The organism is Flavobacterium sp. AC105 (assembly GCF_979258495.1).
Map to the genome: position 1 here is coordinate 1268774 of NZ_OZ409860.1, position 57671 is coordinate 1326444.

Sequence of the window (57671 nt, forward strand, 5' to 3'; positions counted from 1 at the left end):
AAAAACTGGCGAACTGCTTTTGTTTTGAAAGTAAGTCCGTGTCTGGCAAAAATAGTATTTCTAAGAATTTCCAAATCAAGTCTCTTTAGATTTTTAACATCAGATTCTTTTAACTTTTGGGTTGATGAATTTATTTTAAAAATACTTTCAGATGCCTCTCTGTATACAGTTGTCATATAAGTTACCTCTTCCTGACTATCTTCAGGATTATCACTTTCTGAATCTGTTACTTGTTCTTCTTTTGTATTGACATAATCAACATATAACCCTTCTTCCGGAAGCATTAAATTAGCATCATATTTAAAAGCTTTTTTGGTGAGTTCGAATTTTCTTTTACGAACTTCTTTTTTTGCATTATTGGCAGTCCAGGTTCCAACTAACAGCGTGTCGTTTTGAATTTCAAAATCAAAAACACCATCATTTTTATCATTTCCGGGTTCATTAAGTATAAAATGAACTGTATTTCCTTCTGTAGTTATTTTACCTTTAAGCGGTCTGCTATTTCCCGCAACAATACTTTGTCCTGTAACTTCAGATGCAGTTATCTTTTTAATTTCAATATTGATTTTGTTACTATACATCTCAGATTCTGACATGGTTGTATCACGTTCCAATACTTTAAAATCACCTACCCATGAACCATATAAATTGGTATGAATTTCTTCGGGTTGTATAGTATCAGCATTTTTGGTTATGTTTTTTTTCTCTTTAGAATTACAAGAAAAAAGCAATATGGATAACAATAAATAAAAAAGGTTTTTCATTTTTTTAATTGGTTATAAAGATAATATTCAGCGATTAATAAATTCGGAATCCAGCCTAGCCAGGCAATTATCTGATAGACATCCATAGGTGCAGGGTGAAACAAATATACAAGAATCACCTTCCAAAAGCGCAATGTTACAGCAGAAAAAGTCAGTGCAAAACTTCGCATCATAAATGCCTTATGTTTTGGGATATTTTTGCTTTTAATGGCCGTAAAACCTTTAAATGTAAAATAAAACCACAAAACAGATAAGCTGACAAAAGATATTTGGGAGTAAAGTCCGCCATTTGCAAAAAGACCAATAAAAAATCCCGAAGGCGCACTTAGAAAAAGAACTGTAACAACATAAAATTTACCAATGTTTCTATGTGCTTCGGGAAACCTTTTTAAAAAAGCAGCATTCAACTGAAAAAATCCGGCTAATAAAACAAAAATAGCAGAATATACATGTGTGTAAAAAAAGGGAATATAATATGGGATTTTTTCTACTTCGGTTTGTTTTATCTGAAGAAAAGCAATGTTCTCATGAAAAGGGATATATTGCCAGGTAATCTTAATCATTAAGACAAAAAAATAACTAAAACAGATTGTCCAGATTAAGGGAGATAAAAGACGAAGATTCTTTCTCAATTTTAGTTAGATGATTAAATGCAATCAAATATATGTAAAAAAAGTTTCTAAGGGACTAAGTTACTAAGCTGCTAAGAAAAAAAAACTTAGAAACTTGATATTACTTTGTCAGGTTGAGCGGAGTCGAAACCCTTATGAATTCAAAGAATCCCGACTCCGCTCGATTTGACAATATTATTACTTTTTCAGAAACAAAATAAAACCAAGAATACTAACAACCAGAATGGTCAAAGCAGCCAAAACCATAGTTAGATCACGGATGTTTTTTCCTGCCCAATCCATAAATAAGAATTTATGCAAAATAGCAAACGAATAACCTTCGACCATATCCGAATTTTTAACCACAGCTGCCAATCTTGAAGTAGCAGTTTCTATAAAATAGGTCGTTTTCTCCGGAGTGTCATATGTCAATTTTACTACTGGTAATCTTTTGTTGACGAAACCATATTCGCGGCTATTAAAATCTGTTAAAACTTTTGATTCTAATAATTTTACATTTTCTAATGATGTTTCCGGTTCGTCAGAACTTTCTACCATTTCGCAACAAGCTGCTTTTGGAGCTCCATCTGTAAAATAATACGCCAGAAATTCCGCATATTGAAGATCAATATTTGGTGTAATTTTATTAGTTGCTGCATTAATATAAATTACCTCAGATTTTGGATCATCTTTTTTGTTCCATTTTGAATTAGAATCTGTTTTCGAAGTTTTGAACTTTTCTTTTTGAAGCAATTGACAACGGAAATAAGTTGTGTCGTTTAAAGTGATAATGCCTGCATTTTGAAAACGGGTCCAGTCTAAATTCAAAGTATTATTCGCTATCGAAATTTCCTGAGTTTTAAAAGTAGGTTCGTAAACCATTTGCGATAATGTGTACGGCGTCCATTTTGTTGTAGCATGAAATGCACCGCTAAAAGCAAAAGTCAAAGTAAAAAGTGAAACCCAGATCCCAATTTGGCGATGGTATTTTCTAAGCCCTTTTTTAGGCGCTAAACTATCAGTTTTTTTGAATTGTTTCCACAATAAACCATAAATTAAGATTCCGCTCAAGGCAGAAAACCCAATAATCGATAACAAGAAAATCATAGTTATGATTCGGATACTATTGTTGGTAATAGCATCTATAAACGACCAATTATGAAAAGTATCAAAAAACCAAATAAATGCTTGTCTTGAAGTAGGATTATAAGTTGCCAGTTTGCTCGAAGAAGTTTCTACATAAACCTGCATCGCATCCGGACGATCAAAACTTATTTTGTAAACAGGCAAATAACGGTTTACATATTTGTATTGAGAGGTGAATTCAGTTACAACTTCACTCTTTTTCACAGCACTTTTCTGGTCATCTAGAAAATATCGTGACAGCCATTCAGCATACTTTTGATCTCCATCTTCCAATTTTTTTGCATTCGAAGTATCAAAATAGAGCAGCTGACCAAAAATCGTTTTTACCTGATAATAAATGGTGTTGTTAAAAGATACGATTCGGAAATTTTTGAATTGGCTGATTTCGTTTTTTTGTAAAACTTCCTGAATCGAAAAGTGCAATTGAGTTTTGTCAATAGTTTGAGATTCTAATTTTTCGTGTGCAATTTCAGGTTTAAAAAAATGTGCCATAAATGGATGCATCAATCCTGAAAGTGTCCAGAAAATTACAGGAATAATCGTGATCAAACCAATTGTACGATGCCATTTGTACATATGCTGTTTGATTTTCTTGACAAACTTAGAATCTTTTTTCTTAGATTTTTTTTCTCTATTTATTTCTTTGCTCATATCTGTATTCTTATGATTTGTCTAATGTTTTTTTAGCCACAGATTAAAGAATTAATTTGATTTTTTAATCTGTGCTAATCCTTTAATCTGTGGCTAAATATTATTTTTTTAATGAAAAATTGTACTGTATTCCAAATACAAAAGTTCTTGGCGCTGCCGCTGTATAGGTTGGTTGAGCGTTTGTGGTATTGGCTCTCGAAACATTATATGCGTATAATTTATCTGTTAAATTAAGTACGTTTCCGTAAATTTCAATTCTTTTCCATTGATAACCAACTCTTGCGTTGAATATATTGTACCCACCATATTTTACCGTATTAATCTGATCCTGATAATAACTTCCTACAAGCTGCCATTCTACAGAAGTCCTTAGGTTTGGAAGCCAATTTGGATAATAACTTACCTCAGAGTTTCCGGACCATTTTGGTGCTGAAGGCATTTCTTTTCCGTTTAAATCCTGAACGGGATCGCTTGGTTTGTCAGAAAGTTTAAAGTCGATATAAGTATGTTGCGCATAAGTTCCGCCAAGACGAAAGTTAAATTGTTTTGAAGGTTTGTATGAAGCTCCAAACTCAATTCCTTTATGACGCGTTTCACCAGCCGAACGATAATCTGTAGAATTATCAGGAAGTTTAATGTTTAATAACTCATTTTTTCCTTCCATATAATAAAAAGCATAATCAAAATTTAATTTGCTTTGAAGGAAAGAAAGCCATCCGCCAACTTCGTAATTGTTGAAAGTTGCCGGTTCAAGATTATAATAAAAATCAGCAGGAACGCCGGTTGTTCCGCCAGTTCCAGGTTTGGTCCTGAAAATTGAAGTGATTCCCGGAGGTGCAAAACCCTGAGAATAATTGCCATAAAAACCAGCAAACTCAAACGGATTGTAATTTGCACCGGCTTTAAAAGTCACTTTGTCATAAACTTTGCTTCCTGTAGAATTATCCAAAGCATTATCATAATTGACTTTCATATTATCATAACGACCTCCAACAGTGATAATTAATTTTTCTATCGGATTAAAACTTAATTGTGCATATCCGGCAGTATTGAAAATATCAGCAGTATAATCGGCTAATTTTGAATCCGGATGTTCTGCAATAATTTCATAAGAATCTACAGTTTGTTTTCCTGCTTCTCCCGGATTTAAATTGGCTTTTAAATCAATCACATACGCCCAATATGTAACCGGCGAATAATCGTATAATGCTCCGGCAACCAGTTTAGTATTCAAAAAATCGAATTTTTGAGTATGCTGGCCAATAGCGCCATAACTTTTAAAATTATTCGAATTTACTTCGCCTTTTGCAGTTGTAGGATTTACAGTCGGGCTCCATTTTATTCCGTATGATGGATTTTGTCCTAGTTTATTATCACGTAAATAAGCTGTAATATAACTGCTTGAATTGCTGTTCCAGTCGTGTTCTAATGTTAAGCGGGTTCTTAAAGCGTCAGATTTTCTATAAGTAAAATCGGTTGTACTTTTGTAGGTTCTGTTTTTAAAAGCTTGCTCGTCAACTGTTCCGCTCATATCCGAATAATATTTTCCGTACATCGTATTACTAATCAATCGGGTAGAAGGCGAAATATTATAATCGATTCTGGCATTTAGATTGTCTTTATTATAATCAGAATACGTCATCCAGCCGTTTTCCTGCAAACTTGAAATCCCGGCAATATGAAAACCAACTTTCCCAATTGTGGCGCCACCGGCAGCCTGAAATCTGTGATAGCCATAATTATCTGCCTGAATACCAAATTTAAATTCAGGGTCAACAGGTGGCTTTAGCGAAATTAAATTGATCGTTCCGCCAACAGCTTCTGGTCCGTAAAGAGAAGAAACAGGTCCTTTTACAACTTCAATACTTTGTAAATTATATTGATTAATTTCTAATAAAGCATTGTGATTAAAGATTCCCATTGGGCGAATTGGCAAACCATCTTCCAGGTACAAATAATAAGCATTCGTTGTCATAGGCTGACGAATCGACATCATATGCTGTTCGTTTCCTAAGTTGACCATTAAAACTCCGGGCGTTTTGTTTATGATTTCGTAAACGGCAGTTGCTTTGGTTTCATTAATAGTTTTAGCTGTTATTTTGCTAATAGCTACAGGAGTTTCTTTTCGTAAAGTTGCTGTACGATTGGCAGTTACAAAAACGTTTTCCAGTTCTTGAGATTTTGTAGTATCTTTTTCCACTTTGTTTTGTGCTAAGACACATTGCCCCATTATCAATAGGGTAAAGTATATTTTTTTCATTTTAAATTATATAAATTTTAAAAAGTAACCGATATTCTTTGGCTTAAGCCAAGAAAAAACATTTCAATTTTGAATTGAATTGTGACTAAAATTTATATAAAATAGGATGGAGGGTGAAAAGTAGAGTTTGAAACCGAGATTGGTTTCTCGTCGAAAGAGGCAAAAAGTTCTGCCGCAGATTCGATAGCGGTTACTAATTTGAAATTAGGTGTAAATGTATTTTGAATGTAAACAACTTCTGCTTTTTCTTTCAGATTGTTTTGCATTCTTTTTTCGTTGTCGGAATACTTTTTTAAACTTTTTTGAAGTTCGCATCGACCGTTACAACTATTAAAAACCATTTTTCGCTGAACACAAATAGTTTTCGAAATTTCTTCCTGATTTAATTTGAATGAGGTATAAACAAAGAAACTGCCAAATGATGGCACTAAAAGCATACAAGAAAGAAATATGATAAAAAATTGCTTCAAAGCTTTATTCGTTGTTTCGATTGCAAAAGTACAGTTTATTCGATTTAGAAAGAATAAATATTAGATTTTTTGCAAAAAGAAATGACATTTACTTTTTTAATTGCTTTTTGTCTTTGTTGGCTTTTGAGATTTTGGTTTAGGAGCATTAAATTTATCAAAAATTGCTTGTTCATAAATACCAGCAGTTAAAATTTCATCCTGTTTTATAATTACATCAGTATTTAGAGTAACTGATTCTTCATTGTCAAGCCCATTTAAAAAATCATCGATAACCGAAAAGTAGTCTGTCGTAATGTGAAGTTGTTTTTTATCATCTCTATAACCACTTAATATTGGTGTAAGAGTAAGATAATTTGTTTTTTGTGGAATTGGTATTATTTCTGAATAGCCAATATACACTTTGTCATTTTTTAATGTTATTTGAATAAACGAAGCTTCGTTTACAGATTTTTTAAAAAGTTTTTCCAATTCATCCCCATTTTTATCTACTGCCCAGCCGATAAGTTGAGATTTTTTAAATTTCCAAAGTAAATATGCATTAGTTATTAAAACCAGAATAATTGAGGTTAGACAAGAAAAAACTATTGTCCATAAATAATCAACCTTATTTATAGGGATAATTTTCAATTCTAAAATTAAATAACTTGTTAGTTTTGGAAAGAAATACTCAATTATCGTTCTAAGTAAAAATCCAAAGGTTAAGATAATTAAGGCTACTGAAACAGATTCAAAAATAATTCTGTTTTGAGTTAGTCTCTGGGTATTATACCTGAAGTAATGAGAGTATATTAAAATAAAATAGCCAACAATTACAGGAAGTAATAGTAGATTGTATGGCATCATATTTAAATTCTATTTGCTTCTATTTGTCCTTTTATAACGGTAGATTTTTTAAGATTTTTTATAGCTTCTCGTACTTCTGTACGATTATAAAATACTTTTTTATCAACATATAACCTACCTTCTGCGGTTCCCCTTAATCCAGTATCTTTTGATTCGGATTTTTTAAATAAATTTAAAATCGCTGTCATTTTAAGTAGTTTTAGCTTTACAAATATACAATATTTTTTATTTAAATGACTTTCTTGAATCATTATAAAAATTAACCCGACAGTTTTAAATCTATCGGGTTATTAAAAAAAATAATTTAACTTATTTAACAAGAACCCAAGCACCTGAAGCGATTAAAGTTTCTGCTTTTTTAAATTTCATTTCTTCAGTTCTGCCGGTTGCAACTTCCTGAACTGTTACAGTATCATTACGGTTGATTTTTGGCATATCTCTCACAATGGTTTCTGTAACCTGACGTTGTTGTGTTTCTCCAGCTTCACGATTAATATCTTCGCTGTTTACAATTTCGTCTTTGCTTAATTTGAAGTTTTCTTTTTGACGAACTTCTCTTGCTTCGTGAATTTCAGATGTTACGTTTTGAGCTGGTAAATCACCTTTAAACAAGAATGAAATAACTTCTTTGTTTACGTTGTCTAACATTCCTCTAAACAAATTAAAAGCTTCTAATTTGTAGATAAGCAATGGATCTTTTTGTTCATGAACGGCTAATTGAACTGATTGTTTCAATTCGTCCATTTTACGTAAATGTTTTTTCCAGGCTTCATCAACAATAGAAAGTGTGATGTTTTTCTCGAAATCAGCAATTAACTGAGCACCTTCGCTATCGTAAGCTTTTTTCAAATCTGTAACAACATTCAACGTTTTGATTCCGTCAGTAAACGGAACTACAATACGCTCAAAATGATTGTTTGGTTCTTCGTAAACTCCTCTAATGATTGGGAAAGCTTCTCTTGCGCTTCTTTCGGTTTTCTCTGTATAGAACGCTAAAGTTTCTTTGTATATTTTTCCTGTGATTTCAATATCAGATAATCTTCCAAAATCCGCTTCTGAAATTGGAGAAGTTATAGAGAAATAACGGATTAAATCAAATTCGAAAGTTTTGAAATCATTTGCTGCTTTGTTTTGGCTTACGATTAATTCGCAAGTATCATAAAGCATGTTCGCAATATCAAGTTTCAAACGCTCACCAAATAAAGCGTGACGACGGCGTTTGTAAACTACTTCACGTTGCGAGTTCATAACGTCATCATATTCTAATAAACGTTTACGAACACCAAAGTTGTTTTCTTCTACTTTTTTCTGAGCACGTTCGATAGATTTAGTCATCATAGAATGCTGAATCACTTCACCTTCCTGTAATCCCATTCTGTCCATAACTTTAGCAACTCTTTCAGAACCAAATAAACGCATTAGGTTATCTTCAAGAGAAACATAAAATTGAGAACTTCCAGGATCTCCCTGACGTCCTGCACGACCACGTAACTGTCTGTCTACACGACGAGAATCATGACGTTCTGTACCCACGATTGCTAAACCTCCGGCAGCTTTTACTTCTGGAGATAATTTAATATCGGTACCACGACCAGCCATGTTTGTTGCAATAGTTACAACTCCGGCTTTTCCTGCTTCTTCAACGATTTGTGCCTCTTGTTTGTGCATTTTAGCATTCAAAACGTTATGTGCAACGCCTCTCATTTTCAACATTCGGCTTAATAATTCTGAAATCTCTACAGAAGTTGTTCCAATCAATACTGGTCTTCCTGCGTTTGATAATTCAGTAACATCTTCAATTACAGCGTTGAATTTCTCACGTGTCGTTTTGTAGATATAATCTTCTTTGTCTTGTCTTGAAATCGGGCGATTGGTTGGAATTTCAACAACATCTAATTTATAAATCTGCCATAACTCTCCAGCTTCTGTAACCGCTGTACCTGTCATACCACCTAATTTACTGTACATTCTAAAGTAATTCTGTAATGTAACCGTTGCAAAAGTTTGTGTAGCAGCTTCGATTTTTACATTTTCTTTAGCTTCAATCGCCTGGTGTAATCCGTCAGAATAACGACGACCATCCATGATACGACCAGTTTGCTCATCGACAATCATAATTTTGTTATCCATGATCACATATTCTACATCTTTTTCGAATAAAGCGTATGCTTTTAAAAGTTGAGTCAAGGTGTGAATACGCTCGCTTTTTACGCCAAAATCCTGGAATAATCTTTCTCTTGCTTCCGCTTCAGCATCTTTATCTAATTTTTGTTTTTCGATAGCTGCAATTTCAGTTCCGATATCCGGAAGTACGAAAAAGTCAGGATCAGTGTCTCCAGAAAGGTATTGAATACCATTATCAGTCAATTCAACCTGATTGTTTTTTTCTTCAATTACAAAATACAAAGCTTCATCCACTTTATGCATTTCGCGATTGTTATCCTGCATGTATTGATTTTCGGTTTTTTGAAGCAATTGTTTAACTCCTTCTTCACTCAAAAATTTAATTAATGCTTTATTTCTAGGTAAACTTCTGTAAGCTCTTAACAATAAGAAGCCACCTTCTTTAGTGTTTCCTTCTTTGATTAATTTTTTAGCATCAGATAAAAATCCGTTTGCTAATTGACGTTGTTGAGATACTAGGTTTTCGATTTTTGGTTTCAACTCGTTAAATTCATGACGGTCACCCTGAGGAACTGGCCCTGAAATAATAAGTGGTGTTCTTGCATCATCAATTAATACAGAATCGACCTCATCGACAATGGCATAATTGTGTTTTCTCTGCACTAAATCGCCTGGCGAATGTGCCATGTTATCTCTTAAGTAGTCAAAACCAAATTCATTATTGGTTCCGTAAGTGATATCTGCGTCGTATGCTTTTTTTCTTTGTTCTGTACTTGGCTGGTGATTATCGATACAATCAACAGTTAAACCGTGAAATTCGAATAAAGGCGCTTTCCATGTACTATCACGTTTTGCCAAGTAGTCATTCACCGTTACTAAGTGAACACCGTTTCCGGTTAAAGCGTTTAAGTAAAGCGGAAGTGTAGCCACCAAAGTTTTACCTTCACCTGTTTGCATTTCGGCAACTTTACCTTCGTGCAAAACCATACCACCAATTAACTGAACATCATAATGAATCATGTCCCAGGTAATTTCTTTACCAGCGGCATTCCATTTATTAGCCCATGTTGCTTTGTCACCTTCTATAGTGATGTATGTTTTGGTAGCCGAAAGTTCGCGGTCTTTTGGAGTTGCAGTAACTTCAATAAAAGAATTGTCTTTAAAACGACGTGCTGTTTCTTTAACTACAGAAAATGCTTCAGGAAGAATTTCCATTAAAGTTTTTTCTGAAATTTCGTAAGCTTCTTTTTCAAGAGCATCAATAGCATCATAAAGATCTTCTCTTTTGTCGATGTCTTCGATGTTTTCTACTTCCGCTTTAAGCGAAGCAATTTTAGCATCTTTATCAGCTCTTGCGTCTTTTATTTTTTGTTTAAAATATGCGGTCCTAGCTCTTAGTTCGTCGTGTGACAAACTCATTAAGCTGGTTTCGAATGTTTTAATTTTGTTTAAATACGGTTGTAAAGCCTTGACATCTTTCTGTGATTTATCACCTACAAAGACTTTAATTATACTGTTTATGAAACTCATGATTTATTGTATTTCTTTTTTATATAAATGTGTATTTGAACCAAAAAAAAAGCCTCGGTGATGAGACTTTTTTCTTTGGTTTATTTTTTAATATTCATCCTCATTCCAAAGATAATCTTCGTCTGTTGGATAATCAGGCCAAATTTCTTCCATTGATTCATATATCTCCCCTTCATCTTCAATCGACTGAAGGTTTTCTACTACTTCTAATGGAGCACCAGCTCTAATAGCGTAGTCAATAAGTTCGTCTTTGTTAGCAGGCCATGGCGCATCACTTAAATAAGATGCTAATTCTAATGTCCAATACATCTGTTATCTGTTTAGTTTGTGCAAAAATAAATTTTTTACTGAAAAAGACAAGTAAATTTTGATTTATTTTAATAAAATTTAAGAACGTCTCTATTAGTATTCAGTTTTCGGTGCCAGTTTGCAGTATGAAAACTGAAAAATTGCGACTGTTTACTTCTTTTTGAATTATTCGTTTTCAATGCCAGTTTACAATTTAAAACTAAAAAACTGCGACTCTTTACTTTCTTTTCAAGAATTCGCTTTTCAGTGTAAAACTGTGACTGCGACTGTAAACTCTTTACTTCCTCGGAATCCATTTCACTTCATCCGCTTTTAAGTCAGACGACAACTTCCGTGCCAAGACAAAAAGGTAGTCAGAAAGTCGGTTTAAGTACTTGATTGCTATTTCAGGCACATGCTCATTATGGCTCAAATGAACTGCCAGACGCTCTGCACGTCGACAAATACAGCGCGCTATATGACAATGTGACACAGTTGGATGTCCTCCAGGTAAAACAAAATGAGTCATTTGCGGAAGACTTTCTTCCATTTTGTCAATTTCATTTTCTAATAATTCGATATCAGAATCAATAATTCCGAGATTTTTCAATCGGAGTTCACCATTTTTCAAAACTTCTTTTTCTGCCGGAGTTGCCAAAATAGCGCCTACAGTAAATAAGCGATCCTGAATTTCGATTAAAATAGTTTTATAATGTGCATCCATTTCCTGATCACGAATAAGACCTATATATGAGTTCAATTCATCAACGGTTCCGTAACTGTCAATTCGAATGTGATCTTTAGGAACGCGCGTGCCGCCAAAAAGAGCTGTGGTTCCTTTATCGCCGGTTTTTGTATATACTTTCATTTTTTTCTGAGTTGCTAAGGTTCTGAGATGCTGAGATTCTAAGTTTCCTTTGCGATTAAACGATTAACCAAATAAACATTTAAACTATTTCGTAGTGTCACTTTCAATCAAACCATCTCGCAAACGGATTACGCGATGAGCATAAGCAGCAATATCTTCTTCGTGCGTTACCAGAATTACAGTGTTTCCTAATGCGTGAATGTCTCCAAAGAGTTTCATAATTTCTACAGAAGTTTTACTGTCTAAGTTTCCCGTTGGTTCATCGGCCAATATAATCGAAGGTTTATTGACCAAAGCACGGGCAATTGCCACACGCTGACGTTGTCCTCCGGAAAGCTGGTTGGGCTGGTGATCCATTCTGTCGCCCAAATTTACCTGATTCAATACTTCGACAGCTCTTGCATTACGATCTGATTTTGAATATCCGGCATAAATCATTGGTAATGCTACATTGTCTAACGCGGTAGTTCTGGGTAAAAGATTAAAGGTTTGAAACACAAATCCGATTTCTTTATTTCTAATGCCTGCCAATTCATCATCTTTCATTTGGCTGACATCTTTGCCGTTTAAAACATAATGTCCGGAAGTTGGCGTATCCAGACAACCCAATAAATTCATTAAAGTTGATTTTCCGGATCCTGAAGGTCCCATTAAAGCAACATATTCGCCTTTGTTAATTTCTAAATCAATTCCTTTTAACACATAAACGATTTCGTTGCCTAGTACAAAATCTCGTTTAATGTTGGTTATTTTAATTAATGGATTTGCCATTTCGTTTTACAATTTTGGATTTAAAAGTACAAAACACTTTTCAATAAACGATAAGTAGCCGGAAATTGATTTTTGTTACAATAATAAGTCATTTGCGAATGTTGATTTTTATCCGAATTCAGTATCGTATAAGAGTATATTATATTGATTTAAAAAGTTGTTATATGATTTTAAATTGTTTTTATATAATTATCATATTTTTCGTTTTTTATTAAATTATTTTCAATATAAATATTAAATTTTTGCTAATAATATATGATTATTTAAATTTTTAACTATATTTGTTATGTAATATTAAATATCAGAATTATGAAGAACATACAATTATTATCGGGAATTGCATTAATTGCATTAAGCTTTACATCGTGTAAAGATGAGAAACAAGAGAAAGCTCAAAAAACAATCGACTCTTATGTAGCTTACGTAGATTCGGTTAAAAATGTCAAAGCTGACGATTTGAAAGCAGATTGGAAAGATGTTGACGCTGAGTATAACAGAAGAGCCGAAAATGCTCAACTTGCGCTTGCAGATCTTAAAGATAATACGGCAGCTACTGAGAAAATAAATACAAGCAAAACAAAATACGAAGCATTTAAAACTGAAATGAGCGCTGTTTTAGCCCCGCCGCCGCCGCCAGCTCCAAGCCCAAAACAACAATTAAGAAATGCGTTATTTGGTGAAGGAAAAATTGGTGAAGACATGAATTTTGACTGGGTGAATGCTAAAAACATCCATAGTGTTTATCAACAATTTGTTCATACTGTAGAAGATAACAAAGATAAATATACCAGAGAAGACTGGGATGAAGTAAAATTAATGTATGAAGCACTTGACAGCCGAAAAAATACGGTTGAAAAAGAAGGTCTTACAGCTGAAGATAACAGAAAAATTGCTGGTTTGAAATTGAAATTTGCTCCAATGTATACTTTAAACAGAATGGGTGCAAAATCTGAAGAAACTGCAGCAGCTAAAAAATAATTATTTAAAATTGAATTAGTATGAAAAAGGCGATCAGAAATGATCGCCTTTTTTTATGGTTTGAGCATCTTACTCAATTATTTGCTAATTAGTTTTTCAAGCTTTGTCATCATTTCATCTTTCTCTTTCAGCATACGCTCATATAATGCAATTTTTTCTTCATGCAATTGAATAATCTTTTCAATTGGATTATAGTTATTAATTATTAATGTACTATCACTAAAAGTATTAGCAATAATATTTAATGCCTGATCTTGATCAAAATTTTGAAAAGCTTCAAGAGGAATTTTCATAGAGTTAGAGATTTGTTTCAGTAGGCTTTCTTCAATTATATCTTTTTGTTCCAGTATAGAAATTTTCTTCTGGTTCCAGTCTTCTCCCAAATCATAAGCTAGTGCTTCTTGTTTGATGCCAAGCATTTCTCTGAAGCGTTTTACGTTTCTTCCCTGATGAATTTTCTGTTCCATAATGAGTTTCGTTTTTCTAAAGGTTCAAAGATAAAGCTATCTTTACTAAAAAAAATGAATTTCAAAGATAAAAAAACATCTGATAAAACATCTTTTTTTGTCAGATATTATGTCTGAATTTAGAATAGATTATCTACAATAATAGAATCCCGTTCGCTTCATTGTTCAAGTTAAATTTTGAAAATTTGGAAAGAAGTGAAGCCTATTAATGGGTTCAAAATCTAAAGAAAATAAGAAGTTAAAAAAATAGATTTCGAGATATCTTTAAATAAAAAAATGACAATCAGAAATGATTGTCATTTTTTTTATGCCCTAATTACAAAATGTTCTTTTTCCTGCTCGTATCTAAAAAAGACAAATCCCCATTGAAATGTATCAATTGTTACCGTAACTTTTGGATGGTTTTTAATGTTTTCCCAAGCTTCTTCCATTTCCGGAGACCAATGTATGTCATCAAAAATCCAGACAGCATTATTTGTAATTGTTGGTAATAAAAGATCAAAATAAACTAAAGTCGCTTTTTTAGAATGATTGCCGTCAAAATAAATCAAATCATAATCTATCGCTTGCAGATTTTCGGAAACTAAAAAGTTTTCAAATTCGGTTATAACCGAATCAACATTTTTGCAATCAAAATTATTCAGGTTATTTTGGGCCACATTTGCTGTTTCCGGACAGCCTTCTAACGTAATTACTTTTGCTTGGGGATTTCCTAAGGCAAGGGCAGAAGTCGCTAAACCAAGTGATGTTCCTATTTCCAGAATATTTTTTGGCTGAAAATAATTAGCAACCCTAAATAATAATTCGGCACGTTTTGGAGAAATTCCTGCCGTTTTTGCTATTTTGGAAATTTGCCTTCTGTTTGATTTAAAGACTTTTGAGCCAGCACCAAAATCAGTTACATTAATGAAATTCTTGTTTTGAAGTAATGATTTTCGATATTTTCTTAAAATCGAATATTCAGGTTTTGGTTTGTTATCGTAAAAACTTTTTGTCAATAAATTAAAAACAAATGGCGAATGCACGCCGTGTTCGTTTTTAGAATTCCAAAGGAATTTTAGATAAGATTTTATTTGAAATAACATAGAAATTGGTACAAGTAAGTGCGAAGATAATAAGATAATAGTCTAAGTCAAAGTTTAGAAATCAAAAGAGAAGGCTTTATGATTTTTGACTTTCGGATAGTAACACTTCAAAAGACTATATTTACTGATTTTTAAATTTAAAGTAATACGTTTTTTATAATGTTGAATGAAGAAATAGAAGCAAATAGGATCATAACTCCAGAAGAAATTAATCAATGTATTGCTATTTTGGCGCAATTAAATACAAATACAGATCAAATATTTGATATTCCGAAAGAGCAGCGAATTGCTCTGATAAAAGAAGCAGGAATGTTTTCGAGACCTGACCGAAATGAATTTTCAAGAAGGGTAAAAGACGGAATGCAAGCTACTAAACGTAAAAAGGAAAAGAAAGACAAAACCGCGCGCAAAGAAACCGGAATTAGGCACGCGCGTGAAGCGAGTATATTTGTGGCGCCTAAATTATTAGCTTTTAATGATCTTGCACACAAAGAACAATTAGAACTTGAAACACCAAGAAATTGCTACGTTTGTAAAACAGAGTTTACGAAAATGCATCACTTTTATGATACTATGTGTACGGATTGTGGCGATTTTAATTATGCCAAACGTTTTCAAACGGCAGATGTTAAAGGACAAATTGCTGTTATCACCGGTTCGCGATTAAAAATTGGATATCATATTACTTTGATGCTTTTGCGTGGCGGTGCAACTGTTATTGCTACAACCCGATTTCCGGTAGATTCTGCTTTGCGTTTTGCTAAGGAAGAAGATTTTATGGAATGGGGACATCGTTTGAAAATTCACGGATTAGATTTAAGACATATTCCGAGTGTGGAGATTTTTTGCAACTTTATTGAGCAAAAGTACGAACGATTGGATATTCTGATCAATAATGCTGCACAAACAGTGAGACGTCCGGCAGGATTTTATTCCCATTTAATGGAAAATGAAGAACTTCCAATTCATTTACTTCCAAAAAAAGCACAGGAATTATTATTGGATCATCTGAATTGCCTTGATGAATTAAAAGTTTTAACGTCTGGAGCTTCTTCAAATGAAAATATGCCCGTAACATGGCATGGACCAGAACCTGGAATTGGTTTGCGGGCTTCGGCACAATTATCTCAAATTCCGTATTCTTTTGATAATGCTTTGGTAGCAAATGAAGTTTTTCCGGAAGGTGAACTTGACGCCGATTTACAGCAAGTCGATTTACGAAAAACAAACAGTTGGCGTTTGCGTTTAGGACAAATAGAAACGACGGAAATGATCGAAGTACAATTGGTAAATTCTGTTGCGCCTTTTGTTTTATGCAACCGACTTTCAGAAGTGATGAAGAAAGACAATACAGGACAAAAGCACATTATTAATGTTTCTGCGATGGAAGGAAAATTTCACCGTTTTTTCAAGGAAGATCGTCATCCGCATACAAATATGGCAAAAGCAGCTCTAAATATGTTAACGCATACTTCGTCAGGAACTTTGGCAAAACACGGAATTTTTATGAATGCGGTTGATACAGGCTGGGTAACCGATGAAGATCCTGCTGAATTGGCAAAAAAGAAACAGGAATTAGAAGATTTTCAGCCGCCACTTGATATTGTTGATGGCGCAGCACGTGTTATGGATCCTTTGTTTGACGGAATAAATACTGGAAAACATTGGTGCGGAAAATTTCTTAAAGATTATAATCCGATTCCCTGGTAGAATTTAGTTTTCAGTCTCAGTTTTCAGTTTAAAATAAAAACCACAACAGAATTAATTTTGTTGTGGTTTTTTTGAAAAAGAAATAGATTAACGGTAAATATTCACACCATTATTTGCTTGCCATTGCTGTTCAAGATATTCAGCATCTTCGTTATTACGTGGGTGAACGCCTAGAACTACGTGACCATTTTTAATTCCGTCTTCATAAACTTTAGCTCTGTCTTCAGGAATTCCAGATCCTACTAAAGCACCAATTAAACCGCCTGTAATTCCTCCGGCACCAGCACCGGCTAATCCTGCTGCTAATGGACCAGCGATAATTAATCCTAATCCAGGAATAACAAGACTAGTTCCTAAAGCAGCAACAACACCTACAATTGCACCAATTGTTCCTCCAATTGCAGAACCAGTTCCAGCAGTTTCGGCTGCTTTTGTTCCTAATTCTGAATGATCATCTTTGTCAGAATAATATTTTTTTCGAGTATCATCTGACATTATAAGATTGATTTCATCTTTTGTATAACCTCTTTCATTTAGATTGCCATACGCTCTTTCTATACTATCGCGATCTGAAAACATTCCAGTTAATACTTCACGTTTTGTTCCGTCAGGATTATGTAAATTTTCCATTTTTTATATGTTTAATTGTGAATTTATTTTCACTTAAACAAAGCTCGGAAAACAGATAATTTATTGCTTATACAATTTTTTGAATTTATTACATAATGAAAATTAGGTTTTACCAAAATTGAAGATGTTTTTATACTATTAATTCAAAGACATAACTATTTTGAAAATCCATTTTACTCCAAAAAAAAGACCGCAGTAAGTTTACTACGGTCTTTTTATATAGTGTTTTTTTGCAGAAATTAATTTACTGAAAGTAACTTTACATCAAAAATTAATACAGAACCTCCGGGAATTCCTCTGTAATCAAAGCTTCCATAACCTAAATGTGAAGGAACTAAAAGAATGCCGCTTCCACCGGTTTTAAAATACGGAATACCTTCTGTCCATCCTTTGATTACACCATTTAAAGGAAATGAAATACCTACAGAAGGACTTTGGTCAAATATAGTTCCGTTAGAATAGTAACCTTTGTAAGCAACTGTTACATTAGATGTTGCTGTAGGTTGTGTTCCTGTTCCCGGATCATTTATAACATAATATAAACCGGTATCGCTTTTTATGGCTGTTAATTTGTTTTTTGCAATATAATCTGTGATTTCTTTATCGTTTTCAACAGTATAATCTGTTTTAATTGGTCCTGAGTTTTTGTCGTCGTTATTAACACAAGAAACAAAGAGTGTCAAAGCAAATAGTGCAGATAGTAGCTTTTTCATAGGAGTATTGTGATAGAAGTTATTAAAAGGGCTAATATAATAAAAAGAGTTTTAGTCTCAGTCTCAGTTTTCAGTTTCTATGATTGAGTATTACAGCCAAATTTATTTGGATTATTTATCATGTAGTTTATTAGTTTTCCTATTTCATTACTTTTCAAATTTAAAATATCAAATGTTGATTTATTGATATAATCACATTTAAGAGCGAATTCTAACCAAACGTTAGTTTCTGAATTTTCAGCATCACTGTCAGTTAATTTACTGATAAAGTAATTAACATATCTCCTTTTTCGATAAGATTCTGCAATATTTGCACAGACATTTCTTGAAGAACGCCTTATTTGATCAGTTAATGAATATCTTTCTTCTTTTGGAAATGACTTTGATAATTCAAATACTTCCATTACAAGTTCAAACGACTTTTTATAAGCTAATAATTCTTTAAAATCCATTATTCTTTTTTGCAAGGATAACAAAAAAAGAAAGAAAAGTATTGCTATTTATAGAAATTTCACAATCAAACTGAAAACTGAAACTGAAAACTAAATACTATCCCTCAATTTTAGCAGAAAGTTCAAACCAACGTTCTTCTTTCTGATCTATTTTATTGATGATATTTTGCAATTCATTTGCTTTTTTCTCGATGTCGGCATCGGCAACTTTTCCTTCAGAGAATAATTGTTCAATTTTAGTTTTATCAATTTCTAAATCTTTAATTTCTCTTTCCAGTTTTTGATATTCTTTTTGCTCGTTGAAAGTTAAATTTCCTGTTGGATTATTTTGTTTCCAATCTTTCTTTTCGGCTTTGTTTTCTTCTTTCTGGGCAACATCGGCACTATCTTCATAAGCTCTGAAATCAGAGTAGTTTCCCGGGAAGTTTTCGATTTCGCCATTTCCTCTGAAAACGAATAAATGATCGACAATTTTATCCATAAAATAACGGTCGTGCGATACAACAAGCAAACAGCCAGGATAATCTAAAAGAAAGCTTTCTAATACATTTAACGTTACAATATCTAAATCGTTTGTTGGCTCATCCAGAATTAAAAAGTTAGGATTTTGAATCAGAACTGTACATAAATAAAGACGTTTTAATTCTCCACCACTTAATTTTTCAACAAAATCGTATTGTTTTTTAGCATCAAAAAGAAAACGCTCCAGCAATTGTGAAGCCGAAATCATACGGCCTTTTGCAAGTGGAATAAATTCTCCGTATTCCTTAATAATATCAATGACACGCTGATTTGGTTTCGGGTTAATTCCGGTTTGCGTGTAATAACCAATTTTTATCGTTTCACCTTTTACAACACGTCCGCTGTCTAATGGAAGGGTTCCTGTTAAAAGATTTAAAAAAGTAGATTTTCCTGTTCCGTTTTTACCAATAATTCCAATACGTTCACCACGCTGAAAATCAAAACTAAAATTGTCAAGAATAACATGATCTTTAAATTTTTTCGAAATTTTGTGAAGCTCGATAATCTTGCTTCCCATACGTTCCATATTAATTTCAAGTTCAACTTTGTTTTCAAGGCGACGACTTTGGGCTTTTTCTTTAATTAAATAAAAATCATCCTGACGGGATTTAGATTTTGTCGTTCTCGCTTTTGGCTGGCGGCGCATCCATTCTAATTCTTTTACAAATAAGTTTTTAGCTTTATCGACACTGGCATTTTCAGAAGTAATTCTTTCTTCTTTTTTCTCTAAATAATAAGAATAATTTCCTTTGTATTGGTATAATTTTCCGTTGTCTAATTCTATGATTTCATTACAAACACGCTCTAAAAAGAAACGGTCGTGCGTAACCATAAACAACGTAATATTTTCTTTTGCAAAATAACTTTCAAGCCATTCGATCATTTCAAGATCTAAGTGGTTGGTAGGTTCATCCAAAATCAATAAATCAGGTCGATTAATCAAAATAATCGCCAATGAAAGACGTTTTTTTTGCCCTCCGGAAAGATTTTTTACTTTAAGTTTAAAATCTTCCAGTTTTAATTTGAATAAAATTTGCTTATATTGTGTTTCAAAATCCCAGGCATTATGCTGGTCCATTCCGTCAAAAGCTTTTTGATACGCTTCTTCATCGTCTGGATTTTCAAGTGCTTTTTCGTATTTTTCAATAACTTTTAAAGTCTCATTGTCTGATGCAAAAATACTTTCTTCAATACTCAATTCTTCCTGCAAATTGTTGTTTTGCGACAAAAAGGCCATTTTAATGCCTTTTCTTAAAACTACCTGACCCGTATCTGGTTCGTCTAAACCATTAATAATGCTCATAATGGTTGTTTTTCCAGAACCATTTTTGGCAATAAAAGCAATTTTTTGATCCTTATTGATACCAAATGAAATGTTGTCGAATAAGGTTTTTTCACCAAAAGATTTTGATATATTTTCTACAGATAAGTAATTCACAATAGTAATTTTTTTGCAAAAGTAAACTATTATATTGCCATTTACGAATTATTTATGGAGATAAGAATTCAATAGAGGACTTAAATCTACGCGATGAATTTGTTGTGGAATGTTTAAAATTGGTTTTCTGATTAAAGATTCATTTGTCAGATAATAATGTAAACCGTCTTGAGTTGCAATTCCTTCTATTTGATGAAATGAAAGCTGAAGATCGATTCGTCGCTTATTTCCGGATAAAAAGTCATTGTTTTTATAGTCGTATAAAAGATATAGAAACGGTTTTCCAATTTTAGAATATCCGCAAAGTACAATTAGTTTTTTTGATTCTAAATATGTTGCGCCCGTAACTAAGCCTTTTGTATTAAGGGAATCTTTTAGTTGGGCAATATGATTTCCTGCCTGATTAGGTAAAATGTAAATATTTGTTTTAGAATTGTTCCATTGTTTTGTAAAGAGATAAATACTGTCTTTTGAAACAATAAATGCTTCACAATCAAAATTGGTTGTATTGTGTTTTTTTGGAGAAAAATCAGTTTGATCAGAATAAGTAAAAGAAATTGTTTCTATGTTTGGATTTTCTAGTAAAAATGATTTTTTTTCGATTTTTAGAATATGTAAATCGGTTCTGTTTCCCGAGTAATTATTGCCGAAATCTCCAATATAGAGATAACTGCTATCTTGTGAAATTTCTTCCCAGTCATGATTGGTAATTTTATTAAGAATTATTTTTTTTTGGATTTTGCCTAAAGTATCTAATCCGTAAATAGTTTTGTCATGATCATCATTATGTGTCCATAATAAGTTGTCAAAAGCGATTAATCCAGACGTTTCTTTAACAGAATCGTTTAGTTTTTTTGAATATTCAGGCCTAACCCGGGCAATTTTATACAAACAACTTCCGTTATTCAGATTTGCTTCAGGATTATAATTTTCAGAAAGAGGATCTGTACATCCTGAAATTTGTGCATAAGCAGCAGGAATGTTTATAAGGAGAAAAAAAAATACTTTTTTCATTTTATGATTTCATTTGTAAGTTACAAAAATAAGTTTTTGTAATAGACTTGAGTATTTGCCTTTAAAAAGATTAGGTTTTTAATATATCAGATTAAGACATTTCTCGCTTTTGCATTTTTTGAAACCATTTGTAAGTATTAGTTTTGCAAAAAATTAACGAGGATTCTCTTTGTGAAGCATGTATATGATTGATATTGAGGTTGAAGACTGAAAATATTGGTTTTAATAAAATTTAATAGCAATTTTTTTAGTTTAAAAGTCTAATAAATGTTAATATATTTGCAAATCATGTTTTTTTCTGATTTCACAATGTGAGTTAGAGAAGCGGAGCTGTGCCTTATAATAAAATGTTTTATGAAAATAGGAATAACTTTTAGTGCTTTTGATTTGCTGCATGCAGGTCATATCACCATGTTAGAAGAAGCAAAGCGTCAATGTGATTATTTAATTGTTGGTTTACAAATAGATCCGGCATTTGATCGTCCTGAAAAAAATAGTCCAACTCAAACAGTAGTTGAACGATATATACAACTTAAAGGTTGTAAATTTGTGGATGAAATTGTTCCGTATGCAACAGAACAGGATTTAGATGATATACTTCGCTCTTTTAAAATTGATGTTCGTATTTTAGGAGACGAGTATAAAGATAAAAATTTTACAGGAAGAGTTTATTGCGAAGAAAAAGGTATAGAGCTATACTTTAATGTTCGTGATCATCGTTTTTCGAGTAGTGGTCTAAGAAAAGAAGTTGCAGTTAGGGAATTAAATAAAGTACAATAACTTTTAAATTTAGATATGGATAAAGAGAGCAAAATTTATATAGCTGGGCATAATGGAATGGTAGGTAGTGCCATTTGGAGAACATTAGCTGATAAAGGATTTAATAATTTAATAGGTGTTTCCAGTAAAGAATTAGATCTTAGAAATCAACAAGCAGTCCGTGATTTTATTGCAAAAGAAAATCCGGATGTTATTATAGATGCTGCAGCTCGTGTTGGTGGGATTTTAGCTAATAATGATTATCCATATAAGTTTATTATGGAAAACATGCAAATCCAGAATAACTTAATAGATTCAGCATTAGAAAATGATGTTGAGAAATTTATTTTTCTTGGAAGTTCTTGTATTTATCCAAAATTAGCTCCACAACCTTTAAAAGAAGATTATTTGTTGACAGATACTCTTGAGCCAACAAATGAATGGTATGCTATCGCAAAAATTACCGGAGTCAAAACATGTCAGGCTATTAGAAAGCAATTCGGTAAAGATTACGTAAGTCTTATGCCAACCAATTTATACGGGACCTATGATAATTTCGATTTAAATACTTCGCATGTTTTACCTGCGATGATTCGAAAATTTCATGAAGCAAAAGAAAACAATAATGCTCCTGTAACACTTTGGGGGAGCGGAACACCAATGCGTGAATTTTTATTTGTTGATGATATGGCGAAAGCAGTTGTTTTTGCTTTAGAAAATAAATTACCGGATTATCTATATAACGTAGGAACAGGAGAGGATTTGACAATTAAAGAATTAGCAGAAACTATTCAGAAAATTACAGGTCATAAAGGAGAAATTATTTGGGATTCAACAAAACCAGACGGAACCCCAAGAAAATTAATGGATGTTTCTAAAATGCACGAACTAGGGTGGAAGCATCAGATAGAACTTCAGGAAGGAATTCAAAAAACATATGATTGGTTTTTGAATAACATAGAAAATTTTAAAGAAGTTAAATTGTAAGTGAAATAAATGTCTTTTAAAAAGCATTTAATTAATACTTACTTATAACTAAAAACCATACTCAAAACTCAAAATTCATGAGCACAAAAAAAGTAGCACTTGTAACAGGAATCACAGGTCAGGACGGATCATATTTAGCCGAATTATTATTAGAAAAAGGATATCAGGTACACGGAGTTAAAAGACGCGCCTCTTCTTTTAATACACAAAGAATTGATCATATCTATCAAGATCAGCATGAGTCAAATGTTGATTTTAAATTACATTATGGAGATTTGACTGATTCTACTAATATTATTAGAATAATTCAGGAAGTACAACCTGATGAGATTTATAATTTAGGTGCTATGTCTCATGTAAAAGTGTCTTTTGATTCTCCTGAATATGTAGCAAATGTAGATGGATTAGGAACATTAAGAATTTTAGAAGCAGTAAGAATACTTGGTCTAGAGAAAAAGACAAGAGTATACCAAGCTTCGACTTCAGAGCTTTATGGAGGTTTGGCAGAGAATAAAAACGAAAAAGGGTTTTATGACGAAAACTCACCTTTTTACCCACGTTCTCCGTACGGTGCTGCTAAAATTTATGGTTTTTGGATAACTAAAAATTACCGAGAAGCTTATAATATGTTTGCATGTAATGGTATTTTGTTTAATCATGAATCTCCAAGACGTGGCGAAACTTTTGTAACTCGTAAAATTACTATGGCAACTGCTGCTATTGCAAAAGGAAAACAAGAGTGTCTTTACCTTGGAAACTTAAACTCACAAAGAGATTGGGGACATGCGAAAGATTATGTTGAAGCAATGTGGAGAATCCTGCAACAAGATACACCAGAAGATTATGTAATAGCGACAGGTGTGACTACTTATATTAGAGATTTCGTGAGAATGGCTTTTGCAGAAGTAGGCATAGAACTAGCTTTTGAAGGAGAAAATGAGAGCGAAGTAGCTAAAATTGTAGCTTGCAACAATCCGTTATATCAACTTGAAATAGGAAAAGTAGTTGTACGCGTAGATCCTGAATATTACCGTCCTACAGAAGTAGATCTTCTAATTGGAGATCCTACAAAATCTAAAACACAATTAGGATGGAAGCCTCAATATGATTTGGCAGCTTTAGTAAAAGAGATGGTAGCGAGTGATTTGAAATTGTTTTAAAAACTAGTTTTTTGAAGTTAGAACTCAAATGTTGAAAAGAACATCGAATCCATTTTGAAAAGCAATAAATGACTAAGTTATCAAAATTTTTAGGAAAATTAAAAAAATCAGAAAGTAATTTTATTATTGTCTTATTAAGATTTTTTTGGATAAAAATTTTTAATCAAAAATCATTTCTATTACATCAAAAAGTCAAAATTTATGGATTGAAGAATATTCAGGCAACAAATTTAATTGAAATAGGGATTAATTATGTAGGATTTAGTCATAAGACTGATAAAACTTTTTTAAACATTAAAGGGAGATTGGTATTTAAAGGTAAATATTCTATAGGTAGAGGATGTAGATTTGATATCGGAGAAAATGCATTAGTTTCAATTGGATCTGGTGGCTATATCAATTGCAATACAGACTTAATTATAATGCATAAGTTACAAATTGGAGATAACTGTGCTATTTCATGGAATTGTCAATTTCTTGATGAAGATTTTCATGAAATTACCTATTCAGGAAAGAAAATAACTGAAAATTCTATTATAATTGGTGACAATGTTTGGATTGGTTGTGGAGTGAAAATTTATAAGGGAACTATTATTCCAAACGGATGTGTAATAGCATCAGATACTATAGTTAAAGGTATTTTTGAAATTGAAAATTCATTAATTGGTGGAAATCCGGCGAGAGTAATAAAAGAACGAATAGTTTGGAAGTAATTCTAAAAGTAGATAATTGATATTATCTATTAAAAAAATAGATAACTGAACAAGAATAATAGTTATTCAATCTTAATCCATTGATGAATTAAAATACTTAGATAGAAAAAAATTAATGCAAATAATTAGAAAAATTTACAATAAAGTTGGTATTAGCAGTAATAGAACAAAGAATATAACAAAACATGTTTTTATTTCGTTTTTATATAAAGGAGGAAGTATAATTTCTTCACTGTTAATGGTTCCTCTTACTATAAAGTTTTTAGATACAGAGAATTATGGAATTTGGCTAGCTCTCAGTTCTTTTATTGCTTGGTTCTCCTTTTTTGACATAGGTTTAGGTAACGGTTTAAGAAACAAATTTGCAGAAGCTAAAGCAAAAGGTGATTTAACTTTGGCCAAAGCATATGTTAGTTCAGCTTATTTTACAATTGGTAGTCTTTGTTTGTTACTCATCATAGCTTTTTTTGGATTTAACTTTTTTATTGATTGGTCAAAAGTTTTTAATTCAAGTATTAATTTGCAAAACCAACTTAGTCTATTGATGCCAATAGTATTTGCTTTTTTTTGTATGCAATTAGTGTTTAAATTAATTACAACAATATATACAGCCGATCAACATCATTCCATGCAGGGAAAAATAAATTTTTATACGTCCCTAAGTTCATTAATTGCAGTATGGGTGATGATACATTTAGCACAAAGTTCTTTATTACTTTTTGGAACAGTATTTTCATTTTTACCAGTAATGATATTAATTGCTCTGAATTTATTTGCATTCAAAGGAATATACAAAGACTATAAACCAACTTTTTATTTATGGAAAAAGGAATATTTACGTGATATTTTTGGATTAGGGATAAGTTTTTTTATAATTCAAATAGCAGGAATAATTTTGTTTTCGACAGATAATCTTATAATAACACAGATTTATGGTCCAGAGCAGGTAGTTCCTTTTAATATTGCTTTTAAATATTTAAGTATTTCAAATATGGTAGTTTCAATAATATTAACTCCATATTGGTCATCTATAACAGAAGCTTATATAAATGAAGATTATAATTGGATTAAAAAATCCATGAGTAATTTAATAAAGATATCTCTGGGAGCAATTTTTTTAATTTTTATTATGGTTGTTCTTTCTCCAATGGCTTATGAATTTTGGGTTGGTAATGAGGTAAATATTCCAATGTCATTAACTTTTTTTATGGGTATATATTTTGCGATGACAATTTTTTATGGACCATATACATATTTTATTAATGGAACAGGAAAAGTAAGACTTCAAATGTACTCAATTGTAATTACAGCTATATTAAATGTTCCATTATCAATATATTTAGCTAAAAATGTTGGACTTGGTATTTCTGGTGTTATTTTAGCTACAATTTTGTGTTTAGTTCCACATGTAATACTTTGTCCCTTGCAATATTATAAGATTATTAATAACAAGGCTAATGGAATTTGGAATAAATAGATAATATTAATTTTTTATCTATCTATTTATCTGAATTTAAATAAATAAAAAAAGAATAAATTTTTATATGCTAATTTTTTTTAAAAATTTAAGAAGCTTATGCTTGGCAATGTTTAGAGATAAAATTTATTGGGACACTAATGTTAGTGGAGATAATAATATAAGCAAGCATGCTAAAGTTTATGGGCCACATTTTATTAAATATGTTACAGTTGGTCAAGGGACTTATATTGCACCTAATTCAACAATAACATATGCAGAAATTGGTAATTTTTGTTCAATAGGACCAAATTTTTTTTGTGGATGGGGTATTCATCCAATTAATGGTATTTCGACAAGTCCAGCCTTTTATTCGACTAAAAAGCAAGCGGGTTTTACCTATAGTAAAACAAACAAAATTAATGAAAGAGAATTAATAGTTATTGGTAATGATGTATTTATTGGAGCTAATGTAACTGTTTTGGATGGTATTAAAATTGGCGATGGAGCAGTAATTGGTGCTGGTTCTGTAGTAAGTAAAGATATTCCAGCATATGCGGTAGCAGTTGGTACACCAATTAAAATTATAAAATATAGATTTGAAAAAGAAGTAATCAATAGTTTGCTAAAGATTAAATGGTGGGAAGATAAATCTCTATTTCAAGATGTTGAATTATATTTTTATGATATTAATGGTTTTATAGCAAAACACGATGAAAATGACTAGGTTATTTTCTTTAATTTATTTTTTTAAATGAGATATAATTTTAGTTTTTTCATTTTATTATTTCTTGCACTTGCTTCTTCAAGATTATTTTCTTTTACTTTAATAGAAAATAATTATTTTAATTATCTCGAGGTAATAATTGCATGTTTAATTGTAATTGCATGTTTGTTAAATTTTAGAAAAATTCTGAACAGCAAAGTGGAATTCCCAGAAGTTAAATGGTTAACAATTATAGGTGTATTTTCTTTTTTACCAGCTTTAATTTTCCATAATCAACAGATTTCTCTAAGTTTAATTGCGTCAAGAATTAGTTATTTTTGGTTAGGATATTATTTACTGAAAATTAATAAGGTAAAAATAAAAGATTTACATAATGTAATGATTTTTGTAGGAATGTGCTGGAGTATAATAATGATCTTGCAACAACTAACCTATCCGATTATTTATTTTAACTTTTTAAATGATAGTGAGTTTGAAATAAATAGGTATGAAGAAAGGGGTAATTTATTAAGAATATTTGTAGACGGATCATCATTTGGATTTTATTTTTTATTCTATTATTGGAAGAAGTTATTAAAAAATGTAAATATTAAAACTATTTTTTTATTTTCAATTGGTCTTTTAGGAATTTTATTAACAGGCTCCAGACAAATAATTTTTAGTGTCTTTCTTGTTTTTTTGTTTAGTATACTTTCTAAAATAAAAAGTATTGCAAGATATAATACAAAATTCATTTTTGTTCTCGTTAGTCTTATATTTTTTATTATTGCATTTGCAGGTGATTACCTCCTTTCTTTAATTAATCTGTCAGTTGAACAAAATGTGACGTCCAGTAATTATATTAGAATATTAGAAATTAAATTTTTTGCGATTGATTACTGGCCAAATTCTTTCGCTATGGTTATTGGAAATGGATGGGATCATTCGTTAAGTGATTATGGTAAAGAAATAATTAATTATAAAGAAATGTATGGATTTTATAGAAGTGATGTCGGTTTAATAGGTGCTTTTAATAAATTTGGAGCTTTATATTTATTTGTTGTTGTGTCAATGATTTTTAGAATTTTACGTAGAAATAATAAATTAATTGTTCCGGAAATCATTAAATATTTCTTTTTACTTCTATTATTGACATCTATTTCAGGTGTAAATTTCTTTGAAACATCATCTTGGATATTTGTGTTAATCTCTTTACTATATATTACAGATAAATATAATGAAAAAAATCTCAATTTTAATTCCCATATATAACAGAATAGAAGTTACTAAAAAAGGTATTCTCAATATTCATAGGATGCTATCTAATATTATTGATAATGTAAACTATAATTTTAATATTATTATAATTGATGATGGTTCAAACGATGGAAGTGCTGACTGGATTAAAGAAAATTATCCGGAAATTAAAGTATTAAAAGGAGATGGTAATTTATGGTGGACTGGTTCTGTTGACTGGGGAGCTAAAATTGCTGTTAATGAATTGAAATCTGACTATGTACTACTTTGGAATGATGATACGATTTGTAATGATAATTATTTTATAGAATTATTAAATATTATGAATGAGCCATTTTATGGAGATAAAATTCTTGTATCTAAAGTTTTGTGGCAAGATAAAAGGGATTTACTTTTTAATTTTGGATGTTATTTTAATCCAAAAACAGGAGAAAAGATTTTGATAGGTGCTAATCAAAATGATGGAGGTAAATTTCAAGAAATAATTAAAGTAGATTGGTCAGGAGGCATGGGAACTTTAATTCCATCAAATATTTTAAAAGAAATAAATTTTTTTGACCCGCAGAATTTCCCACAATATCACGGAGATAGTGATATGTTCCTACGGGCAAAAAAAAAGGGCTATGAAACATTTGCAATACCAACCCTTAAGGTTTATAATGATAGAGGAACTTCTGGTATAAAGAAAATAAAAAATTTAAGAGATTTGAAGGCCTATTTTACGTCAAATAGGTCTAACTATAATTTTAAACAAAATATAAATTTTTATAAATTACATACACAAGGATTTAGACCGTGGATTAATTTTGGTAAATATTATATGAAAGCCTTTTTAATTTCAATAAGATGAAAAAAACAATAAAAAACTTTTTTAAATTTATAATTCCATTGAGATTGTATTTATACAATGCTTTTTTTACCAAGATTCCTTTTTCCAATATTCGATTAATTTTTACAAGATTTTACATTGAACTTGGAGATCACTCTAATGTTTTGTCTAATGTTCGATTTCTTTTTTCAGATTTAAAAAAAGAAAAAAATATAAAAATTGGTAAAAATTCTATAGTGAATCCTGATTGTATTTTGGATGGTAGGCAAGGAACTATAGAAATTAGAAATAATGTTGATATAGGAAGAGGGACCTGGATCTTCACTCTGGAACATGATCCTCACTCAGATTATCATTCAACAACGTTCGGAAATGTTATAATAGAAGACCATGTATGGATTGCATCCAGAGTAATTATTTTGCCTGGCGTTACTATAGGAAAAGGAAGTGTTATTGCTTGCGGTGCAGTTGTTACTAAAGACATACCTCCAATGTCAATTGCAGGTGGTGTTCCTGCAAAAGTTTTAGGAAGTCGAAATTCAAAACTATTGTACGAGAATAATTACTTTCCTTATTTTCTGTTATGAATTATATAATAAAAAAATGAGTTTATCTGTTTATGTTTATCCAATAGTTCCTATTCAATCTTCGGCTACAAAAAATCCATATGTAAATGATCTTATTTCGTCTTTAGAATTTTGCGGAAATGAAGTTGTAAATAAAAACGATGAAAGACATAACGGTGTGTTTTCTATTTTTCATTATTTTTTTAAAACTGATATTTTCTATTTTAATTGGATAGAATATTTAGCTAAGAAAAAGTATGGGTATTTTCAGTTAATTGTTTTTCTGTTTCAAATTATATTAATAAAACTATTCAATAAAAAAATAGTATGGACTTTACATAATTTAAGCTCTCATTATTCGAATGATGGAATTTATAAATTTCTACAAAATGTCATGTTAAAATTTTCGGATATAATTATAATTCATACTAAGGAGTCTTATAGTTTTTTAGAAAGTAAAAATGTAGATAAGAACAAAGTCCTATATTTTTTCCATCCTTTTAATAAAAAAACAAATTCATTAAACGATTTACAAGTTCAAAAAAAAAATGATATATTAATTTGGGGTTTAATGAGTCCTTATAAAGGTATTTATGAATTTATGAATTATATAAAAAAGGAAGGTCTAGATTATAGAATCCTTTTGGCAGGTAAATTTCCTGACACTAATTATTTTAATAAAGTAAGTGAAGTAGCTACCGAAAATACTATAATTATTAATTCATTCATTGATGATGCAGATTTGGCAAACTTACATCTTCAATCGAAATTTATTTTATTTCCCTATACCAGTTTAAGTGTTTTGAATTCAGGATCATTGACATTTTCTCTTTCTTATTGTAACAATATAATTGGTCCAAACAGAGGTGCATTTAAAGAGTTGGGAGATTTGGGTATAATTAAAAATTTTGATTCATATGATGATATAACAATACATTTAAAAGAAAATTTTGAAAATTCAAAAACTAATGATTTAATAAATGATTATATTTTAAATCACAGTTGGGATCATTTTTGCATAGAGTTAGATAAAATGCTTATAAAATTATATTAAAATGAAAATTCTACGTGTTATTTCATCGTTACATCCCAATAAAGGTGGCCCTTGCCAAGGTATACGTAATGCGATTCCTTATTTTACACAATTAGGAATTGTAAATGACGTGGTTTGCATGGATGATAAAAATATTGATTATCCGGTTAATGATAATTTTACTATTTATAAAATAGGTAATGGTAAAACATCATATCAATACAAACCAGTTTTAGTTGAATGGCTTGAAAATAATGCTTCAAATTATGATTTTATAATAATTCACGGGATTTGGCAATATCATAATATTGCTGTATATAAAGCAATTAAAACGCTTAGGGCTAAAAGTAAAAAAGTACCAAAAGTTGTTATCATGCCACATGGTATGTTAGATCCTTATTTTCAATTAGCAACTGAAAGAAAATGGAAAGCATTCAGAAATGAACTTGTTTGGTTTTTTATAGAGAAAAAATGTATAAATAATGCTGATGCAATTTTTTATACATGTGAAGAAGAAATGAGGTTAGCAGCAACTACTTTTAAGAGTTATAATCCACGTAAAGCAATTGATGTAGGTTATGGTATTCAAATGCCTCCAGAAAATAACACTGATTTTAGAGATGCATTTTATAAAATTTGTCCAAAAATCAGCAATAAAAATTTTTTACTTTTTTTAAGTCGAATTCATGAAAAAAAGGGAATTGATTTATTGATAAAAGCTTATAATGCATTACATGAGGAGAACTATAAAATGCCAGATCTAGTTATTGCTGGGCCATTAGAGTCTGATTTTGCCCAAGAAATGGTACATCTTGCAGCGAGTAATCCAAAAATTCACTTTTCAGGCATGTTAACAGGTAAAGCAAAATGGGGGGCATTTTATAATTGTAATGCATACATTTTGCCAAGCCATCAGGAAAATTTTGGTATTGCCATTGTTGAAGCTATGGCGTGTAAAAAGCCTGTTTTGACAACAAAGAATGTAAATATTTGGAAAGAGATAGAAATGGGTAAAGGAGGATGGATTGTAGATTTAAAAGAAAAAAATAGTATTAGGTCCAGTCTATTAAAGATTTCTTTACAGTCAGATGAAAAATTAATTGAAAAAGGAAATTTAGCTTTTGAGACATATTATAATAAATTTGATGTTAATAAATTTGTAGAAAAATTTGTGAGATCTTTAAAAACAATTTAAACATATTCTTATGTTTTTGAGTTTAAGAAAAGGAAAGTAATAATATATTTAAATATGGTATATCAAGATCTAAAGAATTTTCAAGTTCCTTCAGAATTTAGAGGAAGGTCAAGAATAACTGTTCAACTATGGTGGATAGTACAATCAACGTTATTTGGCTGTTCACCACAAGTGTGTTATGGCTGGAGGCGTTTTCTTTTGAGGTTATTTGGTGCTAAAATTGGAAAAGGAGTTCTGTTGAGATCAACTGTAAAAATAACTTATCCATGGAATGTTGAAATTGGTGATTATAGCTGGATTGGAGAGGATAATGTTCTTTATAGTTTAGGCAATATCAAAATTGGTAGAAATGTTGCTTTAGCACATAAAGTTTATTTGAACACAGGAGGACATGATTATCAGAAAAGTAGTTTTGATATTTTTTCTAATTCTGTTGTAATTGAAGATGAGTGCTGGATAACAAATGATGTTTATGTAGCACCAGGAGTAACAATTGGTAAAGGTTCTATAATCGCAGCGCGAAGTTCGGTGTTTAAAAATGTTCCTTCTGGTAAAATTTACGCTGGTACTCCCGCGTTACCAATTAAAGATAGAGTTATAAAATAATAAAATGGCAAAAATACTAGTTACAGGAGGATCAGGTTTTATAGGTACAAATTTAATATTGAAATTAATAAAAGATAAGCATGAAGTATTAAATATTGATATAGTAGAACCAAAATTACGTGAATATAATATTTTTTATCAGAAGATTGATTTGTGTAATTACAAATCTTTAGAGGAATCAATAATTGCATTTGGACCTGAAATTATAATTCACTTAGGAGCTAGAACCGATTTATCAGGAAAAACATTAGAAGATTATAATGCAAATATAATAGGAGTTGAAAACCTTTTAAATGTTTTAGAGAAATTAGAAAATATAAAAAGAGTAATTTTTGCGTCTTCGATGTATGTATGCCAACCAGGTTATTTGCCTAGAAATTATGATGATTATAAACCACACACAATATATGGTGAAAGTAAGGTTTTAACTGAAAAAATTATTAAGAAACGAGATCCAAGTTATAAATGGACCATAGTTCGACCAACTTCTATTTGGGGACCTTTTTTTGGAGAGCCATATAATCTTTTTTTTAAAATTGTTCTTTCCCATAAATATTTTCATATGGGTAAAAGAGCCTGTAAAAAAACTTATGGTTATATTGATAATTTTATTTATCAGTTATTATCAATAATTAATGCCGAAAACATTGAAATTGACAAAAAAACTTTTTATTTGGGAGATTACGAAGCGTATGATATAAGTTCTTGGGCAGACGAAATATCGAATTTTAGAAATATAAAAATCACTAATATCCCATATATTTTTTTTGTGATTGCGGCCTTTTTTGGAGATTGTCTAAAACTAATAGGACTAAAGTTTCCGATGACAAGTTTTCGACTAAAAAATATGACAACTGATAATGTTTTTGATTTGTCAGAAATTAAAAAGATAGCACCTGTTTTACCAGTTCTAAGAAAAGATGGAACGAAGATTACAATAGATTGGATGATTGGAAATGAATAATTTTATTCACAAAAAAGAAATAGATTTATAATTTTAATAAAGATCATAAATCGATGAATAAATACATATATAAAAATAATGCGCGTTACAGTAATTACAGTTTGTTATAATCGAAAAGCAACTATTGAGCAATCAATAAAAAGTGTTTTAGATCAAGATTATTCTAATATTGAATATATCATAATTGATGGTAATTCTTCAGATGGTACTCAGGATATAATTGAATTATATTCAGATAAGATTAGTAAATATATTTCAGAACCTGATAAGGGCATGTATGATGCAATTAACAAGGGATTAAAATTAGCTTCAGGTGATATTATTGGATTAATGCATTCAGATGATGTTTTTTATGATTTAAAAGCAGTTTCTAAAATTGTACAAGCTTTTAATAAAGAACCGTTCACAGATGCTATATATGGAAATGGTATTTATATTACAAATGATGATAAAGAAAAAATAGTTCGTAATAGAATTGGTGGTGAGTATGATCGAGAAAAGATAAAATCAGGGTGGTTACCTTTACATCCTACAGTTTATATTAAAAAGTCTGTTATTGAGAAATATGGTAATTATAATTTAGATTTTAAAATAGCATCAGATACAGAATTTTTGCTGAGGTATTTATTTAAGTATAAAATAAAAGTTACTTATCTCAATGAATATATTGTTAAAATGAAAATGGGAGGTTTAAGTACTAATTATAAAAGAGCTTATGAAATATTGTTAGAAGATTATAATATTTATAAATATCATAATATTTCGGGTATAAAGGCTGTATTTCAAAAAAAAATGAGTGCTTTATTTCAATATTTAAATACTAAGCATTAACAACTTTCTTTTATGGAACTTTTGAAGCAACTATCTCAATATCGTTTTTCACGTTATTTTAAACTTTTGTTTGTAGTGTGGGATGTGGTTTTATTAAATATAGCTATTTTAATATCTGCATTACTAAGATTTGGTAGTATTGATAAACTTTTTTTGAAAGAAGTAGAAACGGTTTCGTTATTAGGAAATCTAGTTTGGATTTCTTTGTTGCTTTATAGGGATTCATATAGAATTGTGAGGATTGAGCCAATAGAGTCTATATTAAAACGAACAATTAAAATGGTAATACTTCACGCTTTTATTATTGCGGTTTTTGTTGTTTTTCTAAAATATTCAGATATTTCACGACTCAGATTACTATATTTTTATATTTTCTTTTTTGGTTTGTTAATGATTTCACGATTTTTATCAATGAAATTATTGAAATATATTAGAGCAAAAGGTTATAATTTTAGAAATTTTATTATTATTGGTGCAAACGATACCGGTGAGCGAATGCGAAAAATATTGGAGAAAGACCTTACATATGGATACCGTTTTTTAGGTTTTTTTGATGAAAGAGTAGATCCTTTTGCTTTTATTTCATCTCCCGTATTAGGTGGTTTTGATAGTGTTGAAGATTTTATAATTAATAAGGAGGTCGATGAAATGTATGTGGCATTGCATATTGATAACATCTCAGTAATTAATAATTTAATACAAATTTGTGAGCATCATATGGTGCGAATTAAATTTATTCCTGATTTTCAATTGTACACTAAATCTAGCAAAGTTGAAATTTCATTTTATGATAATACTCCGGTATTGATGTTTAGACCTGAGCCTTTAGAATTTACTGTAAATAGACTTCTTAAAAAAGCATTTGATATTTGTTTCTCTTTTGGAGTTATTTTATTAATATTTCCTTGGTTATTCCCAATAGTAATGTTGATTATTAAAATAGAATCTCCTGGTCCCGTTTTTTTTCAACAAGAACGCTCGGGACGAGATAATAAAAATTTTAAGTGTCTTAAATTTAGAAGTATGCGTCTTAATGGATCTGCAGATAATAAACAAGCTAGAAAAGGAGATAATCGTGTAACAAGGTTTGGCGCTTTTATTAGGAAAACTAGTATTGATGAATTACCTCAGTTTTTTAACGTCTTTTATGGTGACATGTCAGTAGTTGGCCCAAGACCACATATGGTAAATCATACTAAACAGTATAGTGAACTAATTAATAATTATTTGGTTCGTCAATATGCTAAACCAGGTATTACTGGATGGGCTCAGGTAAATGGTTATCGTGGCGAAACAAAAGAATTAATTGATATGGAAAATAGAGTTGAATATGATATTTGGTATATTGAAAATTGGAGCTTATTATTAGATGTCAAAATTATTGTTAAAACCGTTATTAATGTTTTTAAAGGAGAAGAAAACGCTTATTGATTCAGTTTCTTCCTATTCTTGTTTTATAATTACCATAATCTATAAATATTTGAAATAATCTACGCAATAATATAGTAATTCTCTTTTAGCTTAATTTTTTTTAAATTCCTATATTTGCTTAGTAAAATTGTATATCTAATGAAATTGAAATCTTCCTTTTTTATAAAAACAATTAGCTTTTTATCGCTAGTGTTTTTATTTTTTTCTTGTGCTTCTAAACAAAATATAGTGTATTATCAAAATATTGATAATACATCATTGCAGCAAAATGCTAATTCATACGAAATTAAAATTCAACCCGATGATTTGTTAATGATAATAGTATCAGCTGAAGACCCGGAAATAGCAATTCCTTTTAATTTATCATCAATTGTAATTCCTAATTCATCTAAACCTGAATTGATGACTGGTCAACAAACAATGCAATCTTATTTAGTTGATAGAAATGGAATGATAGATTTTCCCGTTTTAGGAAAATTGCAAGTAGGAGGTTTAACTCGTTCAGAGCTATTAAAATCTCTCAAAGCAAAAATTGAGGTTTATATAAAAAATCCAATTATAAACATTCGAATTATGAATTTTAAAGTTTCCTTACAAGGCGAAGTAAATCTACCTGGGACATATCCAATTGTTTCAGAGAGAATTACTTTAATTGAAGCTCTAAGTATGGCAAAGGATTTAACTATATATGGAAAAAGAGATAATATTTTGATAATTCGAGAAGTTAATGGGGTAAAATCTTATAACAGAGTTGACATTACAAAGTCAGACTTTATTAATTCACCTTTTTATTATTTAGCTCAAAATGATGTGGTGTATGTAGAACCAAATAAAACAAGAGTTAATTCATCTGCCGTTGGTCCAAATACTTCTGTGATAATATCAGCGGTCTCTATATTAGTGTCGCTTTCTGTTCTAATCTTTAAATAAAATTAAAATAACGAAATGCAAAAACTAGATTTTTATAATGATATTGTTGAAGACGAAATTGAAAACGTTAATATTAGAGAACAATTACATAAATATTTAATTCACTGGCGTTGGTTTTTACTGAGTATTGTAATTTGCTTAATGGGAGCTTTTTTGTATTTGAGGTACACTACTCCAAGTTATCAAGCAACCACAACTATACTCGTTAAAGATGAGAAAAAGGGAGGAATGCTTTCAGAGCTATCTGCTTTTGCTGATTTAGGTATAGGAGGAAGTATGAAGAGTAATGTTGATAATGAGATTGAAATTTTAAAGTCAAGAACTTTAGTTGAAAGTACAATTGATAAATTAAATTTAAATGCAACTTTATTAGTTGAAGGAAAAGTTGTAGATCGTGATATTTATGCTGAAGCTCCAATTAATATTCATTTTATTAATAAAACTGATTTATATAATGATTCTAAAGTCATTTTTAATTGTAAACTTTTAAATAGTAATACTTTTGAGTTAACTAATGAAACTGAAGATGAAAAGGATAATGTTATACTTACATCTAAAAAACAGTTTAGATATGGTGAGAAAATCGGAACGCATTTAGGGGTGCTAATTGTTAGTAAAACGGATTATTATGAAAAAAATCATTCTGATAGATTTAAAACTATTCGGATCTTAATTAGCCCTTTGGATGATCTTACTGAAAGTTTTAGAAATAGGTTGAAAGTTGAACCAATAAGTAAAACAAGTAGTGTAGTTAGTATTTCAATTTCTGATCAAGTGTCTAAGAAAGCTGAGGCATTCTTAGATAATATGATTCAAATTTATAACGAAAATGCTGCAGAAGATAAAAATTTTATTTCTGAAAATACTTCGAAGTTTATTGCTGGTAGATTGGGTTTAATTGCACAGGAATTGGATGGAGTAGAGCAAGACGTAGAAAGTTTTAAAAGGCTAAATAAGTTAACTGACATTGAATCTGAGGCAAAGCTTTTTATTGAAGGATCAAATGAATATGATAAAAAAGGAGTAGAAGCTGAAATTCAATTAAATGTTGTTTCTTCTTTATTAGATTTTATTAAAAAAAGCACTAATTCCGATTTATTGCCAACAAATATGATTACTGAGAATGGTGATGCCAGTGGATTAATTAGTTCTTATAATCAGTTGGTTTTAGATCGTAATAGAATTTTGAAATCTGCAACAACTGAAAATCCATCCGTAATAAAATTAGATCAGCAAATATCTTCTTTAAAATATAATGTTGCTACGAGTTTGAAACGTATGCAATCTAATTTACAAATTCAAAATAGAGACTTAAAAAGTCAAGAAGGAATTTTAAATTCAAAAATTGGTAAGATTCCTGTTCAAGAGCGCCAATTTAGGGTAATTGCCAGGCAACAAAAAGTAAAAGAAGAATTATACCTATATTTATTACAAAAAAGAGAAGAGACTGCTATTTCGCTTGCCGCGACTGAACCAAATGCTCGAGTAATAGATGTCGCTAAGGCAGAAAAATATCCTGTAAGTCCAAAGAAAAAAATCATCTATTTAGCAGGAATGCTTTTAGGTCTGTTAATTCCTTTTGGAATAATATATGCCGATGACTTATTAGATACCAAAATTAAGAGTAAATTAGATTTAGAAGGAAAAACACAAATACCATTTATTGGTGACGTTCCAACTTCTGATGATATTGCTGAATTGATTAAGTCAGAAAGCAGGACAAGCTCGGCCGAAGCAATACGTATTGTAAGGACGAATCTGGAGTTTATGCTTAATAAGGTTCCGGAAGGAATTGCGAAAACTATATTTGTAACCTCTACTTTTCCATCAGAAGGGAAAACTTTTATATCTGTGAATTTAGCAGCTACTTTTGCTTTATCAGGAAGAAGAGTATTGTTAATTGGAGCGGATATTAGAAATCCAAAATTTGGTGAGTATATTGACGTACCAAGTTTAGGTTTGACCAATTATCTGTCTGCAAATGATAAAAATGTTCAGGATTACATTATTAAGCATCAAGGATATGAGAATTTCTTTATTCTTCCTTCAGGTGTAATTCCTCCTAATCCTGCAGAATTGTTGATGGGTAAAAAAGTAGATCAGCTTTTTGCTGAGCTTAAAAAGGAATATGATTATATTATTGTAGATACAGCTCCTGTTAGTTTGGTTACAGATACTTTATTAATTGCTAAAAATGCAGATACTTTTGTGTATGTAATGCGTGCTAATGTTTTAGAGAAACGAATGCTGAATATTGCAAATACTTTTTATAAAGAAAAGAAATTACCAAATATGTGTATCGTTCTTAATGATACCGACTCTACAAAAGGTTATGGCTATGGTTATGGTTATGGTGTAAGAGTAGAGAAGAAACCTTGGTACAAGAAAATTTTCTCTTAATAAGATAGAATACATCAATAAACAAAAAAGCGGTTCAAATATTTGAACCGCTTTTTGTTTATTATACTTTATGAATTTAACTGATAATTATTTTCTTTAATTAAAATTTGAAAAATTGATTGTTGGCGATAATTTCTTTTAAAGGATTTAAACTCTCAATTTTTATTTTCTGATTAAATGATGCGATATGATTGTCATGATGCACATCAGTCCCAACAAAATCATACATTCCTTTTTTTAATAGCTCTTCAGCAATTTTAGTTATTTCGTTGCCATAATAGCCAACAGTTGCTAATAAATTCAGCTGAAATAAGCAACCGGCTTTTTTTAGTTTTGCATATTCATCAAATTTTTTATGGTAAAATAAATACCTTTCAGGATGAGCTAAAACCGGAATATAACCCGCAACTTGTAGATCAAAAAGTATTTTATAAAGTTGTACAGGTGCATTCATGTATGACATTTCTACCAATACATAATTATCTTTTAGAGTAAGAAGCTTCTCGTTTTGAAAATGATTTTCAAACCAGTCATCCATGAAATATTCGGCAGCAGCCTGAAAAGGAATTTGGATATTGTTTTCTTCTACTAAAAGTTTAGTTTCTTTATGATTGTCAATAATAACCTGAGGGGAATTATTCCAAATATAATGACTAATATGTGGTGTTGTAGTGAATTGGGAGACTCCTATTTCCTGAAAAGCTTTTGCAAGTTTTATAGTGTCCTTAATTGTTTTTGCCCCATCATCAATTCCAGGTAATAAATGTGAATGAATATCAATATAATTCCCAGATAGGAGGTCTTTTAAATACGGCTTTGATTTTAAGAATGATAACATGGGTGCAAAAGTAAAGAAATTGTAAAGATTTTCAGTAATTGACAGCGAAGAATTTTATTTAAAACGATTTATGACGAAATTGTTATAGAAACCTAATTTGAGATTTCTTCTATTAGTTTATATTTGTTATTATCAATACTGTAAGAATTTATGAAAATTAAAGAAAATTTATATAATCAAAGAATTATTTCGATAGATGCTTTGCGCGGAATTACCATTTTTGTAATGATTTTTGTAAATGAACTTGCAAGTATCAAAAATGTACCACAATGGATGAAGCACATGCCTGCAGATGCTGATGCAATGACATTTGTCGATGTAGTTTTTCCAGCTTTCTTGTTCATTGTTGGTATGTCAGTTCCTTTTGCCTTTAATGCCCGTTTATTAAAAGGTGATAGTTTTAAAACGATTTGGACACATACTTTAAAAAGAGCACTGGCTTTAATTATTATTGGTGTTTTTATGGTCAATGCAGAATACGGTTATGATGCATCAAAAATGATGATCGAACCTGTGTTTTGGGGACTTTTAGCTTATGCAATGCCAATTCCGATTTGGAATAAATATGATAAAGATTTTCCGATTTGGTTAAAAAACATATTTCAATATGGCGGAATGCTGGTTTTGGTTGCACTATATTTTTTATATGTTCAGGAAGATACCGGAGAAATTGGGATGACGCCAAAATGGTGGGGAATTCTGGGCTTAATAGGTTGGGCATACCTTATTACAGTAATTTATTATTGGCTGGTTTCAGGAAAACTATGGGCAATGATTGCTTTTTTGGCTGTCTGCGTTATAGCAAATTCAGCTAATTTGACAGAAGGATCAATAATACAACAAACCTCTTGGTTAAATTTTATAGCCGGACACCTAACTCATGCATCATTAGTGAGTGCCGGAGTAATTATTTCATTGCTGTTTTTTGATCGAAAGGTAGATGCTAAAATTAATTGGCCTGTAATTGGTTTTGCGATTCTCTTTTTTATAACAGCTTATGTACTTCGCCCTTATTATGGGATTTCAAAAATAAAAGGCACTCCTTCATGGACTATGTTTTCGGCAGCAATATGTACCGTTTTATTTTACTTTCTTTATTGGTTGATGGAAATCAAAAAACAAACCAAATGGAGTAACTTCTTCATGCCTGCAGCTGCAAATCCGTTATTGATTTATATTTTACCGGGCGTAATTTATTATTTCTGTAAAGCTTTTCAAATTCATATTATTCCGGGGTATTTCCGAGAAGGAGTTCCGGGAATTATCTGGTCGCTTATATTCTCAACAATTATGTTGTTTGTAATGAAATTATGTAATAAATATAAGATTCAATTACACTTATAAAAGGGTTGAAAAGTTTCAGGTTTCAAGTTTCACACAAAACTTGAAACGTGAAACGTGAAACAATTTTATCTAACACGTTTGAAAGAAATTGGTCCGTTTCTTTTTTTATTATCTATAAAAGTTCCTTCCAATGTATTTCCATCTTCGGATAATGTTAAAGTATGCGTTCCCGCGGTTGCCCAACCTTCAATTGGCAACGTAACATTTACGCTATAAATGATCGTGTTTCCATTTCTTTTTCCGATGCCGCTTTCTACAAATTTTTGACCTTTCCATTCCAGATAATGTGAGAAAATAACTTTTCCGTTTTGCTCAGATATAATTGCAACTGCATTCTGAACACCGGGATTAATATCTTCCCAAACTCCATTAATATCAATTTTTGGAAAAATAGATTTTTTTTGGCTAAAGCCGAAATTTGAACAGCATATTGAAATTAAAAGTAAAAGAAAAAGTCTTGTTTTCATGTTTTTTATATTTGAACGATAACTGATTTTATTTCTAAAAATGCTCCCGAAACTGGATTGTAATTCACAAAATTGAATTTACAAAGATTATGAATGTTCAAAAGTTTTCCGTTAGGCAATCCGTCTTGTTTAAAATCTGACCACGGAATTTTAATAGTTGTGAATCTTTTTGGCGAAGGCTGTAAATCAACTCTCGGATGCGAGCCACCATGCACACAACCCGTTCCTTCCTGATTTCCTTCTCGTGCTTGTAATTTTATTAAATGAGATGATTTATAAGTTATACTCACATATTTTGAACTATCAAATAAATTTGTCGGAACGCCATCATTTGAATCCGAAGATGTAATCAAAACATTCAATTCAATTTCGCCAACAGGATTATCTTTTGCGGTTGCCTTAATGATGCCTTTTTCCTGACGAATACGATTAATTGTTTTCTGACTTTCTAAAACCGGACCTGCAATATACCAATTTGATGTTTTGACTAAATTTCTGTTCGAATCCAATATTTTTTCAAAAGAAATAAAACTAAAAATGAAAATTCCAATCGTTATTTTAAAAAGTAATGATCTAATCTGAATCAATATTTTGGTTTTCATGTAAATGAAATTTTTATTCAAAATCAAAAATATGCTTTTTTAGAATTGGTTATGATTTTCTTTTTTTTTTATTATTTCTAAAATCGACTTCAGTTATAAATAAAATTTTAAATTTGTAAGAAGTTGTTTCTGAAAACCTTACAAAATGAAAAGTATAAAATTTCTAATTGTTTTATTTTTCTTTTTTCTAAGTTCATTTTGTTATTCACAAAATGATACCATTACGAACAATCATGAAAAGGATATTTTGGATGTTTTATATAAGCTTTTCAAAAAGAACGATTCAATAAGCCGAAGCGATAAAAAGCTGGCTTTTTCTTTATTACCGGCTCCTTCTGGTGCAAATTCACAAAACGGACTTGTGGTTTCTTTTTTGACCACTTTTTATTTAGGCGAAGATCATGAAGCGACCAATATGTCGCAGATTACTTTTTCGCCTTATTTTAGTTTTAGCAACCAATATGTTTTTCCAATTCAGTCCTATATATACACCAAAGAAAATAAATGGAATTTTATTGGAGATTACCGCTACTTAATTTATCCGCAGCTTACTTACGGATTAGGAGATCATAATACAAAAGAAGAAATGTCGACTTTAGATTATCAACAATGGCGTTTTTACCAATTTGTTACCCGAAAAGTTATTGGTGATTTTCGATTAGGTGTGGGTTTATTATTTGATAATTATAAAAATATATCGGAAGAATCAGATATCGATGAACCAACTGATTATGTGAAATATATGAATGGTGATTTTTCGGATGAAACCTCATTCGGATATGCTTTTCAAGGTTTGTATGATTCCAGAAAAAATACCGTTAATCCGGAACAAGGACTTTATATTGAAACCGATTTGAGAATAAATACAAGTGGAGTGCAAGGAAATAAATGGCAATCTTTGTATGTTGATGCTCGAAAATACCACTCTTTTAGTAAATACAAACATAGAGTTTGGGCTTCACGTGCTTTTTATTGGTCTACTTTTGGAGGTAAACCGCATTATCTTGATTTGCCAAGTATTGGCTGGGATCGTGATGGAAGGACAGGGCGTGGTTTTACCAAAAACCGATACCGAAGTAATGCACTAATTTATTTTGAAACAGAATATAGAACTGATATTACCAGAAACGGCTTTTTTGGTGCCGTATTTTTTGGGAATATTTCATCAGTTTCAAAGTTAGATACCTATCAGTTTGATAAATGGCATCCCGCTGTTGGAACCGGAATTCGAATTAAATGGAATAAGAAAAACAATAGTAATTTGGCTCTGGATTATGGGATCAGTAAAAACGATTGGTCTTTACGGTTGGGATTATCGGAAAATTTCTAACTTTCCAGAAAAATTCAGTAAATCCTTTTCATGCAATTATCAGTAATTATTCTTAATTATAATGTGCGTTACTTCTTGGAACAATGCGTTTTAAGTGTTCAGGAAGCAATTTTGTCTCTTGATGCTGAAATTATTGTCGTCGATAATAATTCAGCAGATGATAGTTGTTTAATGATGCAAAATAAATTTCCAACTATAAAACTGATTCAGAATACAGCCAATTTTGGTTTTCCTAAAGGAAATAATATTGGAGTTGATCAAGCTCGCGGAAAATATATTTGTATTTTAAATCCGGATACAGTAGTTGCTGAAAATACCTTTAAAAAGATTTTGGCTTTCGCCGAAAGGCAAATCGATTTGGGAATAATTGGCTGTAAATTAATTGACGGAACAGGAAATTTTCTGCCAGAGAGCAAACGAGGAGTTCCAACGCCATGGGTTGCTTTTACAAAGATTTTTGGATTGTATAAGATTTTTCCAAAATCTAAATTTTTCAATCAATATTATGCGCAGTATTTAGACATGAATGAAACCGGAAAAGTTGATATTCTAGTCGGCGCTTTTATGTTCATGAAGCGGGATTTATATCTTGAATTACAAGGTTTTGATGAAAACTGCTTTATGTATGCTGATGATATTGATTTGTCATATCGCGCATTGCAGAAACAGAAATCAAATTATTATTTTCACGAAACTACCGTTTTGCATTATAAAGGTGAAAGTACAATAAAGGACGAAAAATACATGAAGCGTTTTCAGGAAGCAATGAATTTTTTCTATCAAAAGCATTTTAAGAAATCCTTGTTTTTTACATTTTTTATTCAAATTGGAACCTGGCTTTTTTCATTTGTGAAAATGTTTCAGGGAAAACCTAAACCAAAACCTTTACCCGAAAGTTATATTTTTTATTCCTCAAATAAATTTTTGTCTGAAAAATTACCTTTTATTTTAAAAAATAAAGTGCTGTTTTTAGATTTCAAAAAAGAAAAAATGGTAAATTCGTCCCTGATTTTTAAGGGTAAAAGGATTGAGATTATTTTGGATAATCAGTATGTTTCGTTCAAAAAATGTATCAAAATCATAGAATCTCTTAAAGATAAGAACATTACTTTTAAGATTTTCCCTAAAAACGCCAATTTTATTATTGGAAGCGATTCCAGAAATGACAGGGGGCAAATTGTAAAAATCGAGTAAAAAATTATATTAAATGTAATTTATATTTAAAATATTCAGTAATTTCGCAATCGGAAAATCAAAATCACCCTTGAGGTTAACAATATGGCAAGATTTGAATTAAAGCTTCCTAAAATGGGAGAAAGTGTCGCTGAAGCAACTATAACAAATTGGTTGAAAGAAGTTGGAGACAAAATTGAAGCTGATGAAGCTGTACTGGAAATTGCAACTGATAAAGTTGATAGTGAAGTGCCAAGCGAAGTATCAGGAATTTTAGTTGAACAATTATTTGGCAAAGATGATTTAGTTCAGGTAGGACAAACCATTGCGATTATTGAGACTGAAGGTGGCGCTTCAACTGTAAAAGCTGAAGAAGTTGCTCCTGCAGAAGTTGCTGAAATTGAAAAAACAATTGACGTTGCTAAAGAAACAATTGCAGCTCCGCAAGATTTTTCAGGATCAGATAAGTTCTTTTCTCCTTTAGTAAAAAATATTGCAAAAGAAGAAGGTATTTCTATTGCTGAATTAGACAGTATTGGCGGTTCAGGAAAAGATGGCCGAGTAACGAAAGAAGATATTTTAAAATATATTGAAGACCGTAAATCTGGTGCTGTAACTCCAAAAGTGGAAACTCCAAAAGCTGAGACTGTAACGGAAACTGCGACTGTAACTCAGGTTGCTCCTAAAACAGTAGAGCCAGTAGTTCAAAAAAGCCAGCAGGCAGTTCCGGTTTCTGTAAATGGCGGTGACGAAATCATCGAAATGGACAGAATGCGTAAACTAATTTCGGGATACATGGTTGCTTCTGTACAAACTTCGGCTCACGTACAATCGTTTATTGAAGTTGATGTTACCAACATTGTAAAATGGAGAGAAAAAGTAAAAACTGCTTTCGAGAAAAGAGAAGGTGAGAAGTTGACTTTTACGCCAATTATGATGGAAGCGGTTGCAAAAGCATTAAAGGATTTTCCTGGAATGAATATTTCTGTTGATGGCGAATATATCATCAAAAAGAAAAATATAAACCTAGGAATGGCTGCGGCTTTACCAAACGGAAATTTAATTGTTCCTGTAATTAAAAATGCAGATCAATTAAATCTTGTTGGAATGGCAAAAGCGGTTAACGATTTAGGTAATCGTGCAAAAGCCGGAAAACTAAAACCAGACGATACACAAGGCGGAACTTATACGGTTACGAATGTGGGAACTTTTGGAAGTGTTTTTGGAACGCCAATTATCAATCAGCCACAAGTAGGAATTCTTGCTCTTGGCGCAATTCGTAAAGTGCCGGCAGTTATCGAAACTACGGAAGGTGATTTTATCGGAATTCGTCAAAAAATGTTCTTATCACACTCTTACGATCACAGAGTTGTAGATGGAGCTTTAGGCGGAAGTTTTGTAAAAAGAGTAGCAGAATATTTAGAAGCTTTTGATGTAGACAGAGATTTCTAAATAGTGTAAAAATAAATTCAAACCCGGGAAATTTTAAAAGTTTTCCGGGTTTTTTGTTTGTAAGAAAAGGTTAAGAAAACGAAGTGGAGCTTTCTTTGACAACGATTTTAAAAGTTAAAAAGGAAAAATTGAAGCTAATTTTGTTTAAAAAAGTCACGAATAAAGGAGAAAATTCGGCTTTAAAAATTACATTTGTAATCTTATAAAAATTAAAAATGGAACTCAAACTCAACAAACCAATCTGCTTTTTTGATCTTGAAACAACCGGAATTGATATCGGTAAAGATCGAATAGTAGAAATTTCGATATTAAAAGTTTTTCCAAACGGAAATAAAGAAAGTAAAACCTGGTTAGTGAATCCTACGATTCCAATTCCTCCACAAACAACGGCTGTTCACGGTATCACAGACGAAAAAGTAGCAAACGAGCCTACTTTTGCAGAACTGGCGCCGCAAGTTCATAATATGATTAAGGATAGTGATTTGGGCGGATTTAATTCTGATCGTTTCGATATTCCCTTGCTGGCAGAAGAATTGCTGCGTGCAGGAGTTGATTTTGATATGAAAAATAAAGTTTCTGTAGATGTACAGACTATTTTTCATAAAATGGAAGAACGAACTTTGAGTGCGGCACTGAAATTTTATTGTGGAAAAAGTTTGGAAAATGCCCATTCTGCAGAAGCAGATACTATGGCAACCTACGAAATTTTGAAAGCACAATTAGATCGTTATCCGGAATTAGAAAATGATATGAAGTCATTATCTGAATTTACAACCCGTAAAAAAATAGCTGATTTTGCAGGAATGATTGCTTTTGATAAAGACAACGAAGAGGTATTTACCTTTGGAAAACATAAAGGCGCCAAAGTCAATAAAATCCTGGAAACTGAACCAGGATATTTCAGCTGGATTCAAAACGCTGATTTTCCATTATATACCAAAAAGGTTTTAACGGCAATTAAATTAAGAAAGTTAAATACGAAATAAGCTCGTAATTTGCTAAGGTTCTAAGATGCTAAGTTTTGTGCATATTTTCTTAGAGTGTTAGTATTTAGGATCTTAGTAACTTATAAAGAAATGAAGATTATTTGCATCGGTAGAAATTATACCAATCATATTGAAGAGTTAAAAAACGAACGCCCGGATGAGCCAGTGGTTTTTATGAAACCGGATTCGGCAGTTTTGTTGAAGCAGCATCCGTTCGTAATCCCTGAATTTTCTGAAGAGATTCATCACGAAATTGAAATAATTGTTAAAATCAATAAAGTAGGAAAGTATATAGAACCTAAATTTGCGCATAAGTATTATGATGAAATAAGTGTAGGTATTGATTTTACTGCCAGAGATTTACAAGATAAATTAAAAGCAAAAGGATTGCCTTGGGAGAAGGCAAAAGCCTTTGATGGTTCGGCAGTTATTGGAGATTTTTTGCCAAAAAGCGAATTTGTTTCTATGGAAAATCTTACATTTGAGTTGACAAACAATTCTAAAACGGTTCAAAAAGGCAATACAAGCTTTATGCTTTGGAAAATTGATGAACTAATTTCTTATGTATCGCAATATTTTACATTAAAAATTGGAGATATTATTTTTACAGGAACGCCGGAAGGAGTTGCGGCAGTTAAGCCAAATGACGTTTTAGAAGGCTTTTTAGAAGATAAAAAACTATTTAGAATACAAGTAAAATAATGGCTTTAAAATATAACCTTTCAAAAGTATATGCACTTTCAGATAACGACCCTGAATTTGTAAACGAAATTCTAAAATTATTTGTTACCGAAGTTCCCGAAGATTTAAAACAAATCAAAGAAGGAATCAAAAAAAAGGACCATAAATACGCCTATTCTTACGCGCACAAAATAAAACCTACATTAGATTTAATGGGTTTAAATGTTGCTTTTGAAGAAATTCTGCAAGTCGAAGCCTGGACAAAGGCAGAAGGCAAGAAAAAAGAAATCATCGAAACTTTTAAAAGTATTAAAATACAGATAAAAGATGCGATTAAGGAAATCAAAAAAGATTTTGATTTGTAAAATTTGGGCGTGCCCCTGTTTTTGCCCTTTTTAAATTTAGGTCAAAAACAGGGTCGGGTCATTCACTATATCTTTTGTTCCGGCAATTTTTTTGTTAAAACAGACGTTTCTTTTGTCACAAAAGGATGCCGTTTCTACCCCTCACGCAAATCGGTAATTCACAACCTTCTTTATAATAATAACTTACATTATTGTAAGTAAAAATATTCTACAGCTATGAAAGCAACAATTATCACTATTGGAGACGAGATTTTAATAGGTCAAATTGTAGATACAAACTCTGGTTTTATAGCCAAATCTCTCGACCGGATTGGAGTTGAAATCAATGAAATGATTTCGATAAGCGACGATAAAACACATATTTTAGACACTTTTGCCCAACTGCAAAACAAGGTTGATGTTGTAATTGTGACAGGAGGTTTGGGACCCACAAAAGATGATGTTACCAAAAAAACATTCTGTGATTATTTTGATGACGAGTTAGTTGTAAATCCCGAAGTTCTGGCTCACGTGACTGAATTAATCGAAGGATTTTATAAACGACCAATTTCACAATTAAATAAAGATCAGGCTTTAGTTCCGTCAAAATGTACTGTTTTGCATAATAAAATGGGAACTGCGCCGGGAATGTGGATGAAAAAAGAAAATACAGTATTTGTATCGCTTCCGGGAGTTCCTTATGAGATGAAATATTTAGTCGAAGAAGAGATTATTCCTAAAATAGTTCGTGAATACAAACGCCCATATATTATTCATAAAACCATTTTAACCTACGGACAAGGCGAGAGCTTAGTAGCAGAACGTATTGAAGATTGGGAAAATAATTTGCCTCAATTTATTAAGTTAGCTTATTTGCCAAATCCCGGCAGAGTGCGTTTGCGTTTGTCGGCCAGAGGAACAGACAAAGAAGTTTTAGAAAAAGCAATCGAGGAAAATGTAAAATCATTAGATGCTATAATTCATGATATTATAGTAGGTTATGAAGAAAGTGAAACAATAGAATCTGTTGTTGGAAAAATTCTAACCAAACAAAATAAAACAATTTCAACAGCTGAGAGTTTTACAGGAGGAAAAATAGCATCGGTTTTATCAGCAGTTCCCGGAGCATCTAATTACTTCAGAGGCAGTATAGTTTCATACGCAACAGAGGCGAAGGTTAATGTTCTCGGTATCTCGCAGGATTTAGTCGATCAATTTTCAGTAGTTAGTGCAGAGGTTGCATCGGCTATGGCTTTGAATGTGAAAGAGATACTTAAAACAGACTACGCAATTGCCACAACTGGTAATGCCGGACCCACAAAAGGGGACTCAGATGCTGAAATTGGAGCTGTTTTTATCGCTTTGGCTACTCCAAATGGTATAATTGTGGAAGAATTTAATTTTGGTCAACCACGTGAAAAAGTGATAGATAGAGCTGTGATTAAGAGTTTAGAAATATTACAGAAAGAAATTTTAAAAAATGTGTTGTAATTTTTTGTTTCAATCGTTTATTTTTCTTTTCTTTGCACCCTGATTTTGAATAACGATAAAAGATAAGTATAATGTCAAGAGTTTGTGACCTTACAGGTAAAAGAGCGATGGTAGGAAATAACGTTTCTCACGCTATGAACAAAACTAAGAGAAAATTTTCTGTAAACTTAGTTAAAAAGCGTTTTTATCTTCCAGAAGAAGATAGATGGATTACTCTTAGAGTAGCAGCATCTACGATAAAAACAATTAATAAAAATGGAATCACTGCTGTTTTGAAAAAAGCACAGTCAGAAGGATTTATCAAATAATCTTTTCCTAAATAAATATATAGCAAGATGGCAAAGAAAGGTAATAGAATCCAGGTAATTTTAGAATGTACTGAGCACAAGACTTCTGGTGTTCCAGGAACTTCTAGATACATTACAACAAAGAACAAAAAAAATACTCCAGACAGATTAGAGATTAAAAAATTTAATCCAATCTTGAAACGCGTAACTGTTCACAAAGAAATTAAGTAATAATTAGAGATTTTTGTAAATCTTAAATGGTGGTTTTGCCATTAGAGTTTTATAAAAAACTTCAAATAACATTTGAATCATGGCAAAGAAAACCGTAGCATCGTTACAAACATCTTCTAAGAGATTATCAAAAGCCATCAAAATGGTAAAATCTCCTAAAACTGGTGCATATACATTCGTAGAATCTATTATGGCTCCTGAAGAAGTTGATACTTTCTTGAAAAAGAAATAATAACAAACACATCATATAGAAAAGCTACTTTCAGTCCGAAAGTAGCTTTTTTATTTTTATATTTGTCTAAAATTTAGAGAAGCCCAATAATTGGTTTTTTAAACTTACATTTCCGCTTTCCACTTCAATCTTTTATTCTTAACTTTAGAAGAAATAGATTTGTAATAATAGTCGGAATTATTTTAAAAATAAATTGCCTTTTTTAAGCTTTCAGACTTCAGATTGTCTAAAAATCCAGAAGTCTAACAATCTAATAATCTAATAATATAATGAGTTTTTTTAAAAAATTATTCTCTACTGATAAAAAAGAGACTTTAGACAAAGGTCTTGAAAAATCAAAAACTACTTTTTTCTCAAAGTTAAGCAAAGCGGTTGCAGGAAAATCTAAAGTCGATGACGATGTTTTAGATGATCTTGAAGAAATTCTGGTAGCTTCAGATGTTGGTGTAGATACAACATTAAAAGTAATTTCAAGAATCGAAAAACGTGTTGCCGAAGATAAATATTTAGGTACAGATGAATTAAACCAAATTCTTCGCGAAGAAATTGGTGCCTTATTATCTGAAACCAATAGAGGAGAAGCAACTGAATTCGATATCCCGAAAGATAAAAAACCATACGTTTTAATGGTAGTTGGTGTCAACGGAGTTGGTAAAACTACTACGATTGGTAAACTGGCATATCAGTTTAAAAAAGCAGGTTATAATGTCGTTTTGGGTGCTGCTGATACTTTTCGTGCCGCTGCAATAGATCAATTGCAAGTTTGGGCAGATCGTGTAGGCGTGCCAATCGTAAGACAAAACATGGGGAGTGATCCAGCTTCTGTTGCGTTTGATACCTTACAATCAGCCGTTGCTCAAAATGCTGATATCGTTATTATTGATACTGCCGGACGTTTGCACAACAAAATCAATTTGATGAATGAGCTTACGAAAGTAAAACGCGTGATGCAGAAAGTCGTTGCCGATGCTCCTCACGATGTACTTTTGGTTTTAGATGGTTCTACAGGTCAAAATGCATTTGAGCAAGCAAAACAATTTACGGCTGCTACAGAAGTAACTTCTCTTGCTGTAACAAAATTAGACGGAACTGCAAAAGGCGGAGTTGTAATTGGTATTTCAGATCAATTTCAAATTCCTGTAAAATATATTGGTGTTGGCGAAGGAATTGAGGATTTGCAGGTGTTTAATAAATATGAATTTGTAGATAGTTTTTTTAAATAATCCTTTTTAAATAATAATGAGTTTTTCTTCTTTAAAAAATATAACGCCTCTTACTTTTTATTTCGGAAGCGTTATTTGTTTTGTTTTAGCAAATGTATTAAGAGACAAAAGTTTATCTTTTTACTACGTTTTATTGGTTTTAGGATTGGTTTTCTTCTTTATGGGAATCTTAAAAAGACTTAAAACTAAGCGATAATATCTTTTTCCCTTGAAATTGATTTTATGATAATATTTAGTCCCTAAACGGGACAAAATGTATGAATCGCTTTTTTTTTTGCTACTGATATTTAATTCCTCCGAGATAATTGAGAATACTTATTGGTTAAAAAAAACTTTTTAACAAGACGATTATTGATACAAAGCACTAATTTTATCCCATAAGGTTTCATCAAAATCAGATAACGCTAAGTTGACTTCGTCAGCAGCATCGCCCATTCTGATAATGACCATGTTTTTGCTTGGTATAACATATATTTTTTGATCGTTTTTCCCTAAGGCCATGAACATATCATTTGGTGCAGTTGGAATCACACTTCCAGGGAAAGTTAATTGAGATTGTGGTAAATGATAATTTGCTTTTCCGTTTAGCCACCATAAATAACCATATCCTAAATTGATGTTTTGCGAAGTATTAGTTGCTTCAGCAAAATAAGTTTCGTTTAAGATTTGAGTATTATCCCATTTTCCTTTATTGAGCATTAAAAGTCCAAAACGCGCCATACTTCTTGTTGTGCTGGTATAAACACTATTTACGCCAAGTTGTACCCAATTGCCATTCATGCCAATTTTATCTCTTAATTTAGCATTGAAATAATTCTCCCAGGTTTGTCCGCTTGCTTTTGCGACCACATCCTGCAATTTTACATATACATTGTGGTATGCCCAACGTGTACCGGCATCGGCTTTATAAATTAAACTTGCCGGATCTACATCATCTGTGGTGTCGTCAAGACCGGATGTCATGGTAAGTAAATGTTTGCAGGTAATTAAGTTTTCTTTAGCGAGAGTTTCGCTCGTCCAGCCCGTTCCTAAATATTTAGAAACTTTATTGTTTATATTTAATAGATTTTCCTGTTGCGCAATTCCGGTCATTGTTGAAGTTAATGTTTTTCCGGCGCTTGCCCAATACCAGTTTGTGGTGGCAGAATGTCCGTTAAAATAGTTTTCGAGAACGATTCGGCCATTGACTAAAATGATGAATGATTTAGAATTTTTGAGTTCTAAGTAATCTAAAAGTGGCTGAACTGCATTTTGATTCCATTTTAAGTCTGAAACGGAAGTTGTTTCCCAAGTATTTCCTGTTAACGGAGGGAAATACATGCTTTGAGTTGGAGTAGCAGGTATTGGATCGTTGTCTTCTTTGCTACAGCTTATACATAATAAGAGAATCAGGATTTTAAAAATGTTTCTGGTCATGGTTTTTTGGTTTTGGTTTGGGGTTTGACCAAAAATATGCAAAATAGTTTAATGGGTTTTGTAATTTTTTATTTCTTTTGAATTTTATAAAGTTAACTTTGTGTCACGGAAATTTCATTTGAAAACTGGAGCCCTAGCCCTGATGGGAGGGAAAATCCTTTTGTGCCGGGGTTCGGCACAAAAGATTGGAAGGACAGCAGGAAATAGCTCCTTATTCTTCAAATCTGCTCAAAATATAATAATTAATTTTTAATAAATATAATATGAAAAACACTTTTATGATTTTGGTTTTATCGCTTTTGTTTGTAAGTTGCAAACAAGAAATTAAACCCGCAGATATTGTAAAATTGAATGGATATTGGGAAATTGAAAAGGTTGTTTTTGATAAAGGTGAGGAAAAGAATTATGGGATGAACGAGAGTTTTGATTTTTTTGAAATCAAGAATAATAAAGGAATTCGAAAGAAAGTAATGCCTCAATTTGATGGAAGCTTTTTGACGAGTGATTCTTTTGAAAATGTTTCGGTTCGGTTTAAGGATGAGAAGGTTTTTCTGGATTATAAAACAGATTACGCAAAATGGAGTGAGGAACTGATTTCGATTTCAGATCAGGAATTAGTGGTAAAAAACCAACAAAATAAAGAATATCATTATAAAAAAGCAGCACCAATAAATTTATTGAAAGATGGCAAAGAGACTAAATAATCAAAGTACAATTGGGGATGTTTTACATCAAATAATCCAGGTGAATAAATTACAGCCCGGAATGGATCAGATTGATGTAAAAGAGGCTTGGAGGCAATTGATGGGGAATGGTGTTAATACTTATACAAAAAATGTGGTTTTGAAAGGAAATACGCTTTATGTGGAACTTGGATCTGCTGTTTTAAGAGAAGAATTGAGTCACGGAAAATCTAAAATTGTGAAGATGATTAATGAAGAATTAGGACGTGAAGTCGTAAAGGACGTGGTTTTACGCTAAACTGGTTTGACATTTAAACGAACGTATTCATTAAATTTTCATTAAAAAAAAATAAAAATTAGCACTTCTATTTTAGAAGTGTTTTTTTTATGATACATTTGAACGGTAAGTATTTTTTTAATAAATAAAATACATTATTTAATAATTTAACAACCAAAAACAATCTAAAAAACAAATGAAAAAAGTATTACTTATTTTAACCGTATTATTTGCTTTAAACAGTTATTCACAAAAGAAAAAAGTAGCAGTTGTTTCGTTTTACACGGATAAAACAATCGATCTTTCAGAATTAGGATTAAATGGGCTCGCTGCGATAGCTGATTTAGGAAACAATCCAAACTTTAACCTTTCTCCAATTTTAGAGAAATATCACAATGCGTTTTTTAATGATTATGCTAAAAAATTCCCGTTTGATTTACTTCCTGAAACTGAAGTGACTCAGAAACCGGAATACATTGCTTTTACTCCTAAATTTGCAAGAGAAGGCGGAGAAAGTGGTAGCATTATTAACTATCCAGGATACAAATATATTTATGAAGGTACGAACGGTTCAGCAAATGAAGAAGCATCTGCGCAAATGTTTAAAGAAGTAGCTGATGGTGTTTTATTTACAGAAATTCATTTTGCTGTAGTAAAAGGATTCGCCGTTGGTGGAACTGGAACAATAAAAATGAAAGCTTATGCCAGAATGGCTTTATACGATAAAACAGGAAAGAAAGTATTAGCTTTTTCTGAAGGAGCAAACTCTAAGAAAACTGGAACGATCGTAGGTGGAGTTCCTGTTTTAAGTCTTGATAAAGTACTACCTATGTGTGAAAGTGCATTAGAAGAGCTTTTAAAAGATCTTGATGAAAAAATTGAGAAAGTTGTTAAAAAGTCAGACAAGCTTTAATTATCATTTGTAATAAATAAAAAAAATCCATTCGCCGCGGCGAATGGATTTTTTTATTTACAAAAGTTCAGGGGTCTATCCCGATTGCTATCGGGACTGAACTCTAAAATCATAAATTATTAGAATTGCTCTCTTCCGGCAAAATGGAATGCACTTTCGATAGCAGCATTTTCGTCGCTATCAGAACCGTGAACTGCATTTTCTCCAATAGAAGTTGCGTATGCTTTACGAATAGTTCCTTCAGCAGCTTCAGCAGGATTTGTAGCTCCAATTAAAGTTCTGAAATCTTCTACCGCGTTATCTTTTTCTAAAATTGCAGCAACAATTGGTCCACGAGACATGAATTCAACTAATTCTCCGTAGAAAGGTCTTGCAGCGTGAACAGCATAAAATGCCTGAGCATCAGCTACAGTTAATTGAGTTAATTTTAATGAAACGATTTTGAAACCTCCGTTAGTAATCATTGCTAAGATATTCCCGATGTGTCCATTAGCTACAGCATCTGGCTTAATCATTGTAAAAGTTCTATTTGTTGCCATTTTCTTGCGTTTTTTTAATTTTGTGCAAAAGTAGACTTTTTTATGAATTGATTTTAATAAATTCATAATTAAAAGCGTGCAAATTGATGTTTTGGCTAATAAAAGGTTTTTTTAAACCAAATAAGTTATATAAGTTCATTTTAGTAAATGTTTTTTTATAAAAAATAAAGGCGCACAAGTTTGCACGCCTAGACTTATAATAGCTTATATGATTATATGGTGAAAGAAATTTTTAAACTTTGAAAATGAGTTTGTTTTTGTAGAATATCCACAAAATAAACGACCAGATTCCAACATAAACTAATGCACCAGCTAGCGAAGCCATCATTGGATTGCTGAAAAATGGCGCGATTCCAAAACTATAGAGATAATCTAAGAGATTAATTTGTTCTTCCGGATTATGTGGATTTTTGAATTGAATCATTACTAAGACCTGCGGAATTATCTGAGATGTAAAAAAAACAATCATTGGATTTACCCCCCAAATTAAAAAAAGTTTGAAGCCTTTTTTATATGCTGCAATATCTATTATATAATACAATAGAGCCAAAAGTGTTGCGGCTAAACCAGTAGTATATAAAGTATAACTGCTTGTCCAAAGTGATTTATTGATTGGGAAAACAATATTCCAAATTAAACCGGCAATAATTAATGCTACTCCGGCAATGGCCATTTTTTGTGCTTTTTGAATTTTAGTTATATCACGAAGTAATACCTGACCAATCAATAAACCAATGATTCCGTTTACTATTGACGGAATTGTGCTTAAAATACCTTCCGGATCCCACGTAATGGTTTCGCGATACATATGTCCTTTAAGTAAAATGCTGTCTACCCAAGAAGCCAGATTAGTACCTTTTTCAAGATTTGCAGCTCCAATTCCAGGAACCGGAATTAAAGTCATAATTGCCCAATAACCTAATAATAAAACGATTCCTGTTATAATTTGTGTTTTTTGAGTCGTTTTTAAATGTAAAAGAGAAACGATAAAATACACAATTGCAATTCGTTGCAAAACGCCCGGAAGACGTACATCCTGATAGGCTTCGATGCCGCTATAGGCTAAAAAGAGATATATAAACAGTATTGAAACTGCTAAAATATTTTTGACTTTAGAACTAAAATTCCCCATTAAAGCATAACCAACTGCAATTGTAATGGCTAAACGACCTATAAGAAGCGGAATTCCCTCAAGTCCGAATAATTGTATTTTGGCAAAAAAGTTAAAGAAAATTCCCAAACAAAACATTCGCAAGGAACGAATCAGGATTTTATTGAAAGTGGTTTCGTCCCATGTTTTGGTTGGCATTGCCAAAGGAACTGCAACTCCCATAATAAACATGAAGAACGGAAAAACTAAATCGGTTGGTGTGCAGCCATGCCATTCTGAATGTAATAAAGGTGCATAAACATGTCCCCAATCTCCGGGATTGTTAACAATTGTCATTAATAAAATTGTTAATCCTCTAAAGACATCTAAAGATATCAAGCGCTCTCTGGTCATAAAATTTGTAAATAGGTTAGTTTTTGTTTTTAAAAGTTACTATTTGGTTTGAGAGAGGCAATAATTTCAGCAGCAAGTGGTTATTTAGTCTGATGATTATTACTTTATTGTTTTAATTGAACATCACAAGTATAATCAATTATATTGTAATAATATTAAAATTAGTTTCTAAAGGTTTTAGTTTTTGAATTAAAATCGGAATCAATTGTTCTCCTTTTTCAAGATAAAATTCTGAAAAATTAGTTTGGCGTTCCTGTAAACTTTTATTAGGAAATAATTCAAATTGCAAATCGGTTACACGTTGTAATTCATCATTTAATTTTCTTTTTTGTGCTTTTAGCAAACGTTTTTCAAGGTTTTCTAATCCTTTTAATTGTTTCTTTTCCTGTGCTTTTACTGCTCCTGTAAATGATTTATCGGTTTGTTGCGCTAATTCGGAAAGGTATTTAAATTGATTTTCCAGTATTTCTTTTTGAGGCGTTAAATCAATAGGAAAAGCT

General features: G+C 31.3%; 59 protein-coding genes (2 of these 59 running past the window's edge). 34 read left to right on the top strand and 25 right to left on the bottom strand.

All coding sequences use genetic code 11. The features are described 5' to 3' along the window. The 11 genes from ACZ0AH_RS05750 to ACZ0AH_RS05800 all read right to left on the bottom strand — a co-directional run. On the bottom strand, window positions 1-764 hold the 5' portion of the coding sequence (locus ACZ0AH_RS05750) for a YARHG domain-containing protein (protein ID WP_463474867.1). The gene continues 136 nt to the left of window position 1, outside the view; only the first 764 of its 900 coding nucleotides appear in the window; the start codon lies at window positions 762-764; the stop codon falls past the left edge of the window. Further along, entirely contained in the window at window positions 761-1396 is a 636-nt protein-coding gene (locus ACZ0AH_RS05755; RefSeq protein ID WP_463474868.1) for a DUF2306 domain-containing protein, read from the bottom strand. Before ACZ0AH_RS05755 ends, ACZ0AH_RS05750 begins: the two co-directional genes overlap by 4 nt. 177 nt (window positions 1397-1573) lie before the next feature. Continuing rightward, entirely contained in the window at window positions 1574-3172 is a 1599-nt protein-coding gene (locus tag ACZ0AH_RS05760) for a PepSY domain-containing protein (protein WP_463474869.1), read from the bottom strand. Window positions 3173-3272: 100 nt separating this feature from the next. After that, on the bottom strand, window positions 3273-5432 hold the full coding sequence (locus ACZ0AH_RS05765) for a TonB-dependent receptor (protein WP_463474870.1): 2160 nt from the start codon (window positions 5430-5432) through the stop codon (window positions 3273-3275). A 92-nt stretch (window positions 5433-5524) separates the two neighbouring features. Next, window positions 5525-5698 carry a hypothetical protein gene (locus ACZ0AH_RS05770; protein ID WP_463474871.1) on the bottom strand — a complete coding sequence of 58 codons (174 nt, stop codon included), beginning with the start codon at window positions 5696-5698 and terminating at the stop codon, window positions 5525-5527. 300 nt (window positions 5699-5998) lie between these two features. Beyond that, the gene (locus ACZ0AH_RS05775) at window positions 5999-6745 is read right to left on the bottom strand and encodes a hypothetical protein (protein ID WP_463474872.1); all 747 of its coding nucleotides are present in this window, start codon (window positions 6743-6745) and stop codon (window positions 5999-6001) included. 2 nt (window positions 6746-6747) lie between these two features. Then, window positions 6748-6933, bottom strand: coding sequence for a hypothetical protein (locus tag ACZ0AH_RS05780; protein ID WP_463474873.1), 186 nt, complete (start codon window positions 6931-6933; stop codon window positions 6748-6750). Window positions 6934-7054: 121 nt separating this feature from the next. Beyond that, on the bottom strand, window positions 7055-10399 hold the full coding sequence (gene secA / locus ACZ0AH_RS05785; protein ID WP_463474874.1) for a preprotein translocase subunit SecA: 3345 nt from the start codon (window positions 10397-10399) through the stop codon (window positions 7055-7057). Window positions 10400-10486: 87 nt separating this feature from the next. Further along, on the bottom strand, window positions 10487-10708 hold the full coding sequence (locus ACZ0AH_RS05790; protein WP_007138072.1) for a DUF2795 domain-containing protein: 222 nt from the start codon (window positions 10706-10708) through the stop codon (window positions 10487-10489). Window positions 10709-10985: 277 nt separating this feature from the next. Continuing rightward, entirely contained in the window at window positions 10986-11555 is a 570-nt protein-coding gene (locus ACZ0AH_RS05795; protein WP_173970642.1) for a cob(I)yrinic acid a,c-diamide adenosyltransferase, read from the bottom strand. A gap of 84 nt (window positions 11556-11639) precedes the next feature. Then, the gene (locus tag ACZ0AH_RS05800) at window positions 11640-12326 is read right to left on the bottom strand and encodes an ABC transporter ATP-binding protein (RefSeq protein ID WP_463474875.1); all 687 of its coding nucleotides are present in this window, start codon (window positions 12324-12326) and stop codon (window positions 11640-11642) included. A gap of 309 nt (window positions 12327-12635) precedes the next feature. Here ACZ0AH_RS05800 and ACZ0AH_RS05805 point away from each other — a divergent pair, with 309 nt between their 5' ends. Next, window positions 12636-13304, top strand: coding sequence for a DUF6565 domain-containing protein (locus tag ACZ0AH_RS05805; RefSeq protein WP_463474876.1), 669 nt, complete (start codon window positions 12636-12638; stop codon window positions 13302-13304). 77 nt (window positions 13305-13381) lie between these two features. On the opposite strand, the gene ACZ0AH_RS05810 is transcribed toward ACZ0AH_RS05805, so the two are convergent. Together ACZ0AH_RS05810 and ACZ0AH_RS05815 are read right to left on the bottom strand one after the other, a co-directional pair. Then, on the bottom strand, window positions 13382-13771 hold the full coding sequence (locus ACZ0AH_RS05810) for an XRE family transcriptional regulator (protein WP_463474877.1): 390 nt from the start codon (window positions 13769-13771) through the stop codon (window positions 13382-13384). 305 nt (window positions 13772-14076) lie between these two features. Then, on the bottom strand, window positions 14077-14856 hold the full coding sequence (locus tag ACZ0AH_RS05815; protein ID WP_463474878.1) for an O-methyltransferase: 780 nt from the start codon (window positions 14854-14856) through the stop codon (window positions 14077-14079). Window positions 14857-15015: 159 nt separating this feature from the next. Here ACZ0AH_RS05815 and ACZ0AH_RS05820 point away from each other — a divergent pair, with 159 nt between their 5' ends. Beyond that, complete coding sequence (locus ACZ0AH_RS05820) at window positions 15016-16566, top strand: SDR family oxidoreductase (protein ID WP_463474879.1); 1551 nt, start codon at window positions 15016-15018, stop codon at window positions 16564-16566. A gap of 87 nt (window positions 16567-16653) precedes the next feature. Here the strand turns inward: ACZ0AH_RS05820 and ACZ0AH_RS05825 are convergent, their stop codons facing one another. The 5 genes from ACZ0AH_RS05825 to ACZ0AH_RS05845 all read right to left on the bottom strand — a co-directional run bounded on the left by ACZ0AH_RS05825 (window position 16654) and on the right by ACZ0AH_RS05845 (window position 21335). Next, window positions 16654-17196, bottom strand: a complete 543-nt coding sequence (locus tag ACZ0AH_RS05825; RefSeq protein ID WP_463474880.1) for a hypothetical protein — start codon at window positions 17194-17196, stop codon at window positions 16654-16656. A 239-nt stretch (window positions 17197-17435) separates the two neighbouring features. Next, on the bottom strand, window positions 17436-17909 hold the full coding sequence (locus tag ACZ0AH_RS05830) for an FKBP-type peptidyl-prolyl cis-trans isomerase (RefSeq protein ID WP_463474881.1): 474 nt from the start codon (window positions 17907-17909) through the stop codon (window positions 17436-17438). Window positions 17910-17986: 77 nt separating this feature from the next. Then, window positions 17987-18361, bottom strand: a complete 375-nt coding sequence (locus tag ACZ0AH_RS05835; RefSeq protein WP_463474882.1) for a four helix bundle protein — start codon at window positions 18359-18361, stop codon at window positions 17987-17989. Window positions 18362-18458: 97 nt separating this feature from the next. Then, the gene (locus ACZ0AH_RS05840; RefSeq protein ID WP_463474883.1) at window positions 18459-20321 is read right to left on the bottom strand and encodes an ABC-F family ATP-binding cassette domain-containing protein; all 1863 of its coding nucleotides are present in this window, start codon (window positions 20319-20321) and stop codon (window positions 18459-18461) included. Window positions 20322-20369: 48 nt separating this feature from the next. Beyond that, the gene (locus ACZ0AH_RS05845; RefSeq protein WP_463474884.1) at window positions 20370-21335 is read right to left on the bottom strand and encodes a T9SS C-terminal target domain-containing protein; all 966 of its coding nucleotides are present in this window, start codon (window positions 21333-21335) and stop codon (window positions 20370-20372) included. Window positions 21336-21689: 354 nt separating this feature from the next. Between ACZ0AH_RS05845 and ACZ0AH_RS05850 the strand changes: the two genes are divergently transcribed. From ACZ0AH_RS05850 to ACZ0AH_RS05930, 17 genes are all read left to right on the top strand, one after another. Further along, window positions 21690-22115 carry an adenylyltransferase/cytidyltransferase family protein gene (locus tag ACZ0AH_RS05850; protein ID WP_463474885.1) on the top strand — a complete coding sequence of 142 codons (426 nt, stop codon included), beginning with the start codon at window positions 21690-21692 and terminating at the stop codon, window positions 22113-22115. A 15-nt stretch (window positions 22116-22130) separates the two neighbouring features. Further along, the gene (locus ACZ0AH_RS05855) at window positions 22131-23081 is read left to right on the top strand and encodes a GDP-L-fucose synthase family protein (protein WP_463474886.1); all 951 of its coding nucleotides are present in this window, start codon (window positions 22131-22133) and stop codon (window positions 23079-23081) included. Between the two features lie 77 nt (window positions 23082-23158). Beyond that, window positions 23159-24241 (top strand): GDP-mannose 4,6-dehydratase, encoded by a 1083-nt coding sequence (gene gmd, locus ACZ0AH_RS05860; RefSeq protein WP_463474887.1) that lies wholly within the window; start codon window positions 23159-23161, stop codon window positions 24239-24241. Between the two features lie 68 nt (window positions 24242-24309). Beyond that, the gene (locus ACZ0AH_RS05865; protein ID WP_463474888.1) at window positions 24310-24954 is read left to right on the top strand and encodes an acyltransferase; all 645 of its coding nucleotides are present in this window, start codon (window positions 24310-24312) and stop codon (window positions 24952-24954) included. A gap of 115 nt (window positions 24955-25069) precedes the next feature. After that, a complete protein-coding gene (locus tag ACZ0AH_RS05870) occupies window positions 25070-26431 on the top strand; it encodes a lipopolysaccharide biosynthesis protein (protein WP_463474889.1) in 1362 nt (453 codons plus the stop codon). 109 nt (window positions 26432-26540) lie between these two features. Next, the gene (locus ACZ0AH_RS05875; protein WP_463474890.1) at window positions 26541-27137 is read left to right on the top strand and encodes a CatB-related O-acetyltransferase; all 597 of its coding nucleotides are present in this window, start codon (window positions 26541-26543) and stop codon (window positions 27135-27137) included. A 27-nt stretch (window positions 27138-27164) separates the two neighbouring features. Further along, entirely contained in the window at window positions 27165-28388 is a 1224-nt protein-coding gene (locus ACZ0AH_RS05880; protein ID WP_463474891.1) for a hypothetical protein, read from the top strand. Next, window positions 28354-29223, top strand: coding sequence for a glycosyltransferase family 2 protein (locus ACZ0AH_RS05885; protein WP_463474892.1), 870 nt, complete (start codon window positions 28354-28356; stop codon window positions 29221-29223). Before ACZ0AH_RS05880 ends, ACZ0AH_RS05885 begins: the two co-directional genes overlap by 35 nt. Then, window positions 29220-29789 (top strand): acyltransferase, encoded by a 570-nt coding sequence (locus ACZ0AH_RS05890; RefSeq protein ID WP_463474893.1) that lies wholly within the window; start codon window positions 29220-29222, stop codon window positions 29787-29789. The genes ACZ0AH_RS05885 and ACZ0AH_RS05890 overlap by 4 nt, the downstream gene beginning before the upstream one ends. A gap of 16 nt (window positions 29790-29805) precedes the next feature. Continuing rightward, a complete protein-coding gene (locus tag ACZ0AH_RS05895; protein WP_463474894.1) occupies window positions 29806-30822 on the top strand; it encodes a glycosyltransferase family protein in 1017 nt (338 codons plus the stop codon). 1 nt (window position 30823) lies between these two features. Further along, entirely contained in the window at window positions 30824-31996 is a 1173-nt protein-coding gene (locus ACZ0AH_RS05900; RefSeq protein ID WP_463474895.1) for a glycosyltransferase, read from the top strand. Window positions 31997-32050: 54 nt separating this feature from the next. Continuing rightward, window positions 32051-32602 carry a WcaF family extracellular polysaccharide biosynthesis acetyltransferase gene (locus ACZ0AH_RS05905; RefSeq protein WP_463474896.1) on the top strand — a complete coding sequence of 184 codons (552 nt, stop codon included), beginning with the start codon at window positions 32051-32053 and terminating at the stop codon, window positions 32600-32602. A gap of 4 nt (window positions 32603-32606) precedes the next feature. After that, window positions 32607-33566 (top strand): NAD-dependent epimerase/dehydratase family protein, encoded by a 960-nt coding sequence (locus tag ACZ0AH_RS05910; protein ID WP_463474897.1) that lies wholly within the window; start codon window positions 32607-32609, stop codon window positions 33564-33566. A 78-nt stretch (window positions 33567-33644) separates the two neighbouring features. Then, a complete protein-coding gene (locus tag ACZ0AH_RS05915; RefSeq protein WP_463474898.1) occupies window positions 33645-34397 on the top strand; it encodes a glycosyltransferase family 2 protein in 753 nt (250 codons plus the stop codon). 12 nt (window positions 34398-34409) lie between these two features. Then, a complete protein-coding gene (locus tag ACZ0AH_RS05920) occupies window positions 34410-35828 on the top strand; it encodes an undecaprenyl-phosphate glucose phosphotransferase (protein WP_463474899.1) in 1419 nt (472 codons plus the stop codon). Window positions 35829-35966: 138 nt separating this feature from the next. Beyond that, a complete protein-coding gene (locus ACZ0AH_RS05925; protein WP_463474900.1) occupies window positions 35967-36758 on the top strand; it encodes a polysaccharide biosynthesis/export family protein in 792 nt (263 codons plus the stop codon). Window positions 36759-36773: 15 nt separating this feature from the next. Continuing rightward, window positions 36774-39158 carry a GumC family protein gene (locus ACZ0AH_RS05930; protein WP_463474901.1) on the top strand — a complete coding sequence of 795 codons (2385 nt, stop codon included), beginning with the start codon at window positions 36774-36776 and terminating at the stop codon, window positions 39156-39158. Between the two features lie 100 nt (window positions 39159-39258). Here the strand turns inward: ACZ0AH_RS05930 and ACZ0AH_RS05935 are convergent, their stop codons facing one another. Then, window positions 39259-39996 (bottom strand): tyrosine-protein phosphatase, encoded by a 738-nt coding sequence (locus ACZ0AH_RS05935; RefSeq protein ID WP_463474902.1) that lies wholly within the window; start codon window positions 39994-39996, stop codon window positions 39259-39261. Window positions 39997-40146: 150 nt separating this feature from the next. On the opposite strand from ACZ0AH_RS05935, the gene ACZ0AH_RS05940 reads away from it, so the two are divergent. Beyond that, window positions 40147-41340 (top strand): DUF5009 domain-containing protein, encoded by a 1194-nt coding sequence (locus ACZ0AH_RS05940; protein ID WP_463474903.1) that lies wholly within the window; start codon window positions 40147-40149, stop codon window positions 41338-41340. Window positions 41341-41405: 65 nt separating this feature from the next. On the opposite strand, the gene ACZ0AH_RS05945 is transcribed toward ACZ0AH_RS05940, so the two are convergent. Continuing rightward, complete coding sequence (locus ACZ0AH_RS05945; protein ID WP_463474904.1) at window positions 41406-41807, bottom strand: hypothetical protein; 402 nt, start codon at window positions 41805-41807, stop codon at window positions 41406-41408. Between the two features lie 5 nt (window positions 41808-41812). Continuing rightward, on the bottom strand, window positions 41813-42409 hold the full coding sequence (locus tag ACZ0AH_RS05950; RefSeq protein WP_463474905.1) for a hypothetical protein: 597 nt from the start codon (window positions 42407-42409) through the stop codon (window positions 41813-41815). 145 nt (window positions 42410-42554) lie between these two features. On the opposite strand from ACZ0AH_RS05950, the gene ACZ0AH_RS05955 reads away from it, so the two are divergent. The 11 genes from ACZ0AH_RS05955 (at window position 42555) to ftsY (ending at window position 51839) form a co-directional block, all read left to right on the top strand. Next, complete coding sequence (locus tag ACZ0AH_RS05955) at window positions 42555-43739, top strand: hypothetical protein (protein WP_463474906.1); 1185 nt, start codon at window positions 42555-42557, stop codon at window positions 43737-43739. Between the two features lie 30 nt (window positions 43740-43769). Beyond that, complete coding sequence (locus ACZ0AH_RS05960; RefSeq protein WP_463474907.1) at window positions 43770-44933, top strand: glycosyltransferase family 2 protein; 1164 nt, start codon at window positions 43770-43772, stop codon at window positions 44931-44933. 84 nt (window positions 44934-45017) lie between these two features. Next, the gene (locus ACZ0AH_RS05965) at window positions 45018-46364 is read left to right on the top strand and encodes a dihydrolipoamide acetyltransferase family protein (protein WP_463474908.1); all 1347 of its coding nucleotides are present in this window, start codon (window positions 45018-45020) and stop codon (window positions 46362-46364) included. Window positions 46365-46579: 215 nt separating this feature from the next. Next, the gene (locus tag ACZ0AH_RS05970) at window positions 46580-47350 is read left to right on the top strand and encodes an exonuclease domain-containing protein (protein ID WP_463474909.1); all 771 of its coding nucleotides are present in this window, start codon (window positions 46580-46582) and stop codon (window positions 47348-47350) included. 90 nt (window positions 47351-47440) lie between these two features. Then, window positions 47441-48052 (top strand): fumarylacetoacetate hydrolase family protein, encoded by a 612-nt coding sequence (locus tag ACZ0AH_RS05975; protein WP_463474910.1) that lies wholly within the window; start codon window positions 47441-47443, stop codon window positions 48050-48052. Continuing rightward, entirely contained in the window at window positions 48052-48396 is a 345-nt protein-coding gene (locus ACZ0AH_RS05980) for an Hpt domain-containing protein (protein ID WP_463474911.1), read from the top strand. The genes ACZ0AH_RS05975 and ACZ0AH_RS05980 overlap by 1 nt, the downstream gene beginning before the upstream one ends. A 216-nt stretch (window positions 48397-48612) precedes the next feature. After that, complete coding sequence (locus ACZ0AH_RS05985) at window positions 48613-49866, top strand: CinA family nicotinamide mononucleotide deamidase-related protein (protein WP_463474912.1); 1254 nt, start codon at window positions 48613-48615, stop codon at window positions 49864-49866. 71 nt (window positions 49867-49937) lie between these two features. Beyond that, complete coding sequence (rpmB, locus tag ACZ0AH_RS05990; protein WP_008468080.1) at window positions 49938-50174, top strand: 50S ribosomal protein L28; 237 nt, start codon at window positions 49938-49940, stop codon at window positions 50172-50174. 27 nt (window positions 50175-50201) lie between these two features. Beyond that, window positions 50202-50384, top strand: a complete 183-nt coding sequence (gene rpmG, locus ACZ0AH_RS05995; protein ID WP_008253902.1) for a 50S ribosomal protein L33 — start codon at window positions 50202-50204, stop codon at window positions 50382-50384. A 79-nt stretch (window positions 50385-50463) separates the two neighbouring features. Further along, window positions 50464-50616, top strand: coding sequence for a DUF4295 domain-containing protein (locus ACZ0AH_RS06000; protein ID WP_007805819.1), 153 nt, complete (start codon window positions 50464-50466; stop codon window positions 50614-50616). A gap of 269 nt (window positions 50617-50885) precedes the next feature. Beyond that, window positions 50886-51839: a signal recognition particle-docking protein FtsY gene (gene ftsY, locus ACZ0AH_RS06005; RefSeq protein WP_463474913.1), complete on the top strand. Its 954-nt coding sequence runs from the start codon at window positions 50886-50888 to the stop codon at window positions 51837-51839. A 348-nt stretch (window positions 51840-52187) separates the two neighbouring features. Here ftsY and ACZ0AH_RS06010 read toward each other — a convergent pair whose 3' ends face one another. Continuing rightward, entirely contained in the window at window positions 52188-53255 is a 1068-nt protein-coding gene (locus ACZ0AH_RS06010) for a serine hydrolase domain-containing protein (RefSeq protein ID WP_463474914.1), read from the bottom strand. 263 nt (window positions 53256-53518) lie between these two features. Between ACZ0AH_RS06010 and ACZ0AH_RS06015 the strand changes: the two genes are divergently transcribed. From ACZ0AH_RS06015 to ACZ0AH_RS06025, 3 genes are all read left to right on the top strand, one after another. Next, complete coding sequence (locus ACZ0AH_RS06015) at window positions 53519-53959, top strand: hypothetical protein (protein ID WP_463474915.1); 441 nt, start codon at window positions 53519-53521, stop codon at window positions 53957-53959. After that, the gene (locus ACZ0AH_RS06020) at window positions 53940-54236 is read left to right on the top strand and encodes a DciA family protein (RefSeq protein ID WP_463474916.1); all 297 of its coding nucleotides are present in this window, start codon (window positions 53940-53942) and stop codon (window positions 54234-54236) included. Before ACZ0AH_RS06015 ends, ACZ0AH_RS06020 begins: the two co-directional genes overlap by 20 nt. A 175-nt stretch (window positions 54237-54411) precedes the next feature. Continuing rightward, window positions 54412-55128 carry a hypothetical protein gene (locus ACZ0AH_RS06025; protein WP_463474917.1) on the top strand — a complete coding sequence of 239 codons (717 nt, stop codon included), beginning with the start codon at window positions 54412-54414 and terminating at the stop codon, window positions 55126-55128. Between the two features lie 119 nt (window positions 55129-55247). Here the strand turns inward: ACZ0AH_RS06025 and ACZ0AH_RS06030 are convergent, their stop codons facing one another. The 3 genes from ACZ0AH_RS06030 to bshC form a co-directional block, all read right to left on the bottom strand. Further along, window positions 55248-55667 carry a nucleoside-diphosphate kinase gene (locus ACZ0AH_RS06030; protein WP_056196211.1) on the bottom strand — a complete coding sequence of 140 codons (420 nt, stop codon included), beginning with the start codon at window positions 55665-55667 and terminating at the stop codon, window positions 55248-55250. Window positions 55668-55899: 232 nt separating this feature from the next. Continuing rightward, window positions 55900-57171, bottom strand: coding sequence for an acyltransferase family protein (locus tag ACZ0AH_RS06035; RefSeq protein ID WP_463474918.1), 1272 nt, complete (start codon window positions 57169-57171; stop codon window positions 55900-55902). Between the two features lie 139 nt (window positions 57172-57310). Beyond that, window positions 57311-57671, bottom strand: partial view of a bacillithiol biosynthesis cysteine-adding enzyme BshC gene (gene bshC, locus ACZ0AH_RS06040; RefSeq protein ID WP_463474919.1) — the final stretch only. The gene runs 1229 nt beyond the window's last position; only the last 361 of its 1590 coding nucleotides appear in the window; its start codon lies beyond the right edge, outside the window; the stop codon is at window positions 57311-57313.

Coding starts and splice junctions, on each gene's coding strand:
- ACZ0AH_RS06035 (WP_463474918.1), bottom strand. CDS start 57,171: ATGACCAGAGAGCGCTTGATATCTTTAGATGTCTTTAGAGGATTAACA.
- ACZ0AH_RS05800 (WP_463474875.1), bottom strand. CDS start 12,326: ATGGCAAATCCATTAATTAAAATAACCAACATTAAACGAGATTTTGTA.
- ACZ0AH_RS05960 (WP_463474907.1), top strand. CDS start 43,770: ATGCAATTATCAGTAATTATTCTTAATTATAATGTGCGTTACTTCTTG.
- ACZ0AH_RS05780 (WP_463474873.1), bottom strand. CDS start 6,933: ATGACAGCGATTTTAAATTTATTTAAAAAATCCGAATCAAAAGATACT.
- ACZ0AH_RS06015 (WP_463474915.1), top strand. CDS start 53,519: ATGAAAAACACTTTTATGATTTTGGTTTTATCGCTTTTGTTTGTAAGT.
- ACZ0AH_RS05770 (WP_463474871.1), bottom strand. CDS start 5,698: ATGCAAAACAATCTGAAAGAAAAAGCAGAAGTTGTTTACATTCAAAAT.
- ACZ0AH_RS05815 (WP_463474878.1), bottom strand. CDS start 14,856: ATGTTATTTCAAATAAAATCTTATCTAAAATTCCTTTGGAATTCTAAA.
- ACZ0AH_RS06030 (WP_056196211.1), bottom strand. CDS start 55,667: ATGGCAACAAATAGAACTTTTACAATGATTAAGCCAGATGCTGTAGCT.
- ACZ0AH_RS05910 (WP_463474897.1), top strand. CDS start 32,607: ATGGCAAAAATACTAGTTACAGGAGGATCAGGTTTTATAGGTACAAAT.
- ACZ0AH_RS06010 (WP_463474914.1), bottom strand. CDS start 53,255: ATGACCAGAAACATTTTTAAAATCCTGATTCTCTTATTATGTATAAGC.
- ACZ0AH_RS05930 (WP_463474901.1), top strand. CDS start 36,774: ATGCAAAAACTAGATTTTTATAATGATATTGTTGAAGACGAAATTGAA.
- ACZ0AH_RS05830 (WP_463474881.1), bottom strand. CDS start 17,909: ATGAAAAAGCTACTATCTGCACTATTTGCTTTGACACTCTTTGTTTCT.
- ACZ0AH_RS05850 (WP_463474885.1), top strand. CDS start 21,690: ATGAAAATAGGAATAACTTTTAGTGCTTTTGATTTGCTGCATGCAGGT.
- ACZ0AH_RS05920 (WP_463474899.1), top strand. CDS start 34,410: ATGGAACTTTTGAAGCAACTATCTCAATATCGTTTTTCACGTTATTTT.
- ACZ0AH_RS05895 (WP_463474894.1), top strand. CDS start 29,806: ATGAGTTTATCTGTTTATGTTTATCCAATAGTTCCTATTCAATCTTCG.
- ACZ0AH_RS05965 (WP_463474908.1), top strand. CDS start 45,018: ATGGCAAGATTTGAATTAAAGCTTCCTAAAATGGGAGAAAGTGTCGCT.
- ACZ0AH_RS05760 (WP_463474869.1), bottom strand. CDS start 3,172: ATGAGCAAAGAAATAAATAGAGAAAAAAAATCTAAGAAAAAAGATTCT.
- ACZ0AH_RS05915 (WP_463474898.1), top strand. CDS start 33,645: ATGCGCGTTACAGTAATTACAGTTTGTTATAATCGAAAAGCAACTATT.
- ACZ0AH_RS05975 (WP_463474910.1), top strand. CDS start 47,441: ATGAAGATTATTTGCATCGGTAGAAATTATACCAATCATATTGAAGAG.
- ACZ0AH_RS05880 (WP_463474891.1), top strand. CDS start 27,165: ATGAGATATAATTTTAGTTTTTTCATTTTATTATTTCTTGCACTTGCT.
- ACZ0AH_RS05875 (WP_463474890.1), top strand. CDS start 26,541: ATGTTTAGAGATAAAATTTATTGGGACACTAATGTTAGTGGAGATAAT.
- ACZ0AH_RS05870 (WP_463474889.1), top strand. CDS start 25,070: ATGCAAATAATTAGAAAAATTTACAATAAAGTTGGTATTAGCAGTAAT.
- ACZ0AH_RS05905 (WP_463474896.1), top strand. CDS start 32,051: ATGGTATATCAAGATCTAAAGAATTTTCAAGTTCCTTCAGAATTTAGA.
- ACZ0AH_RS05775 (WP_463474872.1), bottom strand. CDS start 6,745: ATGATGCCATACAATCTACTATTACTTCCTGTAATTGTTGGCTATTTT.
- ACZ0AH_RS05865 (WP_463474888.1), top strand. CDS start 24,310: ATGACTAAGTTATCAAAATTTTTAGGAAAATTAAAAAAATCAGAAAGT.
- ACZ0AH_RS05940 (WP_463474903.1), top strand. CDS start 40,147: ATGAAAATTAAAGAAAATTTATATAATCAAAGAATTATTTCGATAGAT.
- ACZ0AH_RS05810 (WP_463474877.1), bottom strand. CDS start 13,771: ATGGAACAGAAAATTCATCAGGGAAGAAACGTAAAACGCTTCAGAGAA.
- ACZ0AH_RS05890 (WP_463474893.1), top strand. CDS start 29,220: ATGAAAAAAACAATAAAAAACTTTTTTAAATTTATAATTCCATTGAGA.
- ACZ0AH_RS05950 (WP_463474905.1), bottom strand. CDS start 42,409: ATGAAAACCAAAATATTGATTCAGATTAGATCATTACTTTTTAAAATA.
- ACZ0AH_RS06025 (WP_463474917.1), top strand. CDS start 54,412: ATGAAAAAAGTATTACTTATTTTAACCGTATTATTTGCTTTAAACAGT.
- ACZ0AH_RS06000 (WP_007805819.1), top strand. CDS start 50,464: ATGGCAAAGAAAACCGTAGCATCGTTACAAACATCTTCTAAGAGATTA.
- ACZ0AH_RS05855 (WP_463474886.1), top strand. CDS start 22,131: ATGGATAAAGAGAGCAAAATTTATATAGCTGGGCATAATGGAATGGTA.
- rpmB (WP_008468080.1), top strand. CDS start 49,938: ATGTCAAGAGTTTGTGACCTTACAGGTAAAAGAGCGATGGTAGGAAAT.
- ACZ0AH_RS05945 (WP_463474904.1), bottom strand. CDS start 41,807: ATGAAAACAAGACTTTTTCTTTTACTTTTAATTTCAATATGCTGTTCA.
- ACZ0AH_RS05805 (WP_463474876.1), top strand. CDS start 12,636: ATGAAGAACATACAATTATTATCGGGAATTGCATTAATTGCATTAAGC.
- ACZ0AH_RS05845 (WP_463474884.1), bottom strand. CDS start 21,335: ATGAAAAAAGTATTTTTTTTTCTCCTTATAAACATTCCTGCTGCTTAT.
- ACZ0AH_RS05885 (WP_463474892.1), top strand. CDS start 28,354: ATGAAAAAAATCTCAATTTTAATTCCCATATATAACAGAATAGAAGTT.
- ACZ0AH_RS05970 (WP_463474909.1), top strand. CDS start 46,580: ATGGAACTCAAACTCAACAAACCAATCTGCTTTTTTGATCTTGAAACA.
- ACZ0AH_RS05980 (WP_463474911.1), top strand. CDS start 48,052: ATGGCTTTAAAATATAACCTTTCAAAAGTATATGCACTTTCAGATAAC.
- ACZ0AH_RS06020 (WP_463474916.1), top strand. CDS start 53,940: ATGGCAAAGAGACTAAATAATCAAAGTACAATTGGGGATGTTTTACAT.
- ACZ0AH_RS05795 (WP_173970642.1), bottom strand. CDS start 11,555: ATGAAAGTATATACAAAAACCGGCGATAAAGGAACCACAGCTCTTTTT.
- ACZ0AH_RS05985 (WP_463474912.1), top strand. CDS start 48,613: ATGAAAGCAACAATTATCACTATTGGAGACGAGATTTTAATAGGTCAA.
- gmd (WP_463474887.1), top strand. CDS start 23,159: ATGAGCACAAAAAAAGTAGCACTTGTAACAGGAATCACAGGTCAGGAC.
- ACZ0AH_RS05900 (WP_463474895.1), top strand. CDS start 30,824: ATGAAAATTCTACGTGTTATTTCATCGTTACATCCCAATAAAGGTGGC.
- ACZ0AH_RS05765 (WP_463474870.1), bottom strand. CDS start 5,432: ATGAAAAAAATATACTTTACCCTATTGATAATGGGGCAATGTGTCTTA.
- ACZ0AH_RS05820 (WP_463474879.1), top strand. CDS start 15,016: ATGTTGAATGAAGAAATAGAAGCAAATAGGATCATAACTCCAGAAGAA.
- ACZ0AH_RS05835 (WP_463474882.1), bottom strand. CDS start 18,361: ATGGATTTTAAAGAATTATTAGCTTATAAAAAGTCGTTTGAACTTGTA.
- ACZ0AH_RS05925 (WP_463474900.1), top strand. CDS start 35,967: ATGAAATTGAAATCTTCCTTTTTTATAAAAACAATTAGCTTTTTATCG.
- ACZ0AH_RS05825 (WP_463474880.1), bottom strand. CDS start 17,196: ATGGAAAATTTACATAATCCTGACGGAACAAAACGTGAAGTATTAACT.
- ftsY (WP_463474913.1), top strand. CDS start 50,886: ATGAGTTTTTTTAAAAAATTATTCTCTACTGATAAAAAAGAGACTTTA.
- secA (WP_463474874.1), bottom strand. CDS start 10,399: ATGAGTTTCATAAACAGTATAATTAAAGTCTTTGTAGGTGATAAATCA.
- rpmG (WP_008253902.1), top strand. CDS start 50,202: ATGGCAAAGAAAGGTAATAGAATCCAGGTAATTTTAGAATGTACTGAG.
- ACZ0AH_RS05935 (WP_463474902.1), bottom strand. CDS start 39,996: ATGTTATCATTCTTAAAATCAAAGCCGTATTTAAAAGACCTCCTATCT.
- ACZ0AH_RS05955 (WP_463474906.1), top strand. CDS start 42,555: ATGAAAAGTATAAAATTTCTAATTGTTTTATTTTTCTTTTTTCTAAGT.
- ACZ0AH_RS05790 (WP_007138072.1), bottom strand. CDS start 10,708: ATGTATTGGACATTAGAATTAGCATCTTATTTAAGTGATGCGCCATGG.